General features: G+C 57.7%; 48 protein-coding genes and 1 pseudogene (2 of these 49 running past the window's edge). 16 read left to right on the top strand and 33 right to left on the bottom strand.

Annotated features, from left to right (window positions below; translation table 11 throughout):
• A protein-coding gene (locus JL015_RS03255; protein ID WP_201017388.1) for a biosynthetic peptidoglycan transglycosylase crosses the window boundary here: on the bottom strand, positions 1 to 2,621 show its 5' portion. It extends 487 nt beyond the left edge of the window; 2,621 of the gene's 3,108 nt are visible here — the first part of the coding sequence; it begins with the start codon at positions 2,619 to 2,621; its stop codon lies beyond the left edge, outside the window.
• A 316-nt stretch (positions 2,622 to 2,937) separates the two neighbouring features.
• Here JL015_RS03255 and JL015_RS03250 point away from each other — a divergent pair, with 316 nt between their 5' ends.
• Entirely contained in the window at positions 2,938 to 3,849 is a 912-nt protein-coding gene (locus tag JL015_RS03250) for a hypothetical protein (protein ID WP_201017526.1), read from the top strand.
• A 61-nt stretch (positions 3,850 to 3,910) separates the two neighbouring features.
• Here the strand turns inward: JL015_RS03250 and JL015_RS03245 are convergent, their stop codons facing one another.
• Positions 3,911 to 4,597, bottom strand: coding sequence for a hypothetical protein (locus tag JL015_RS03245; protein ID WP_201017387.1), 687 nt, complete (start codon positions 4,595 to 4,597; stop codon positions 3,911 to 3,913).
• Positions 4,598 to 4,874: 277 nt separating this feature from the next.
• Here JL015_RS03245 and JL015_RS03240 point away from each other — a divergent pair, with 277 nt between their 5' ends.
• A complete protein-coding gene (locus tag JL015_RS03240) occupies positions 4,875 to 5,783 on the top strand; it encodes a hypothetical protein (RefSeq protein ID WP_236250149.1) in 909 nt (302 codons plus the stop codon).
• Positions 5,784 to 5,833: 50 nt separating this feature from the next.
• On the opposite strand, the gene JL015_RS03235 is transcribed toward JL015_RS03240, so the two are convergent.
• The 7 genes from JL015_RS03235 to JL015_RS03205 all read right to left on the bottom strand — a co-directional run bounded on the left by JL015_RS03235 (position 5,834) and on the right by JL015_RS03205 (position 14,516).
• Positions 5,834 to 6,547, bottom strand: coding sequence for a hypothetical protein (locus JL015_RS03235; RefSeq protein ID WP_201017386.1), 714 nt, complete (start codon positions 6,545 to 6,547; stop codon positions 5,834 to 5,836).
• 259 nt (positions 6,548 to 6,806) lie between these two features.
• Positions 6,807 to 7,937 (bottom strand): OpgC domain-containing protein, encoded by a 1,131-nt coding sequence (locus JL015_RS03230; protein ID WP_201017385.1) that lies wholly within the window; start codon positions 7,935 to 7,937, stop codon positions 6,807 to 6,809.
• A 162-nt stretch (positions 7,938 to 8,099) separates the two neighbouring features.
• Positions 8,100 to 9,713 carry an FMN-binding glutamate synthase family protein gene (locus JL015_RS03225; RefSeq protein ID WP_201017384.1) on the bottom strand — a complete coding sequence of 538 codons (1,614 nt, stop codon included), beginning with the start codon at positions 9,711 to 9,713 and terminating at the stop codon, positions 8,100 to 8,102.
• Between the two features lie 180 nt (positions 9,714 to 9,893).
• Complete coding sequence (locus JL015_RS03220) at positions 9,894 to 10,934, bottom strand: ferritin-like domain-containing protein (RefSeq protein WP_201017383.1); 1,041 nt, start codon at positions 10,932 to 10,934, stop codon at positions 9,894 to 9,896.
• 5 nt (positions 10,935 to 10,939) lie between these two features.
• Positions 10,940 to 12,850, bottom strand: coding sequence for a hypothetical protein (locus JL015_RS03215; protein ID WP_201017382.1), 1,911 nt, complete (start codon positions 12,848 to 12,850; stop codon positions 10,940 to 10,942).
• Positions 12,851 to 12,921: 71 nt separating this feature from the next.
• Entirely contained in the window at positions 12,922 to 13,668 is a 747-nt protein-coding gene (locus JL015_RS03210) for a VOC family protein (protein ID WP_201017381.1), read from the bottom strand.
• Positions 13,669 to 14,150: 482 nt separating this feature from the next.
• Positions 14,151 to 14,516 (bottom strand): hypothetical protein, encoded by a 366-nt coding sequence (locus tag JL015_RS03205; protein WP_201017380.1) that lies wholly within the window; start codon positions 14,514 to 14,516, stop codon positions 14,151 to 14,153.
• 280 nt (positions 14,517 to 14,796) lie between these two features.
• Between JL015_RS03205 and JL015_RS03200 the strand changes: the two genes are divergently transcribed.
• The 3 genes from JL015_RS03200 to JL015_RS03190 all read left to right on the top strand — a co-directional run bounded on the left by JL015_RS03200 (position 14,797) and on the right by JL015_RS03190 (position 16,728).
• Positions 14,797 to 15,075, top strand: coding sequence for a type B 50S ribosomal protein L31 (locus JL015_RS03200; RefSeq protein WP_201000146.1), 279 nt, complete (start codon positions 14,797 to 14,799; stop codon positions 15,073 to 15,075).
• Positions 15,076 to 15,232: 157 nt separating this feature from the next.
• The gene (ddlA, locus tag JL015_RS03195; protein WP_201017379.1) at positions 15,233 to 16,324 is read left to right on the top strand and encodes a D-alanine--D-alanine ligase; all 1,092 of its coding nucleotides are present in this window, start codon (positions 15,233 to 15,235) and stop codon (positions 16,322 to 16,324) included.
• Positions 16,321 to 16,728: an NUDIX hydrolase gene (locus tag JL015_RS03190; RefSeq protein WP_201017378.1), complete on the top strand. Its 408-nt coding sequence runs from the start codon at positions 16,321 to 16,323 to the stop codon at positions 16,726 to 16,728. The genes ddlA and JL015_RS03190 overlap by 4 nt, the downstream gene beginning before the upstream one ends.
• A gap of 59 nt (positions 16,729 to 16,787) precedes the next feature.
• Here JL015_RS03190 and metR read toward each other — a convergent pair whose 3' ends face one another.
• The gene (metR, locus tag JL015_RS03185) at positions 16,788 to 17,705 is read right to left on the bottom strand and encodes a transcriptional regulator MetR (RefSeq protein ID WP_201017377.1); all 918 of its coding nucleotides are present in this window, start codon (positions 17,703 to 17,705) and stop codon (positions 16,788 to 16,790) included.
• 16 nt (positions 17,706 to 17,721) lie between these two features.
• Between metR and JL015_RS03180 the strand changes: the two genes are divergently transcribed.
• The 3 genes from JL015_RS03180 (at position 17,722) to JL015_RS03170 (ending at position 19,678) form a co-directional block, all read left to right on the top strand.
• Positions 17,722 to 17,865 carry a hypothetical protein gene (locus tag JL015_RS03180; RefSeq protein WP_201017376.1) on the top strand — a complete coding sequence of 48 codons (144 nt, stop codon included), beginning with the start codon at positions 17,722 to 17,724 and terminating at the stop codon, positions 17,863 to 17,865.
• A gap of 126 nt (positions 17,866 to 17,991) precedes the next feature.
• The gene (locus JL015_RS03175) at positions 17,992 to 18,984 is read left to right on the top strand and encodes an alpha/beta fold hydrolase (protein ID WP_201017375.1); all 993 of its coding nucleotides are present in this window, start codon (positions 17,992 to 17,994) and stop codon (positions 18,982 to 18,984) included.
• Positions 18,985 to 19,030: 46 nt separating this feature from the next.
• Positions 19,031 to 19,678 carry a DsbA family oxidoreductase gene (locus JL015_RS03170; protein WP_201017374.1) on the top strand — a complete coding sequence of 216 codons (648 nt, stop codon included), beginning with the start codon at positions 19,031 to 19,033 and terminating at the stop codon, positions 19,676 to 19,678.
• A gap of 153 nt (positions 19,679 to 19,831) precedes the next feature.
• Here the strand turns inward: JL015_RS03170 and JL015_RS03165 are convergent, their stop codons facing one another.
• The 6 genes from JL015_RS03165 to JL015_RS03140 form a co-directional block, all read right to left on the bottom strand.
• On the bottom strand, positions 19,832 to 21,715 hold the full coding sequence (locus JL015_RS03165) for a methyl-accepting chemotaxis protein (RefSeq protein ID WP_201017373.1): 1,884 nt from the start codon (positions 21,713 to 21,715) through the stop codon (positions 19,832 to 19,834).
• Between the two features lie 182 nt (positions 21,716 to 21,897).
• Positions 21,898 to 23,139, bottom strand: a complete 1,242-nt coding sequence (locus JL015_RS03160; RefSeq protein ID WP_201000139.1) for an OprD family porin — start codon at positions 23,137 to 23,139, stop codon at positions 21,898 to 21,900.
• A 151-nt stretch (positions 23,140 to 23,290) separates the two neighbouring features.
• Positions 23,291 to 25,030, bottom strand: a complete 1,740-nt coding sequence (locus tag JL015_RS03155; RefSeq protein WP_201017372.1) for an acetyl/propionyl/methylcrotonyl-CoA carboxylase subunit alpha — start codon at positions 25,028 to 25,030, stop codon at positions 23,291 to 23,293.
• Complete coding sequence (locus tag JL015_RS03150) at positions 25,027 to 26,631, bottom strand: 5-oxoprolinase subunit B/C family protein (RefSeq protein ID WP_201017371.1); 1,605 nt, start codon at positions 26,629 to 26,631, stop codon at positions 25,027 to 25,029. The genes JL015_RS03155 and JL015_RS03150 overlap by 4 nt, the downstream gene beginning before the upstream one ends.
• Before the next feature lie 8 nt (positions 26,632 to 26,639).
• The gene (locus JL015_RS03145) at positions 26,640 to 27,398 is read right to left on the bottom strand and encodes a LamB/YcsF family protein (protein ID WP_201017370.1); all 759 of its coding nucleotides are present in this window, start codon (positions 27,396 to 27,398) and stop codon (positions 26,640 to 26,642) included.
• 20 nt (positions 27,399 to 27,418) lie between these two features.
• Positions 27,419 to 28,651, bottom strand: coding sequence for an NRAMP family divalent metal transporter (locus JL015_RS03140; protein ID WP_201000135.1), 1,233 nt, complete (start codon positions 28,649 to 28,651; stop codon positions 27,419 to 27,421).
• Positions 28,652 to 28,969: 318 nt separating this feature from the next.
• Here JL015_RS03140 and JL015_RS03135 point away from each other — a divergent pair, with 318 nt between their 5' ends.
• Complete coding sequence (locus JL015_RS03135; RefSeq protein ID WP_236123913.1) at positions 28,970 to 29,569, top strand: GntR family transcriptional regulator; 600 nt, start codon at positions 28,970 to 28,972, stop codon at positions 29,567 to 29,569.
• 96 nt (positions 29,570 to 29,665) lie between these two features.
• Here JL015_RS03135 and JL015_RS03130 read toward each other — a convergent pair whose 3' ends face one another.
• From JL015_RS03130 to JL015_RS03090, 9 genes are all read right to left on the bottom strand, one after another.
• The gene (locus tag JL015_RS03130; protein WP_025261523.1) at positions 29,666 to 30,004 is read right to left on the bottom strand and encodes a GlpM family protein; all 339 of its coding nucleotides are present in this window, start codon (positions 30,002 to 30,004) and stop codon (positions 29,666 to 29,668) included.
• Positions 30,005 to 30,023: 19 nt separating this feature from the next.
• Entirely contained in the window at positions 30,024 to 31,349 is a 1,326-nt protein-coding gene (locus JL015_RS03125; RefSeq protein WP_201017524.1) for a sigma-54-dependent transcriptional regulator, read from the bottom strand.
• 118 nt (positions 31,350 to 31,467) lie between these two features.
• Entirely contained in the window at positions 31,468 to 33,363 is a 1,896-nt protein-coding gene (locus tag JL015_RS03120; protein WP_201017369.1) for a sensor histidine kinase, read from the bottom strand.
• A 69-nt stretch (positions 33,364 to 33,432) separates the two neighbouring features.
• Positions 33,433 to 34,167, bottom strand: a complete 735-nt coding sequence (locus JL015_RS03115; RefSeq protein ID WP_025261520.1) for an amino acid ABC transporter ATP-binding protein — start codon at positions 34,165 to 34,167, stop codon at positions 33,433 to 33,435.
• A complete protein-coding gene (locus JL015_RS03110) occupies positions 34,164 to 34,832 on the bottom strand; it encodes an amino acid ABC transporter permease (RefSeq protein WP_201017523.1) in 669 nt (222 codons plus the stop codon). The genes JL015_RS03115 and JL015_RS03110 overlap by 4 nt, the downstream gene beginning before the upstream one ends.
• On the bottom strand, positions 34,829 to 35,575 hold the full coding sequence (locus JL015_RS03105) for an amino acid ABC transporter permease (protein WP_025261518.1): 747 nt from the start codon (positions 35,573 to 35,575) through the stop codon (positions 34,829 to 34,831). Before JL015_RS03105 ends, JL015_RS03110 begins: the two co-directional genes overlap by 4 nt.
• Positions 35,576 to 35,767: 192 nt before the next feature.
• Positions 35,768 to 36,682, bottom strand: coding sequence for a glutamate/aspartate ABC transporter substrate-binding protein (locus JL015_RS03100; RefSeq protein ID WP_201017368.1), 915 nt, complete (start codon positions 36,680 to 36,682; stop codon positions 35,768 to 35,770).
• 365 nt (positions 36,683 to 37,047) lie between these two features.
• The gene (locus JL015_RS03095) at positions 37,048 to 38,388 is read right to left on the bottom strand and encodes an aryl-sulfate sulfotransferase (protein ID WP_201017367.1); all 1,341 of its coding nucleotides are present in this window, start codon (positions 38,386 to 38,388) and stop codon (positions 37,048 to 37,050) included.
• A gap of 26 nt (positions 38,389 to 38,414) precedes the next feature.
• A complete protein-coding gene (locus JL015_RS03090) occupies positions 38,415 to 40,781 on the bottom strand; it encodes a TonB-dependent receptor (protein WP_201017366.1) in 2,367 nt (788 codons plus the stop codon).
• A 173-nt stretch (positions 40,782 to 40,954) separates the two neighbouring features.
• On the opposite strand from JL015_RS03090, the gene JL015_RS03085 reads away from it, so the two are divergent.
• From JL015_RS03085 to JL015_RS03075, 3 genes are all read left to right on the top strand, one after another.
• Positions 40,955 to 41,905, top strand: a complete 951-nt coding sequence (locus JL015_RS03085; protein ID WP_201000127.1) for a LysR family transcriptional regulator — start codon at positions 40,955 to 40,957, stop codon at positions 41,903 to 41,905.
• A 114-nt stretch (positions 41,906 to 42,019) separates the two neighbouring features.
• Positions 42,020 to 43,084, top strand: a complete 1,065-nt coding sequence (locus tag JL015_RS03080; protein ID WP_201017365.1) for an ABC transporter substrate-binding protein — start codon at positions 42,020 to 42,022, stop codon at positions 43,082 to 43,084.
• Positions 43,085 to 43,102: 18 nt separating this feature from the next.
• Positions 43,103 to 44,707, top strand: a complete 1,605-nt coding sequence (locus JL015_RS03075; RefSeq protein ID WP_201017364.1) for an alkaline phosphatase family protein — start codon at positions 43,103 to 43,105, stop codon at positions 44,705 to 44,707.
• A gap of 38 nt (positions 44,708 to 44,745) precedes the next feature.
• Here the strand turns inward: JL015_RS03075 and JL015_RS03070 are convergent, their stop codons facing one another.
• Entirely contained in the window at positions 44,746 to 45,651 is a 906-nt protein-coding gene (locus JL015_RS03070) for a TauD/TfdA dioxygenase family protein (RefSeq protein WP_201017363.1), read from the bottom strand.
• 147 nt (positions 45,652 to 45,798) lie between these two features.
• Between JL015_RS03070 and JL015_RS03065 the strand changes: the two genes are divergently transcribed.
• Positions 45,799 to 46,707 carry a LysR family transcriptional regulator gene (locus tag JL015_RS03065; RefSeq protein ID WP_201017362.1) on the top strand — a complete coding sequence of 303 codons (909 nt, stop codon included), beginning with the start codon at positions 45,799 to 45,801 and terminating at the stop codon, positions 46,705 to 46,707.
• A 60-nt stretch (positions 46,708 to 46,767) separates the two neighbouring features.
• On the opposite strand, the pseudogene JL015_RS03060 reads toward JL015_RS03065, so the two are convergent.
• Positions 46,768 to 47,735 (bottom strand): annotated as a pseudogene (locus JL015_RS03060) (ABC transporter substrate-binding protein).
• Between the two features lie 292 nt (positions 47,736 to 48,027).
• Between JL015_RS03060 and JL015_RS03055 the strand changes: the two are divergent.
• Positions 48,028 to 49,626, top strand: a complete 1,599-nt coding sequence (locus tag JL015_RS03055) for an ABC transporter permease (RefSeq protein WP_201017361.1) — start codon at positions 48,028 to 48,030, stop codon at positions 49,624 to 49,626.
• A complete protein-coding gene (locus JL015_RS03050) occupies positions 49,623 to 50,447 on the top strand; it encodes an ABC transporter ATP-binding protein (RefSeq protein WP_025261508.1) in 825 nt (274 codons plus the stop codon). Before JL015_RS03055 ends, JL015_RS03050 begins: the two co-directional genes overlap by 4 nt.
• Before the next feature lie 62 nt (positions 50,448 to 50,509).
• On the opposite strand, the gene glpD is transcribed toward JL015_RS03050, so the two are convergent.
• The 4 genes from glpD to JL015_RS03030 form a co-directional block, all read right to left on the bottom strand.
• Positions 50,510 to 52,048 (bottom strand): glycerol-3-phosphate dehydrogenase, encoded by a 1,539-nt coding sequence (gene glpD, locus JL015_RS03045; RefSeq protein WP_201017360.1) that lies wholly within the window; start codon positions 52,046 to 52,048, stop codon positions 50,510 to 50,512.
• 305 nt (positions 52,049 to 52,353) lie between these two features.
• The gene (locus tag JL015_RS03040) at positions 52,354 to 53,109 is read right to left on the bottom strand and encodes a DeoR/GlpR family transcriptional regulator (protein ID WP_025261506.1); all 756 of its coding nucleotides are present in this window, start codon (positions 53,107 to 53,109) and stop codon (positions 52,354 to 52,356) included.
• Between the two features lie 92 nt (positions 53,110 to 53,201).
• Positions 53,202 to 54,707, bottom strand: a complete 1,506-nt coding sequence (gene glpK / locus JL015_RS03035; RefSeq protein ID WP_201017359.1) for a glycerol kinase GlpK — start codon at positions 54,705 to 54,707, stop codon at positions 53,202 to 53,204.
• A gap of 28 nt (positions 54,708 to 54,735) precedes the next feature.
• Entirely contained in the window at positions 54,736 to 55,587 is an 852-nt protein-coding gene (locus tag JL015_RS03030; RefSeq protein WP_201000115.1) for an MIP/aquaporin family protein, read from the bottom strand.
• 349 nt (positions 55,588 to 55,936) lie between these two features.
• Between JL015_RS03030 and ybaK the strand changes: the two genes are divergently transcribed.
• The gene (gene ybaK, locus JL015_RS03025) at positions 55,937 to 56,407 is read left to right on the top strand and encodes a Cys-tRNA(Pro) deacylase (protein WP_201017358.1); all 471 of its coding nucleotides are present in this window, start codon (positions 55,937 to 55,939) and stop codon (positions 56,405 to 56,407) included.
• A gap of 47 nt (positions 56,408 to 56,454) precedes the next feature.
• On the opposite strand, the gene JL015_RS03020 is transcribed toward ybaK, so the two are convergent.
• Both JL015_RS03020 and argF read right to left on the bottom strand, forming a co-directional pair.
• A complete protein-coding gene (locus tag JL015_RS03020) occupies positions 56,455 to 57,528 on the bottom strand; it encodes an ABC transporter ATP-binding protein (protein WP_201017357.1) in 1,074 nt (357 codons plus the stop codon).
• A protein-coding gene (gene argF, locus JL015_RS03015; RefSeq protein WP_201000112.1) for an ornithine carbamoyltransferase crosses the window boundary here: on the bottom strand, positions 57,525 to 57,671 show its 3' end. It continues 774 nt past the right edge of the window; the window shows 147 of its 921 coding nt (coding positions 775-921); its start codon lies off the right edge, out of view; the stop codon is at positions 57,525 to 57,527. The genes JL015_RS03020 and argF overlap by 4 nt, the downstream gene beginning before the upstream one ends.

The raw sequence follows: 57,671 nt of genomic DNA, 5'->3' as shown, positions 1-57,671 counted from the left end.
GGCAGGCGAATACCATCGTTCTGGATGATGCCGATCAACTCGGCCAGCGCCGCAGGCCGGTCGCCCGAGCTGCCTATGGCGGTTGCCAGTGAAGGCACCAGATGATCGAACGGGTAACCCACACGCTGCCAGCGTTGCTCGATATCCAGGAACGCCTCGACTTCCATCATCGTACGGATGCGGCTGTCCCGAGCACTCTTGTGTCGGCTCTTGAACAGCCAGCCATAGACTTCCTGGCGCTCATGACGGCTGGCTGCAACCGCATCCTTGAACTGGGCGTCGGGGTATTTCAACAGGTAACCGAGCAGCCACAGATCCAGAGGATGGACACGCGCGATATAACCCTGATCCGGCAAGTCGTAGGCGCCAGGCCCATAGTTTTTGTAAAGCTCTGTCAGGCGCTTTTCGGTGAGTTTCGGGCCGGTTCCGGTTTCGACCAGATGGGCGCGGACGAAGGCCTTGAACGTATCCTGATCGGCACCCGGCAACAGGTAGCGATGCACTGCCGCCAAACGGACAGCAGTGGGATTGATGCCATCGAGAAAGGTGTCCAGCCGTTCCTGGGTGGATTTGTCCTTGTAGCGCTTCCAGAACTTGAGCAGAAAAACCGTGCCTTCTCGGTCGGCAAACTGGCTCAGGTATTCCTGACGGCGCGGGTTGTCATCATCCTTGAGCAGCGCAGCGCTGTTGTTTGGAGCCTGATAAGTGCTGTAGCGCACCAGATCACGCATCAGTCGAATGAAGGGCAGGTTGATCGACTCGCGCAGGGACTCGCGCAACGTCGGAATCCGCTCATTGTCTTCGCGACGGAAATTGTTGAAGCGATGCAGGCCGCCACCGGTAAAAAAGCTTTCGCCAGGGCTGGCCGAATATTGTCGATCCAGGGCCGCAGAGAGCATTTTCGCCAGGTCCCGGTCCTTGTTCTGTATCAGGTAATCCAGAGCCCAGCGGGTCAGCCGGTCAGGCTCTTCGACCGGGGTCTTTCTCAACTCTGTAACACTCATGTCGGCGTAGCGTGCGTGCAGCTCGGCGATGATTTCCAGATAAGTGGTCAGCACCCGCATCTTGGCAGTGGAGCCCAGCTCCAGCTTGCTGCCTTCGTTGATGTCGAACGGCTGGTCGGTGCTGTCGGTTTGCACTCGTACCCGCGAACCGTCCGGGCCGCGCTCGAACAGGGTGAAGCTATAACGCACCTGAGCGGTGCTTGCCGGGGACAAGAGCCGTTCGCCGAACAGGCCGATTTTCTCGGCGAAGGCCGGGTTCGCCAGATCGCGCAGGTATTGGCTGACGCTGTTTTGCAGCTCGCCCTGCAACGTGCTGGTGGCCGACAGATCAAGCCGGTCCAGATCGTAGAGCGGGCGATTGAGCAGGTTGGACAGCCGGCTGCGGGCAACACTGATGCCCTTGTTGGTTTCAATGGGCTGAATTGTCGGTTGCTGTACCCAGTCCCGGTAAGTGACTGCGCTGGCCAGTGCTGCATTGGCCAGTGGTTGATCGATGACCTGTGCCTGTGCAAGCAAGCGAATATGGCTGTCAGTGAGATCCGCCAGTTCCAGTCGGCCTTTGGTCAGGTAATAGGACGGACGACGCTGGGCAATCACCAGCGATAACACCTCGCGCAGCGCCAGACCTTTTTCGGTCAGGCTTTTTGCGTCTTTCGGGTCTGAGGCGAGTACCTGGTTGGTCCTTGCAAAGTCGGCACCGAACCAGACTCGCAAGCCCTCAGCCATGCCATGAACTTCGCCATGCCCGGGCACCGCGGAAAGTGGCACGCTGTTCAGGTAGTCACGCACCACATGCTGACGCGCCTGCAAGGTCTGCTCGCCGGGCAGATAGGCCCGGACACTGGCAGAAATCATCTGACGTAGTTTCTCTGAACCCGATTGCGTCAATCCGTCCGGAGAGTGGCGATATTTCTCCAGTTGTGTCGCCAGGGTACTGCCGCCCGCTGACTGGCCTGGGATCGCAAATATCTTGGCCACCTGAGACAGTGCCGCCTTGGCGAAGCGCGGCCAGTCCACGGCCGGGTTGGCCAGTGGTTGCTGTTCATCCAGCAGATCTCGGTTCTCGATAAACAAAAGACTGTTCACCACCAAGGGCGGGATGGAGGCAAAGTCGGCGTAGAGTTGCTGCGGATAGCGAAACTCATAAAGCGGTTCACTGCGGCAGTCGGTGATCGACAGGCCCGCCTGGATTTTCTCCTCGTAAGGCACGAAAAAGCCGTGTTGGCTGTAGCGCAACAGCTCGGGTGAAAAGCGTGTCTGCCGGGTAATCAGGTAATCGCGTTTGAGCAGGCGCGACAGGAATTCATCCATCGACGAATAGCCCAGGCGTTTATCGAAAGGCCCCTCACCGGGATAAACCACTGCATCGCTCGGGCCGGGTTCGAGCGAATAGCTCAAGCTGGCGGCAAAGCGGCTGAACTCCTTTGCCTGAAGCCTTGAACTGCGGCTTTCGACGGCAATGGCTGCTCCCAATGCAATGCCGCCCATCGTCACCACGACCCAGAACACCCTCCACCCGTAACGCTTGCGGCGGGGTGGAGTGGACATGGGAGGGTCATCCTGACGCTCAGCAGAAATCACACCTTGCCTGGTATCGGAATGCCGTAATACGCCCATGATCGATTGGCCCGGTCACCCTGTTAGTCGCACTTGTCTCAAGCTTAGACGCTGGCCGGAGCTGCGGGAAAAATTGTCTTGTGACGTGGGATATTTCAGGCGGGCAGGGGCGTTGAGGCTACCAGGCGACTTCATTGTGCTGGTATTTATTAACAAGAGATATTGCCTGGAAAAACGTAAGGGGTTTCTGAAATTAAAACATGTAGGACATTTCCTTTTATTTTATTCGGGATTGAACCCGATAGGGCTTGGTGATTATGTCCGGCTTGTCAGTGGCAAGGGTGCTCTGCATAAAATCAATAATAAGGAAGTTATCATGAACAAGAGCAGGAACTGGTTTTACCCGGCGTTCTTATCCGGGGTTTTATGGGCGTTTTCATGTCACTCTTTGGCGCAGACGGAGGGAACTGTCGAACCTCCCGCTTCGACTGCCGGACAGGAGCAACAGGTACAAGACATCGAAGGCGAAGCCTTTACTGTATTGAGCGACCGCATTCATCAGATCGAGCAGACATTACAGAGCGACACTTCGGTGGACCGTTATAGTTTTACAGCCATTCGCGGGCAGGATGTATTACTCGCAACGCCGGGGCTCAGTGTATTGAATCGCGTATGGAAGGTTGAATATCAGGTCGATGGTGGAGAGTGGACGCTCAAGAAATACAACGGGCCTGAGGCTTTTCGTAGCCTGACACCGGGAGCGCGGATCAATATTCGGGTGCTGGCTTCTGACGGCGCCAGATTTGATAAAGCGGGTTACCGCATAGTGTTCGGCTCGTACCCCCATATGCGCTATGACCTTCATGATGAAGAGGGTTTTCTGAAAATACCCTATGGCTTGACCGATCCTCCTTTTCTGGCCACCCAGGCTTTTACGAAAGCATTGCTTGAGGGGACATTTACCGATAGCAAGGCTTATCCGTTGGAGGGTGGGGTGATGGGTTTTGAGTTGGAGCCCCATGACGGGATGAAAAAAATCACTAGAAGCTTTACCTCTGATGCAGAGGGCAGGATTTCGGAGCTTTTCGAGTTTGATCGTTGTGAAAGCGGTAAATATGCCGGTAATTTCGTTCATAAGCATAATGGCCGCAATACCTGGAGTACTCAGTACCTGGCTGGAAAATACAGCGCGGTCAATGTGCTGCTGGAGAGTATGGCGGATAAACCGCATGTGTACGCCTTTGGGCATATCTGCAAGCGAACGCTGATCAATTGGTCCAGAAACTGAGAAACATCGTTTCTATAAGCCGGGTGATATGCCTGAAGGGGGCAGATCACCCTTTTATCAATCAAGCCCTGATATCAATCAATGAGGGCTCACGCTTCTCTGCATTTTCATGAATCTGCCGTATCCACTCTTCGCTCAGGTCATTTTTTCTGACGGCCACGACTTTTCCATAATCGATAGTGTCTTGAAAGTTCATGAGGTTCAGGATGTATTTTCCGCCAAATCTTTCTGTGTCATGGTCGACAAGAGCCATCATGGCTCTTGCATGAGACTGAACGCTTTCTTTGAAGTCCTCGATGTTATTGAGTGTGTCGGTAAGCCACTTTATTTCATCCTCGCTCAGGCTGTTTTCAGGCGCGATTATTTTTATCTGGGCATCGTCTCCCAATGTATAGCTGAAGCCTTTGTTGGCCAGGTCTGGCCTTAGCTCGATGAGTTCTTTTCTAAAGCTGTCGTAGTAGCTTTGCTGGACAGTCAAATTGATCCAGAGACTTGATTCCAGGCATCCTAGATAGACTTCTTTGGTCATGGGGCGTTCTTCTGACTTTATAAAGTCATCACCATATATGTAATATTTACCCTTCCATGGTTCCTCCTCCCGAGTATAAAACTCTTTCGCCCGTGCCTCCTTGGCACTTAGGGTGGGCTCTGCTTCTGGAGCAGTCATTTTTGCGGGTATTGAAGTGCTGGCCTGAACAGAAGGTAGTTGAGGTTTTACTGCATTTGATACAACGCTGCTGATATTCATGTTTTGCTCCTTTATGGGTTGATTCCCTATCAGTAGCGGCCGCTGAAAGTAAAACTTGGCCTGATAACGTTGTGGGAAAGATCCGAGAGGAGGTTTGTGTGAGACGCTGTTCTCAAATCTATTGCAGAGGAGGTGATTGGTTTTGAGTTTTATATTTTGTAGGAGTTTTCTTTTTTCATGTTGTCCAGGGTTGATCTTCATGATCCCTGATGATTATGTCCGGCTTGTCAGTGGCAAGAGAGCCCTGGATGAATAATGGAGTATTGAGAGAGCTATCATGCATAAGAATAAAAGGTTTTTTTATCGTTTCCTGATGTCTGGCGCTTTAGTGATGACACGCCAGTCCTTTGCGCACACTAAAGAGATCGCCGAGTCTCCCGGTTTACCTGCAGGGCAAGAACCGCAAGTGCAGGAAGTTTCAGGACAGGCCTCAACCTTTTTGGGTGACCGCCTTAACCAGGTCAATCAGACATTGCAAAGTGCAACATCGGTGCATCGCTATCGTTTTATATCGTTGCGCGGTCAGGATGTACTGTTGGCGACGCCTGGCTATGATGCATCGAGCGCTATGTGGAAGGTCGAGTATCAAATCGATAATGGCGAATGGAAACTCAAGACGCCTACGGGGCCGCAAGCCATTCGAGACCTGAAACCAGGCTCGCGGGTCAATGTTCGAGTGAGGGCTGCTGAGGGGGCCAGCTTTGGGAAGGCTGACTACCGCATGGTTGTGGGGTCGTATCCCCATATGCAGTATGAGCTTCATGATGAGGGTGGTTTCCTGAAAATTCCTTATGGATTGACCAGGCCTTCCTTCCTCGCCACTCAGGCTTATACCAAGGTATTGCTTGAGGCCACCTTTACCGATAGCAAGGCTTACCCATTGGCGGGAGGGGTAATGGATTTCAGGCTGGAGCCTCATGAAGGTTATGCAGAGATCAATAAAGTGCTTACCTCTGATAGCCGCGGGAAAATTTCAAGGTTTATCGAGTTCGGTCGCTGTGAGGGCGGGGATCTTGCGGGGGATTTTGTTCACCCGAGTACGGGTAACAATATATGGAGCACCCGTTATAAAGTCGGGAAATACAGTGCACATAATGTACTCCTTGGGAGCCTGGACGATAAACGGCAGGAGTACGCTTTCGGACATATCTGCAAGCGTTCGCTGGTTAACAGGTCTGGTAGTTAAACGACAGGAAAGTTTCGCTGCCTGATGGCTCAGGCAGCGAACAGTCTGTTTCAGGCCTGGATATCGACCAGAAGCTTTTCGTTGTCCTCTCGCTTGGGTGCAAAGCGTTCAATCTGGTAGATGATGGTGTTCATGAAGTTGCCGATGGTATTGCGGCTGAATATCTGGCCATAATCAATGACCTTGCTGTAGGCCTCCAGATTGAGCCTGTGCTCGTTGCCGAACTTCTCGGTGTAGTGATCCGTCAATGTCATGACGCTTTTGGCATGGGTGAACAGATTCTTTTTGAGCCCATTGCGGTCATTGAGACTTTCCGTCAGGTAGCTGAGTTCGGCCGGTGTCAGCACGCCATCGGGGGCGGTCACTTTTATCTGCTGGTCCAGGCCGAGCGTGAAGCCGAAGTGTTTCTTTGACAGCGCCGTATTCAGAAAGGAGAGTTGCTGCTTGAAGTCGTGAAAATTGTCGAACATGGCATGTATGGACGTGTTGAAGGTCTTTAACTCTTTATCAAGATAGTTTTTTCTCATGTCTTCAGTGGTTTTGTCGGACAAATCTTTATAAGGCTCTAAAATCTCACCTTTTGATGTCTTGGGTAGCCAAGGCGATTCTTTCGATCGATAAAACGCTTCATTGGCATCATGCCCCCTCTTGATGGCTGCTGGCGGTGTGCTTGATATTTTGTCAGTAGAAACAGCTCTTGAGGCAGGCTCAATTGCTGGGGGTTGCCAGTTTTGCAAGGCAGGGGAAGGCGAATTGATGTTCATGGCACAGTCTCATGGTTTATACAGTCGACTGTTTAGCGGCGGAGTTTGAGGAAACTTGTCCTGATAAGTGTGTAGGAATAGTCCCAGAGACAAGTGCATTAAGGCGGCTTGTAAGAAGTTTCTCTTTTTTATAGTCGTTAAGTCCGTTTTGCAGGAGGCTTTTGTTGATGAAGCAGAGCATCATTGATCCACGGAACCTCGCAAATAAACGAGCTAGCAAAAGTCCATATTTGCCAGCCCGTTTACATTAAAACCTGCCTCAAGCCGTGACTACCCTCTGCGTGCTCCCCAGCCGCTTGTTCAGTTCCAACCCGTTGGCCATCAATACCATCAAACCCAGTCCGACCAGCGCGGTGGTGACTTGCATCGGCCAGGTATCGCCTGCCAGGGCGTTGGCCATATCCGCCAGTGGTGCAAGCAATACGCCCAGGCAGAAGACTTCAAGGGAGTAGCGCCCCATACGGCAGGTCTGTTGCGCGGGCCAGTTATCGAGCCAGGTGTGGCGGGTCGGCAGCAATTTGGCGACCACATAGACCAGAGCCAGGAAGTGTACGAGGCGGGCAGGTTCCAGGTCGGTCTTGCTGATGGGGTACAGGGCTTCCAGGCCCATGGTCGAGACCAGAGCCCCATGCAGTTCGGGCCACTTTTCGCTGAAGGTCAGTGCGCCGGCGATCAAGACATAGACGGTCGCCAGCAGAAACAACGGCTGCTGGTACAACGGACGATGCTCCGCGATGACCGGTTGCGTCGTCCGCAACGCACAGGCACCGCCCAGTACGAACAGCAGTTGCCAGGCCACCGGGTTGAAATACCAGAGCCCGCCGCCTTCGTAGGCGCGCAGGTTCCAGCCAAACAGCGGCACCATCATGTACAGCGCGATGGACAGGCCGACCGCCACTTCAACCTTGCGCAGCATCAAGGGCAGGATCAGCGGCAGAGCCAGTAGCAGCAGGATGTAGAGCGGTAACGGGTCGGTCAGGTTGGGCTTGAAGCGCAGCAACAGTTCGTCGGCCAGGGCTTGCTGTGGATTGCCGACAAAGTATTCGAGGCCCATCTGCTGGACCATATCGCGGGTTTCAACGTGGTTGTTGGCCACGAAGACAATGCCCATCAACAGGGTCAGCAGGAAAATGTGTACCACATACAAGACCCAGGTACGACGCAGGATGCGCACGCAGGCCACCATCATGCCGTCGCGCTGGGCAATGCGTCCGTAGGCCAGAATTGCAGCGTAGCCAGCCAGAAAGACAAATATCTCTGCTGCATCGCTGAAGCCGAAATTGCGCACGGTCAGTTGTGCCAATGGGTTGTCCGGCACGTGATCCCAGAAAATGAAGATCAGCGCCAAACCTCGAAAGAAGTCGATTCGATAATCGCGTCCGTTAGTCATAACGGTGGGCTCTTGAAAGTTTGTCGATTGAATAAGGATCAACCGCAGTGGGTTGAGGTTCCGCACCGCCAGTCAGTAGTCGGTCGGCGGCGCGGCAGGGTGGCGTTAATCGACGAGAAATGCAAAAGCCGGGCTATTACAGAATGTCTCCATACGGTCGGCTCAGGTGAGTTCAGCGGGCTCAAAGCTGTCCGAGCGTGCCATTTGCCACATGCGTGAATAGAAGCTGTCGTCCTGTATCCCGTTCAGCAACTGGCCGGGTTGCAAGAACACATGGGTCTGCGAGAACAGTTTGATTTCCGTTGCCGACATACGGCGCACCAGATGCCTGGCTTCCAGTTGTGAAGGCTGATCAAGCCCGGCCGCCGCAAGCATTTCGGCCAGAGCCTTGAGGGTGTTGCGGTGGAAGTTGAAGACTCGTTGAGCCTTGTCCGGCACCACCAGTGCGCGTTGTCGCAAGCTGTCCTGGGTCGCGACGCCGGTCGGGCATTTGTTGGTGTGACAACTTTGTGACTGGATACAACCGATGGCGAACATGAAGCCGCGTGCCGAGTTGGCCCAGTCGGCGCCGATGGCCAGTACGCTGGCGATGTCGAAGGCGCTGACAATCTTGCCGCTGGCACCCAGTTTGATCTTGTCCCGCAGGTTCAGGCCCACCAGAGTGTTGTGTACGAACAGCAGGCCTTCACGCATCGGTGAGCCGATATGGTCGGTGAACTCGACCGGCGCGGCCCCGGTGCCACCCTCGGCACCGTCGATGACGATGAAGTCGGGGTAGATGCCGGTTTCAAGCATGGCCTTGGCGATCCCCATGAACTCCCACGGATGACCCAGGCAGAACTTGAAGCCCACCGGCTTGCCGCCAGACAGCTCGCGCAGTTGAGCGATGAACTGCATCAATTCATAAGGTGTCGAGAAAGCACTGTGCCGAGAGGGTGAGATGCAGTCCTCGCCCATCGGGATGCCGCGGGTATCGGCGATTTCCTGAGTGACCTTGTGTTTGGGCAGGATTCCGCCATGGCCCGGCTTGGCGCCCTGGCTCATCTTGATTTCAATCATGCGCACTTGCGGGTCACGAGCTTGTGCGGCGAAGCGCTCTGGATCGAAGCGACCATCTGCACCGCGACAGCCGAAGTAACCGCTGCCCAGCTCCCAGGTCAGGTCACCGCCATGTTCCCGGTGATACGGGCTGATGCTGCCTTCGCCGGTGTCATGGGCGAAATTGCCCAGCTTGGCCCCCTGATTCAATGCCCGGATGGCATTGGCGCTGAGCGAGCCAAAACTCATCGCCGAGATATTGAAGATCGAGGCCGAGTACGGCTGGGTGCATTGTGGGCCACCGATCAGCACGCGAAACGAGTTTGGATCGCTCAATGGCGCCGGGCGCATGGAGTGGCCGATGAACTCGAAGCCGGTTTCATAGACATCGATCAGCGTGCCGAACGGCCTGTCGGCTGTTTCGTTCTTGGCCCGTGAATACACCAGCGAGCGCTGGGCGCGGGAAAAGGGCAGGGCGTCGCTGTCGGATTCCAGCAGGTATTGGCGAATCTCCGGGCGGATGGCTTCCACGGCATAACGGATATTGCCCAGGATCGGGTAGTTGCGGCGTACCGAATGCGGAGATTGCAGCAAATCGATGATACCGACCACGCTCAATACCGCAGTCAGCAGGGTAAATGGCCAAAGCCACTCGTGATGCCAGAACGGCAGGCTGAACAGGGTGAACAGCACGCAACCAACGAAGACTGCATAACGACTGAGTAGCGATAGGCTCATGGGGAATCCTTGGGCTAATGACGACACGCCCTGTCTTTTTGCCGCATCGGGCCGCAGGGCTGCATAAACATCGATTGCTGGCTAACGAGCCGTTGCATGAGAAATGTAGCAGGCGGGTGATAAATGAATAAGGGCGAAGACCGCAATGTTGCCGTTCTTCGCCCTTGATCGAGGAGGTTGTCAGTTGGCAGGGTTGGTCGGCTGGTACTGAAAGGTCGGGCCTGTGAAGGTTTTCGGGTCCGGTATGCCGGACATCATTGCCTTGGCCTGGCCCTTGAGCGACATCATCAGGCCTAGTGCCGTATTCATCTGGTTCTGGCTCGAATCGCCGTTGAACAAGGCATGCAACGACTGGAGCAGGCTGGTGTAGGTGTAGTTGAAATTGTCGTTGGCAAAGGATTGCACCGTGCCCGGTGTATAAGGGCCTGGATCGGTGGCGACGGGATAGACACCTGTGGTGTCCAGGGTTATCGGAGCCCCTGCATAGGCATACTTGTCCTCCGGCGTCGGGCCTCCATCGGGGGTTGGAATCAGTAGCTTCCCTTTCTGGATCTGCATGAAGCGATAGTAATGCGCATAGCCTTTGCCCACGACTTCGAGCGGTGAAAGCGAAGTGCCTTCGCCCTGATCGATGATGCTCTGGAGGGCTTGCCTGGCCGTGGCGACATTGCTGACCACAACCGACTCCCACATCAGGTCAGGTCCGACCTGATTGGGTGACGGATTGAGAAAGACACCGTCGCCGAGCTGTTCTATGGCTTCGATGATGGCGGTATAGAACTGCCCGATGGTGAGGTCTTTTTGTGCGGCAAGCAGTTTGAAGTCGAGGGCATGTTCAGGCTCTTCGATCTGCAGGAAGGTCTGCAGTTGTGTCATCGAGAAGGGAGCCAGATGCACGGTCAGGTCCGATTGCACGCCACCAGGCAGTGGGCCCGGGTAGTTGGGGATAAAACCTGGTGAGTCGATGACTGGTGAGCCGCCGAGGGCGTTCATCACATTGCTCGCCAGTGTCATGTGCAGCATTTCCTCTATGACCACCGAGGAAATGATGGCGGCGATTTCCGGATTCTTGCTGGCATCGATCGAATAGAGCGCATAGAGATAAAGCGGAATCGTCGAGTGCTCCAGCTCGACTGCCTGTTGAAGCGCGTCAAGCACCGCTTGCACTGTTACGGTCGGGCCTTGGAGGCCCGCGATGGTCGAAAGTTGAAGACGGATCATGGGCATTACCCCCTTTGGGATTGGTTGATCAGACGGCGAGCAACCGCTGCCGCTTTGCCACCTCGGGCGGCGTTTGCCAAGGCGGCCTCTTCCTGGGGCGTGTAAGAAGTCGCTTCACTGGTCTGGAGCGCTGCTTTTGGCGCCGTCCTGGTGCCTGGTAGGGGATTCTTGAGCCAGGCAAGAATGGCCTGGCGTTTGGCGGGAGACAGGTCCCGGGTCACCGGCATCGAGTTGGCGTCGTGAATATCCAGGCTGAACGCGAGGGTCAGCAATCCTGCGGTTTTCACCACAGAGTCGAAATCCGCCATGTTCAGGAAGCGCAGCATTACCGGGTAGAGATTGGCGTATTGCTGGAAGATCGGCTGGATATCATCCCAGGTGGGTGATGCAGGAATGCTGTAACCGCTCCAGAGTAGAAAACTGATGAAGTCCCACTGGTTGACGGGGCCGGCATTCATGCCCACTTCAGTGAATACCGGGCGGATGCCATAGACCTGGCCATCGATTGAGGAACTGCTGTTTTTGAAACTGCGAGGTATTCCCGGATCGTTTGTGCTGAGTGACAAGACGGCTTTTCCGCTGGCGTCGGTTACTGCTGTTGCGGCGAAGTTCAGGGCGTTTTCTGGCGTCGCCACCGGCGGGGAAGCCATGACATAAGGGGGGGAGTCGGGTGTTGGTTGCAACTGCGAGGAGTCAAGAATGAATGACACCGAAATCCCTGGCAACGGCTGTCCATACTGCGTTGCGTAGACAGGAATATCGACTTTTTCGTCCGGGCTCAGGCGATAGACAAACTTGTCGGCACGTATGAACGCCGCATTGGTCCATTCATTGATGATGATGCCTTGGCTGCCCGACAGGAGTAGCACATTGGTCTGGGCAACCTGAAGCTGTTGCGCTGACAGCGGCAGTACTACGATGCCTGCCGTCTTTGCATACCAGTCGGGATTGCTGGAGTAGCCATCACCTCCCTGAGAGGCAATGGTTCCGAGAGGAATGATAGAGCACCTCGGACCTGTGGGTGTAAGGCTCGGCTCATAAGCTCCGAGCTGCAGATCTCCGAGATCGTTCAGGCCTGCGCCCGGAGCCGTTGTGGAGATGGCATTACCCAGATCGAGGTAAATGCAACTTGCTTCTGTATCGATGGCTGCTGCAAAGAAGTTGATACCGCCAATGGGAGTGAAGAAGTTTCCCTGAGGTGAAACCGCTGCCATGAAGTGGCGGCCAAGCACCAGATGTCGAGGCTCCTCTGCCAGGTAAGGCCCTATGGTGCCTACGATTCGACCGCACATGAAGTTCGGCGATGTATTGTCCATGTTCAGGCCGTCAACATTGAACTTGATTGACAACTGTCCTGTAGCTTGGGCGGCTTGTTTCAACTGGCTCAGAAATGCAGAGTGAGAAACATCGCCCCATTGCAGGTTGTGCAATACCGATTGATACATCGCGCCTGCACCGATGTCTCCTGAACCCGAACCGGTTGCGCGATCCCATATGTCGATGAAGGCAGCAGGCAGGAATTGCCCGCTAAAAAGTGTGTCGCCATTGAGGTCCGCTATCCGCACCTCCAGGCCCCATATTTCCGATACCAGTTGTTGTTCGGGGTCGAGGTCGACCATCTTGGCCGGCACCCGGCCATTGGAATCGGCAATGATGTAACGCAGTACGGGATCTGACGGAGTCACGGCACCCGCCGGGGTCCAGGCCGAGTTGATGGTGCAGCCCAGCAAACGGAATGCCGCGTCACCTTGTGGATTGAACCACCCGTTAGGTGGCTTCATGTGCGGGCCTTCCAGTTTTTGATAGCTGGATTTGAACGCATCATTGTCATAGTGGCCGGCGTCATTATTGACCGTCGACACATTGGCCTGGAATTTCCCGGAAAAGTGAAGCCTGAGGGAGTTCAGATAACTCACGTCGAATACCTCCGTGTTGCGTCCATGTTGTGAAAGGTTGTGTCCGTGCTGCGTCCTGCTAAAAAGCGTGTTCAGGTGTTGAAGGGTTCGATAAGGCCGACCGGATTGCCTTCCGGGTCCTTGAACATCGCGAAGCGGTAGCCATCGATTGCTGTAGGCGGCATCAGCGCCGATCCGCCTGCCGCCAATGCTGTTTCAAGCACCGGTTCCAGGGTGTCCACCAGCAGATAGAAGTTGTGTCCGGGCTCGAAGCCGGGAATGGAAGGATCGGCCTGGCCGATGCCACCCAGTAGCGGCGGAGTACCGGCCGGGAAGTGGATATAGGAGAAGCCGCCAGTCCCGGTCTGATACTGCCAGCCGAACACTTGCTGATAGAACGCCCTGGCCGTTGCGGAGTCCTTCGCGATGATTTCAAACATCACGGCCGGATGCCGGTTGCCGAGCTCTTCTGTCTCTTGAAGGTTGCGCCCGGAAAAACCGGCCAGTGTGTCGAGAAATTGCACTGTGGTGTATGGCTTGCCGTTAGCCGACACGAAGCAGTGGCCGTATTGCGCCACAAAGTTTGTGAAGAGCGGCCCGTTCACATGGGCGAGAAACGCATCGGGGCTTGCATAGGTCTCGAAGAACAACACCAGCAATGGATCAGGTGGCGGCAGCGATTGAAGCCGGCCATCGGCACCGAAAGGTGTGTTTACCAGATAGGTGAGCGTACCGGGTTCGTTGTTTTGTACATCGCGGGCAAGTTGTATCAGTGCCTGGCGTGCTTCTATTTCCTGGCCTGGCTGAATGAACCACTGCGACGTCAGGCTGATGGGCATGTTTCCTCCTTGAATATAGATAGGTAGAGCGCAGGCACAGCAATGCAGAGAGCATCACTCTCTTTATCTGTTGCGGGTAATTGAACAGTGTGTTGAAGGTTGACTTGCCCTGTAACAGTGCATGTCCGGCTCGCTGTACGGCACCTGTGCAGTGTGAGCGATCATTAATTGTCAAAAACACTCGTCAGGATAAAGGCAAAATGCCAACCAACTGTGCTGCCTATGAAAATGAGCCCGTGTCCACGGAGCGTGAAGGCAGTTTCAACATAGATGACTTCATGTTTAATTCCATGGGGATAATGAAAAATATATTTATCGGAAAAGGCTTTCCAATATAGAAATCATTATTTGCAACTTATGGAATGTTTCTCATTTTCAACGGGGCATGTCATTCAGTCTTTCACGTTTCATGACGCACTTCGTTGTGGGTCTGCTTTTCTCTGTTCAACGGCATGATAAACATCAAGTTGTGGATTGAAACTTCAACTCTCCAATATCCACGGTTTGATATGCCGAAGCCGTTCGGCCATGGCATAGATATCGTCACGTCCCTCCAGGCTGGTCCAGCGCAGATGCTGGATCAAGGCCTGCTCTTTCGGATTGAGTGCGACGAAGCCCAGTTCATCGGCCTTGCGCATGAACGTATCGCGTGGCTCGGTCGGGGTACTGGCGGCAATCACTTCCTGCAAGGCGTTTTGCAGCATCGAGACATAACCCACCAGCATCGAAGGGTTGCAGAGCACATCGGTCTTGTTGACATAACCATCGAGCAGACGCAGTGAGTCACGGGCTTCTATCAGTCGCTCGTAAGCGGATTGAGGAAGGTCATAGTGGGTGATATCAGGCATGAGAAATCCTACCGACTTGTTATTTCATCCGCAGTCCAGGGCCAATCGCTGGACGGACCCATACGGCTGTGAGTAGTAGGCGCTGGCGTGTTGTCCTGGCTACCAGTAAGCCGGGAGCCCCGTCCCGGGCCGCTGATTTGGCAGAGGCGGGGCGAACCATAGCTTCAAGCGCCAGCCCGATCAAGTTCAGGGCGGGAGCAGCAAACAGCATTGATTATCATTAATGTGAAGTATTATGTTATGGTATAACAATACTCAAGCAACTCATCCGGAGGCCCCCATGAAACCTGATATCCATCCTGCTTACCGCACAGTGCTGTTCCACGACACGGCTGCCGACGTGTATTTCCTGATCGGCTCCACAGTCGATACCGATCGCACGCAACAGCATACTGACGGCAATACCTACCCTTACGTGGCGCTCGACGTGTCCAGTGCTTCGCACCCGATGTACACCGGCCAGCAACGCAAGACCACCACCGAAGGCCGTATCGCGGGCTTCAACAAGCGCTTCGCAACCTTCGGTTCCGGCAGCAAGGCAGGCACTCCCGCTGCTTGATCCGGCACCCGACTCCCCGATTCAAGGCGATCTGTGCAGGATTGCTCCGGACCGGGGATTTTTTTTGCCTGCTTTTCGGACATGCGACCACTGAGCCTCTGGACTAATGCCGGGCATTGCTTTTATCTTCGCGGCCTGAAAAACAGGAGTACCCGCGTTGAAAAAATCAGTCGCCATCGTTTTCGGTGGGCAATCCAGCGAGCATGAGGTTTCGTTGCAGTCAGCACGCAACGTGATCAATGCGATCGATCGCGAAAGCTACGAGCTGACCTTGATCGGTATCGACAAGCTGGGCCGTTGGCTGCGGTTCGATGAAAGCGATTACCTGCTCAATGCGAGCGACCCAGCAAAGATCAGGCTGAGCACTTCAGGCAAGCTGTTGGCCCTGTTGCCAGGCAGCACAGGCGGACAGTTCGTCGAAGTCGGGTCGGGCGAGCCGCTCAAGCGTATCGATGTCGTGTTCCCGCTGATTCACGGTGCCTACGGCGAAGATGGCTCCCTGCAAGGCCTGTTGCGCCTGCTGGCGATTCCGTTTGTAGGGCCGGATGTGTTGGGCTCTGCGGCCTGCATGGATAAAGACGTGACCAAGCGCCTGCTGCGCGATGCCGACATCAGCGTGGCACCGTTCGTGGTGCTGATGCGTGGCCAGACAGCTCAGTTCAGCGACGTGGCCGGGCAACTGGGGCTGCCGATGTTCGTCAAACCGGCGAGCCAGGGCTCTTCGGTGGGCGTCAGCAAGGTGACCGACGAAGCCGGGTTCGAAGCGGCCCTGGCGCTGGCCTTCGAGTTCGACCACAAGGTTCTGATCGAACAGGGCATTGTCGGCCGGGAAGTGGAATGTGCGGTGCTGGGCAACCGTGAGCCGCAGGTCAGTGTATGTGGCGAAGTCATCGCCAATGACGAGTTCTACGCCTACGACACCAAGTACCTCAACGGTGATCAGGCGCGTATCGCCATCCCCGCCGAACTTGCGCCAGAACTCAGCGAACAGGTGCGCGAAGTTGCATTGCAGGCCTATCGGGTTCTGGGCTGTGCCGGGCTGGCGCGTGTCGACTTCTTCGTCACCGAAGCGCGGGAGATCATCATCAACGAGATCAACACGATCCCCGGTTTCACCTCCATCAGCATGTACCCCAAGCTCTGGCAGGCCACTGGCTTGTCCTACGCCGGTCTGATTGATCGCTTGATCGTACTGGCACTGGAGCGCGATGATGAGGCTCGCTTGCTGAAGACGGACATCTTTGCATGAAGATCATCAATATTGCCGCAGCCTTGTTGATTGCCCCGGATGGCCAGACCTTGTTGGTACGCAAGCGCGGTACCGAGGCGTTCATGCAGCCGGGCGGCAAGATTGAAGCGCACGAGCCAGCGGTAAATGCGCTGGTTCGGGAGCTGGAAGAAGAACTGGGCCTGGTGATTGACCCGCAACAGGCCATTTTCCTTGGTGAATTCAGCGCTCCGGCGGCCAACGAGCCGGGCTTTGAAGTGCATTGCCAGTTGTTCGGGGTACGCACCGATGCCCAGGTCGTACCGGCGGCCGAGATCGAGGAAATCATCTGGATTGGGCCAGAGCAACACCCGGAACTGGTGCTGGCTCCTCTGACCCGCGACTTGATCCTGCCGCTGTATCGCGAGATGCGCGAAGAAGCCTGATCACGGAGCGAATTCATTCGCGAAGGGCTTTTTCGCGAATGAATTCGCTCCTGCTGGGTTCAACGCACCGCACTCACCCCGTCCAGTGTCGAAAACGACGTGTCCTTCGCCGTCAGCAGGAAATCACGCATGTAAGGCGCGTCGAGCATATCGGCGCGAATACCTGCATAAAGCGTCGCGAACAATCCCTTTTCACCCAGGCGCTTGGCCTTTACGTAGCCACGCGAGCTGTACTCGTGCAGTGCCCAATGAGGCATGCCGCACACGCCGCGTCCGCTGGCCACCAGTTGCATCATCATGACCGTCAGTTCGGAAGTGCGGACCTGCGCCGGTTCAATGTCGGCCGGCTCCAGGAAGCGCGTGAAAATATCCAGCCGATCCCGCTCCACTGGATAAGTGATCAGCGTTTCAGTGACCAGGTCCTCCGGCACGATGTAGGGCTTGTTCGCCAGTGCATGCTGGTTGGCCACGGCGAGCATTGCTTCGTAAGTGAACAGCGGCACATAGGTGATGCCGGGAATGTCCAGCGGGTCTGAAGTGACCACCAGATCCAGATCACCGCGAGCCAGTGCCGGCAACGGAGCGAACGAAAAACCCGAAGACAGATCCAGTTCGACCTCCGGCCAGGAGTCACGGAACTGGTCGATGGTCGGCATCAGCCACTGAAAGCAGCTATGGCATTCGATAGCCATGTGCAGACGCCCGGCTGTACCGCCTGCCAGTCGCGCAATGTCGCGTTCGGCGCTGCGCAATTGGGGCAGCAATGAATCGGCCAGTTGCAACAGGCGCAGCCCGGCGCTGGTAAAGCGCACCGGTTTGGTCTTGCGCACGAACAACTGCATACCCATGCGCTCCTCCAGTTCCTTGAACTGGTGGGAGAGGGCGGACTGGGTCAGGTGCAAGCGCTCGGCAGCTTCCACAAGGCTGTCGGCCTCGCGTAAGGCGTGCAGGGTTTTGAGGTGACGTATTTCAAGCACCTTGAGCGCTCCATGAATGAAATTTGTGATCAAAGAGAAAACAATGAGTTTGTCTCATGTTTGTCTGGCTGTCGACAATAGCGCCATCTTTTATGGCGAACGCAGCATGGCTTTGGCGCACAGCCTTGGATTTCCGCGCATCCCCGCCAAGAGCCGGTAAGGGATTTTCAGCGGCCATTTTGCCGTTGATCCCGATTCATCAAACTGTCACGCAACTGTGGCAGCGCGCTTTGAAAAACATCATCAGACTTATTGCCTACTGGGGATCTGTTTTTTGGTGTTTTTCATGCGGGTTTTACTCTTTCTGGCCGCGCTCTTGTGCGGCTTGCCGTCTTTTGCGGCCTCTCGATGCGATGTCAGTGCTCCTGTACAGATTGCCGAACTCAAGGAAGTTCGTATTGCCTATCAAAGTATCGGCAATGAATCCGACCCTGCCTTGCTGCTGGTCATGGGCCTTGGCGGGCAGCTGATTCACTGGCCTGACGAAGTGGTGGTTGCCCTTTGTCAGCAAGGCTATCGGGTGATTCGCTACGACAACCGCGATGTTGGCCTGTCGACCTGGGTCCAGCCTCCTGCGGATGCCAACCTCACTTATGAAGTGCTGCGCTACAAGCTCGGCTTGCCGGTGTCTGCGGTCTATTCCCTGACCGATATGGCCGATGATGCGCTGGGCTTGATGGATGCGCTGCACGTTGAACAGTTTCATGTGCTGGGGGCGAGCATGGGCGGCATGATTGCTCAGCATCTTGCCGACCTTGCCCCGCAACGAATCGAAAGCCTGACCCTGATCATGACCAGTTCCGGCGCCCAGGGCTTGCCGATGCCCAATGCTGCCTTGATGCAATTGCTGGCCCGCCGTGGCGCGCCCAACCGCGAGATTGCCATCGAGCAGCAGGCGGATCTGCTGGCCGCCCTGGGCAGCCCGCAGATCAAGGACGATAGGGAAATGCTCCTGCAACAGGCTGCAGCCTCTTATGACCGGGCCTTCAACCCCGAAGGCGTAAAACGTCAGATCACCGCGATTCTGGCCGAACCCAGCCGGGTCGAACTGCTCAACCGCTTGCGTCTTCCGGTGCTGGTGGTCCATGGAACGGCCGATCCACTGCTGCCGGTCATGCATGGCGTGCATGTCGCTGCGCATATCCAGGGCAGTCAGTTACGCCTGATTCCCGGCTTGGCGCATCGCTTTCAGGAAGCGTTCAAGGCGCCGTTGCTGGCGGCAGTGTTGCCTTATCTCAAGGCGCAGCATGAAGACGGACGGCATGTGGCGCAGTTGTAAGCCAGACGTGTATCGTGACTGTTTTCTGCCAAGTGCGAGCGTCACGATGACCACTCCCCTGAAAATCGATTTCGTTTCCGACGTTTCCTGCCCGTGGTGCGCCATTGGCTTGCGTGCCCTGGAGCAGGCCCTTGAGGCGCTGGGTGATGAAGTGCAGGCGCAGCTTCATTTCCAGCCCTTCGAGCTGAACCCGAACATGGTTGCCGAAGGCCAGGACATCAAGGAACACCTGGCCGAGAAATACGGCTCCACGCCTGAGCAGATGAACGACATCCACGAGAACATCCGGGCGCGTGGCGCAGAGCTGGGGTTTGTCTTTACCCAGGGCGAGCGGCGCATCTACAACACGTTCGATGCCCATCGCCTGCTGCACTGGGCTGAACTGGAAGGCAAGCAACCGGCGTTGAAGCAAGCCCTGTTTACCGCCTATTTCACCGATCTCGCAGACCCGTCCAGCCACCAGACTCTGGCCACTGTGGCGCAAAAAGTGGGACTGGACCGCCTGCGTGCCGAGGCCATTCTTGCTTCTGGCGAATATGCCGCCGAAGTACGTGAGGCTGAACAACTCTGGACCTCACGCGGCGTCAGTTCGGTGCCGACCATCGTGTTCAACGACGAATACGCCGTGTCTGGCGGCCAGCCTGTCGATGTGTTTGTCGGCGCGATCCGGCAGATCATCAACAAGAGCGTGTAAGAACTGCGCTGGTGGCATCGTTTGTAGGACCGGCTTCAGCCGGGAAGAGGCCTGTGCAGGCGCTTCATCTTCATCGGCCTAAATACCGCCTTCCCGGATAAATCCGGTCCTACGGATTGTGAGCAGCGCCCCCGACACAGACCGCTTGCCGAGTTACAACTTGAAGGTATCGACAACACTCCTGAGCCGTCCGGCCTCAAAGTCCAGCTCGCCGCAGGCTTTGAGGGTTGCATTCAGGTTGTCGGTGGCCTGGTGGTTCAACTGGCTGATCGCATGCACATCACGGGTCAGTTGATCGACGGCAGTGGTCTGTTCCTCGGTCGCCGCGGCGACTGTCAGGCACACGTCATCGATCTCGCTGATACGTGACACGACGCTCAGCAGGCTGGCGCCAGCCTCGGTTGCCACCCTTACGCTCTGGCTGCCCATTTCATGGCTGAGGGACATGGTCTCGGCAGCCTGTGTGGCACCGTCCTGCAGCGCCTGGATCACTGCGCGGATTTCTTCGGTCGCATTCTGGGTGTGATGGGCCAGGCTTCGGACCTCGTCCGCCACCACCGCGAACCCTCGGCCTGCCTCACCCGCTCTGGCCGCTTCAATGGCTGCGTTCAAGGCCAGCAGGTTGGTCTTGCCGGATATCGTCGAAATGACTTCCAGCACCTTGCCGATATTGGCGCTTTTGGCGTTGAGGTCTTCGATCTGGGTGCGTGTCGTTTCGATGTTCTGTTGCAACTGACTCATCGTATCGACCGTTTTTTCGACCAGCGTACTGGTCCAGTCGATCTGTGTCCTGGCGCTGGATGCACCTCTTGAGGCTGCCGAGGCACTTGAGGCTATTTCCTGTGCTGCCGCTCCCAGTTCTTCGATAGCTGCTGCAACGGTGGTGGTGTAGCCCGACTGGTGCTCCGACTTTTCCACCGAAGAGTTGGACGCCGACAGGACTCGGCGGGTGGCTTCGTTCAAGGCCTGTGTCGTGGATGAAACTTCGGTGATGGAGGCATGAATCCGGTCGCCGAATCGATTGAAGCTCTCGGCCAGGTGTCCGAACTCATCGTGGGAGACAATCGACAAGCGCCGTGTCAGGTCGCCATCGCCCTGAGCAATGTCTTCCATCGCGTGGTTGATCAGGTGCAGGGGTTTCATCAGCACGCGCATCAGCAATCCGAGCAGCAGCAAGGTAATCAGGCCGGCAACGATTGTGGCGATGATTGCTGAGTTACGGAACGCCGAGATACTGGCCAGGGCCGCCTGCTTATCCAGCACGATGCCGATGTACCAGTCCTGTGAGGGCAGGCCTTTGACGGGGGTGAACAGGGTAAGTTTCGGACCATCCACCGACGCAGCTTCGACCAGTCTGTCGCTCAGCGTCAGCGTCTCTGCGGGAAACAGGTCGGCCAGGGTCTTGCCGATAAGCGCCTTGTCCGGGTGAACCAGTATCTTGCCGGCCTTGCTCACCAGGAGGGCGTAACCGCCACCCTCGAACACCTGCGCATTGATGGTCCGGGAAATGGTCTCGATGTTCAGGCTGGCACCCAGAACCCCAAGGGTTTGCCCGCCGGAACGGATGACGGCCGCCTGAGTGATGATCCGGTAATCGATACCAGCGCCGACGTAGGGTTCTGTCATCGCTGTGCCCTGATCGATGGCATCCTTGTACCACTGCCGTTCCCGGCTGTCGTATCCGGCAGGCATCTGTCGCGGTGGATAGATGTGGAAGCCGCCGTCACGGGTGCCGACATAGCCGGCAATGAACTGCTCCATCAGCACCTGGCCCTGCAACTTGCCGAGTATGTTTTCAGGCGAGGGCGCCTGGCCGATGGATTCGGCAACGTTCTTGATCAGAATCATCCGCCCGTCCAGCCAGCTCTGAATGTCATGGGCCATCGAGACCGAGAGTGCGCGGGTGCTTTGTTCGATTCTCTGTAGGTTGTCGTCACGCAAGCGAACGTCATTCAGCGCGGAAAACGCGCAAAACACTGTCATGATCACCAGCGCGGCGATCAGTAATATCTTCTGGTTGAACCTGAGATGTCTCATCACTGTTTCTCTGCGTACTGGATCGGTTGCACAACAGTCCGTTGGTTTTTGATTAATGTTTAAAGCATCCCTGCTATCGATAAATTCCGGGCGAACGGGGCCGCACGTGTAGAGGCCTACATGTGAAGTTTGCCGGTAAGTAACGTGGTTCTATATTTGAAAGCCTTTGAAGCGTGTCGGGTTTACCACAGGGCCACTGTGTAACTCAGAATCAGTCGGGTTTCATCCAGGTCATTGCCAAAGTTCGAGCGCACTGTGGCATTCCTGAGTTTGATACCGACATTCTTCAATGTGCCGCTCTGGATGACATAACCGATATCGGTATTGCGTTCCCACTCTTTACCCGTGTTATTGCCCGATACACGGACATTGTCACCGCTGACATACCGGCTCATGAAGGTCAGGCCGGGAATACCCAATGCGGCGAAGTTGTAGTCATAGCGCAACTGCCACGAACGTTCTTCGATGTTGGCGAAGTCGTTGATCTGTACGAAGTTGACCAGGTAAGGGTCGGTATTGGCGATGTATGGAAACGGATCATCGCCGCTCATGCGCTGGTAAGCGGCACTGAACACGTTGGAGCCCAGGGTGTAGGAGACCATGCCGTTCGCGGCGCGGTTGTCGAGGTTGCGGAAGTTACCGTCCTCGGTGCTTTTCGAGTAGCGCAGGTCAAACTTCAGCGACTGCTGTGCAGCCAGTGGAATCTCGTAGACCACGCCACCAAAGAACTGCCGGTAGACGTTTTCCAGATTGCCGTAATACAGGCTGGTGCTGAGGGTCTTGCTGAAGTTGTAGGTGCCGCCGGCGAAGTTGAATTCATCACTGACGCCACCGATGCGGTTACCGGTGAAATCCTGATAGTTGGAGGAGCTGTTGAACTTGATCTGCTCCAGCTGGCCGCCTTGCAAGACCAGCTTGTCGATATCCTTTGAGGTCAGCATCGCGCCCTCGAAGGTCGATGGCAGCAGGCGGGTGTCATTGCTCGACACCACCGGGCTGCGGAAGGCAAGAGAGCCGACCTTGAGCACGGTCTCGGACACCTTCGCCTTGGCTGTCAGTTCCAGTTTGGAGTATTCGCTCTGTGAGCCGCGGCCGTTTCTTGAACTGAGGTCGGCTGGCAGCAAACCCGTGCCACCGGAGCCATCGCCGCCGTCCAGCTTGAAGCCTGCCATGCCGAGGGCATCGATCCCCAGACCCACTGTTCCGGCGGTATAACCCGACTCGAACCTGAGCATTGCGCCCTGCGCCCATTCCTGTGCCGAGTCGCGCCGGGCAGTGGGTGGGCCGTTGCGAAAGTCACGGTTGAAGTAGAAGTTGCGCAGATCGACACTGGCCTTGCTATCGGCAATAAAGTCTGCCGAAGCGCTCATTGGAATAACCAGCGCGCAAGTACTGACGAGTGCAAAAGTCTTATTGATCGACATTTTCGTTATGCTCCGAGTAATGGCAGATTCAATCGGTACGGTTTGTTTTTATAAGGAGTGCAACGTTGCCTGGAACATTTCCTGTGGGCAGCACGCAGCAACCGGGGGAATACCCGGTTGTGCGTAACTTGCCAGCAGAAAAACTATTGAATCAGAGTGTTGTTTCTATACGGCCAATTCTGGACTTGGCTTCAAAGTAACTACCGGGCTGTTGGGTGATCTGCAATTGACCGGCACACGGCGCCAGAATCGAAGTTTCCATCTTCATCGCTTCCATCACCGCGATAACTTGCCCGGCCTGTACGGATTCGCCATCGGCGACGACCCAGGTATGCAGATTGCCTGCGACCGGAGTAACGACCGCTTGTGGGTCCTGTGCTTCGGCAGCCGCGACACTTTCTGTGCCGGGTGCTGCCGCGTTCAGGCTGACGCTACGCAGAAGTGCTGCTGGCAGGCCCAGTTCGTGACGCTTGCCGTCGATCTCGACGAAGGTGCGCAGCACGCCAGAGTCGGCCGGTGCGGCACTGCGCGGAGCGATGGTCACTTTTTCGGCGAAATCAGTCTCGATCCAGCGGGTATGCACAGCGAAAGTATCGGTGGCGGTGAAGTCGTCATGGTCCATCACTGCACGATGGAACGGCAGCACCGTCGCCACACCGTCCACGTTGAACTCGGCCAGGGCACGGCGGGCACGGCGAATGGCCTGCTCACGGGTGGCACCTGTGACGATCAGCTTGGCGATCATCGAGTCGAAGTTCGGCGACACTCGCGAGCCTTCGATCACGCCGGTGTCCAGCCTCACACCCGGACCGGACGGCGTCTGGAACCGCTCGATGAGGCCAGGCGTCGGCAGGAAACCATTGCCAGCGTCTTCGGCGTTGATGCGGAATTCAAAGCTGTGACCGCGAGGCGTCGGCGTGCCCTCGAACGACAGCGGCAGGCCTTCGGCAACCCGTAACTGCTCGATGACCAGATCGATACCGCTGGTTTCTTCGGTAACCGGATGCTCCACCTGCAAGCGGGTGTTGACCTCAAGGAACGACAAGGTGCCATCCGCGCTGAGCAGGAACTCCACCGTGCCTGCGCCGACATAACCGGCCTCGGCGCAGATGTCCCGTGCCGAATCGTGAATACGCTGGCGCAAGGCATCGTCGAGATAAGGTGCCGGCGCTTCTTCGATCAGTTTCTGATTGCGCCGTTGCAGCGAGCAGTCGCGAGTCCCTGCCACCACGACCCGGCCATGGCGATCAGCAATGATCTGCGCCTCGATATGCCGAGGGCGATCCAGGAAGCGCTCGACAAAGCATTCGCCACGACCGAATGCCGTGACGGCTTCACGTACTGCCGACTCGTACAGCTCACTGACTTCTTCAAGCTTCCAGGCCACTTTCAGGCCACGACCGCCACCGCCGAACGCGGCCTTGATGGCAATCGGCAAACCATGTTGCTCGGCAAAGGCGACCACTTCGCTGGCGTCGTTCACCGGGTCTTCGGTACCGGCTACCAGTGGTGCGCCGACCTTCAGGGCGATTTTTCGAGCCTGGACCTTGTCGCCCAGGGCATCGATGGTGCTCGGGTCCGGGCCGATCCAGGTCAGGCCTGCATCGATCACTGCACGGGCGAAGTCGGCACGTTCCGAAAGAAAGCCATAACCGGGGTGAACGGCGTCGGCACCGGCGCGAGCCGCGACCGCCAGCAGTTTCTCGATGTTCAGGTAGCTATCGGCAGGCCGCTCGCCGTTCAACGCATAGGCTTCGTCGGCCTGGCGCACATGCAACGCATCGATATCGGCATCGGCATACACCGCCACCGAAGCAATGCCATAGTCGCGGCAGGCACGGGCGATACGGACGGCAATCTCACCACGGTTGGCAATCAGAACCTTTTTCATTGCTTGTTTGTCTCGTCTGAAAGGGCAGGACGCACGGGCTCAAAGGCGCCCAGCGGTTTGAAGCGGATACGGGAATTGACCGGAATCTGACCGGCCAGGTCCAGGTGATAAGGCGCAACCACGCCGATAACCGGGTAGCCACCGGTCAGCGGGTGATCGGCCAGGAACAGCACCGGCTGGCCACTGGGCGGTACCTGAATGGCGCCGACGGTGGTGCCTTCGCTGGGCAACTCACCTTCGATGACACGTTCCAGTGCCTGATCGCCCGCCAGGCGAATGCCGATACGGTTCGACTGCGGCGTCACCTGCCAGGTCTGTTCAGCCAGCAAGGCCTGAGCTTCTGGCGTGAACCAGTCACTGCGCGGCCCCATGACCACATCCAGGGTGATGATCTGATCGGCGCGAGGCATGTCGAATGCCTGTTGCTCGGTCACCGATACCGCAGCCCCGCCCACTTTCTGCTGGAAGCCAAGACGGTCACCGGTCGCCAGCGGCGCAGGACCGACCTGAGCCAGGGTGTCGGTGGACAGGCTGCCCAGCACCGGCTCACGGGTGAAGCCGCCACGAATCGCCAGATAGTTGCGCAGCCCGGCAGTGGGTGCGTCGATGCTGACCCGATCACCGTCCTGCAAGGCGAAAGGCGTGTAGAGCGCCGGGCGCAGCAACTGGCCTTCAGCGGTACGCACTTCTATCGCGGCGGTGGCTCCTGTAATGGCGACCACGGACGGACCATGACTGATAAAGCTCAGGCCGCCCATGAGGATTTCCAGGCAGGCGCTTGCCGGATCGTTACCCACTGCACGGTTGGCGGCGCGCAACGATCCCCGGTCCATGGCGCCCGAGGCCGACACGCCTTGCCCGGCGCGGCCAGGACGGCCGAGATCCTGAAACAGGGTTTGCAGGCCGGGCGAAACGATTTCCAGAGCGCTCCCGGTGACGGGAGACGCTGCCGGACGGCTCGGCACAGACACCGAAACATTCTGGACGGGCAGGGGACCGGCATCGCGAAAACGCACGCGATAACCCGGTTGCAGCAATGCCGGTTCATCACGTTCCAGATCCCACATTTTCGACTCGGTCACGCCGATGATCTGCCAGCCGCCAGGGCTGGCCTGTGGATAGATCCCGCTGAAGCCGCCAGCCAGAGCCACGGCACCTGCTGGAATACGGGTGCGCGGCGTACTGCGACGCGGCACCACGAATTCGGCACCGCCGCTGAGGTAGGCAAAGCCCGGAGCAAAGCCGCAGAAGGCTACGTTGTAATCGCTGCCGGTATGGCGCCGGATCACTTCCTCGACACTGATATCCAGTTCACGGGCGACATCGGCCAGGTCTTCGCCGTTGTAATGCACGGCGATTTCGACCAGTTTGCCAGCTTCGCGAACCGAGCCGTGGACGTTGCGCGAAGCGATTCGCGCAGCCAGCGTCTCACGGCTGATGGCGCCGGGCCGAAAGTGTACGAGCACCGTACGTGCGGCAGGAATGATTTCCTGCACGCCGACGATAGGCTCCTGCTGTAGCGAGTCGAACAGGGCAAGTGTCTCGTCCAGATTCGCCAATTCAACCAGGAGCGCGTCCAGGCTGACCGGATAGAAACGCATGATCCACCTCAGGTAAATGTGCGGATGGTGACGCCTGCTTCAAGCAGGCTGTTTTTCAGGTTGCGGGCGATGGCGACCGCGTCCTGGTTGTCGCCGTGTACACAGATCGAATCTGCCTGCAGATTGATCAGGCTGCCGTTCTCGGCCTCGATGACGCCATCGCGTACCAGACGCAACATGCGCTGGGCGATCAGTTCGGGATCGTGCAGCACGGCACCCGGCTTCGAGCGTGACACCAGCGTGCCCTCGGCGGTATAGGCACGGTCGGCGAAGGCCTCGGCCACGCAGGACAAGCCGGCCTCCGTGGCCCAGCCGATCAGTGGCGAGTTGGCCAGGCACACCAGCTTCAACTGGGGATCGATGCGCAGCAATGCCTGGATGACCGCCGTCGCCTGACGCTGATTGCCGGCAATGGTGTTGTACAGCGCGCCATGGGGTTTGACGTAACTCACCCGAGTGCCGACGCTGCGGGCCAGGCCTTGCAGCGCGCCGATCTGATAGATCACATCGGCAGTCAACTGGTCGGAGGGGACGTCCATGTTGCGCCGCCCGAAGCCCACCAGGTCCGGGTAGGACACATGGGCTCCGATGGCAACGCCACGAGCGGCGGCAGCCTCCAGGGTCCGCAGAATCCCGGCCGGGTCACCGGCGTGAAAGCCGCAGGCGACGTTGGCGCTGCTGACGATTTCGAGAACCGCCTCATCGTCACCCATGCTCCATGCGCCGAAGCTTTCGCCCAGGTCGCTGTTCAGGTCAATTGCACGCATCTAAATTATCTCCTTTGAAATCAGGCCGCGCCGATGAACGCAAAGATGGCACCTGCCGACTTGTAGGCCATGAACCAGGACAGCAGACAGGTCAGCACGCCAAGCACCAGCAACCAGCGAGGGTAGTGATAGCCGTCCATCAGGTCGGAACGGCGCCAGCCCACGTACATGAAAATGCTCAGGCCCAGCGGCAGAATCAGGCCGTTGAAACCACCCGCGAATATCAGCAAGGCTGCTGGTGGTTTGCCCAACACCATATACACCGACAGCGTTATGACAATGAAACCGACGGTGGCCAGGTTGCGCACACGCTCGGTGATTCGTTTCGAGAACACGGTGGTGAAGGACATTGTCGTATAAGACGCACCAATCACACTGCTGATACCCGCGGCCCACAACACCAGACCGAACATCATCATGCCGATATCGCCTGCAGCAGCATGGAATGCCTGGGCAGCAGGGTTTGCGCCTTTGCCCGACACGTCGATCACGACACCGCTGGCGACGACGCCGAGGATAGCCAGAAACAGGATGTAACGGGCAACACCGGTGACCAGAATGCCAGTCAGTGCAGCCTTGGATACCGCTTCGATATTTTCCACACCCACAGTGCCGCGATCGAGCAGACGGTGAGCACCGGCATAAGTGATGTAACCCCCGACTGTGCCGCCGACGATGGTCGTGATGGAGGCGAAGTCGATCAGATCGGGCAATACCGTTTGACGCAGGGCTTCACCCAGCGGCGGATGGGTCGCAAAGGCGGCGAAAAGGATCAGGCCCACTTTCAGTAGCCCCAGCACGATCATGATGCGGTCCATGGCGACGCCCGCCCGATGGGACGAGAAGATCCCGATGGCGAGCAGCGCGCTCAACAAGCCTCCCCACTTGGGATCAAGGCCCGTCAAGGCGTTCAACCCAAGGCCCGCACCGGCAATGTTACCCAGCATGAACACCAGACCGCCGCATATCACCAGTACCGACAGCAGATACCCGCTCCCTGGAATGGCCGCGTTGGCCAGATCGGCTGCGCGCATTTTGGTCAGTGTCACGATTCGCCAGACATTCAACTGAACGACAAAGTCGATCAGGATCGAGGCCAGGATGCCGAAGGCAAACGCAGCGCCCAGAGTTGCGGTGAACGTAGCCGTCTGGGTCAGGAAGCCTGGCCCGATAGCTGACGTGGCCATCATGAAAATGGCGGCGATCAAAGATGCGCGCCGCGCTTTTGTAAACTCTTTGGTGGTCTGTGTCACGGCATGATTCCTACAGTGAGTGGTACCTTGCTTGAGCAATGAGCGTGCCAAGCTTCATTCAATAGCTCTGCGATGTAGGTATATCAAGGATATATTGTTGAACAATCATATCTTCTTGAGTGAGCGATTTGCACCATATTGTTACCCTTTCACTCAAGCACGCTACTTAATGAAGCACGCGACACGCTTATGCCTTGCCACGCACTAAGCTCTCAGGGAACATCTGCCGGTTTTTCTCATTCTGGATTTCTCATGAACGACGCTTCTCCCTCCCTTCCTCGCACGTTGGGAGAAACCATTACCCAGGAAATCCGCCGAATGCTGGTTGAAGGCGAACTGGTGCCCGGTCAACGCCTGTCCGAAGCAGCACTGGCCGAGAGCTTGCAGATTTCCCGTAATACCTTGAGAGAAGCGTTCAGGGTCCTGACCCGCGAAGGATTGCTCAAGCACGAACCCAATCGTGGAGTGACCGTTGCAGAGCCCGATATGGCGTCGATCATCGACATCTATCGCGTGCGCCGTTTTATCGAATGCAAGGCCATCGCCCAGGGTTTTCCGCTGCACCCCGGAGCATTGAAAATGCGTGAAGCGGTCGAGGCCGGGATGCGCGCCAGGGAAGTCAAGGACTGGGTGGCAGTCGGTACTGCCAACATGGTTTTCCACAAGGCCATTGTCGAACTGGCCGACAGCCCGCGGCTGGTGGTGTTCTACGGACAGATATCGGCGGAACTGCGACTGGCCTTCGGCCTGCTCGACGATCCCGAATTCCTGCACTTGCCTTATCTGGACATGAACGCCGCGATCCTGCGCTGCGTCGAGGAGGGGCGTGTAGAAGACGCGACGGCAATGCTCGAAACCTATCTGGTGCAATCGGAGCGCACCGTTCTGGCAGCCTACGAGCGCAGCATGAAGCGGTAGGATTCATCCGGGAAGCGCTATGGCTGACGATGAAGATGCGGTTAGTGTGCAGGTTTCTTCCCGAATGAATTCGGTCCTACGGATTTGTGCGGGGCATCACCCGTGAAACCGCACCCATAACGTTACCAGCACGCTGGCGGCGACCAGCCAGGCCAGTGCGGCCATTGCCAGCGATACTTCCAGCCGCCAGCGGTCCACCATCAGGTACAGGGCCGCCAGGTAAACGAAGTAGGGAATGATCGACCACATGCCGAACAGAATGGTGGTTTTCAGGTCATCCAGCGAGCGGCCCTTGCCGACGATGTAGTGAGCAATCAGCGCAAAGGTCGGGAACAGCGGCACCAGGCCTGCAATGTAATAATTGCGGGTCTTGGCCAGTGCAGCCAGGATCACGACAACAGCTGCGCCCAGAAGGGCCTTGAGTAGCAGATCCACGATTTCTTCCCGTACGGTTTCAGGCTTGCAGCCCGTATTTCTTGACCTTGTCGAACAGCGTGGTCTTGGCCATGCTCAGTTCCTGACTGGCCTGGCTGAGGTTGCCGCCGCTGCGTTGCAGGGCTTCGCGCAGCAGGCTGCGCTCGAAGGCTTCCACCGCTTCGGCAAAACCCAGGCTCTGGCTTTCGGCGTGGTCGGATTTCTTGAACACCGGCAACCCCAGCGCGTAACGCTCGGCCACGTTACGCAGCTCGCGAACGTTACCCGGCCAGTCGTGGCTCATCAAGGCAGACGCCGTTTGCCGGTCCAGTTGTGGCGGTTCGCGGTCGAAGCGCAGTGAAGACAACTGCAGGAAATGCTCGAACAGTTGCAGGATGTCTTCGCGCCGTTCGCGCAGGGGCGGTAGCTCCAGGGTCACGACATTGAGACGGTAATACAGGTCGCTACGGAACTGGTTGGCCTTGCTCAGCTCATTGAGATCGGATTTGGTCGCCGCGATGACCCGGCAATCCACCTCGACGTTCTGGTTGGAGCCCAGCCGTTCCAGGGTCCGCTCCTGCAAGACCCGCAACAGCTTGATCTGCAGATTGATCGGCATGCTTTCCACTTCATCGAGGAACAGCGTGCCGTTGTGTGCGTGTTCGATCTTGCCGATCCGGCGCTTGCCCGCACCCGTGAAGGCATTGGCCTCATGACCGAAGATTTCCGACTCGAACAGGCTCTCTGCCAGCCCGCCGCAGTTCAAGGCTACGAACTGATTCTTGGTGCGACGACTGAAGTCATGCAGGCAACGAGCGACCAGTTCCTTGCCGGTGCCGGTCTCTCCTTCGATCAGCACATTGGCCGAGGTGTCGGCAATGTTGGCGATCAAGGCCCGCAGGTTCTGCATGGCCGGCGAGCGGCCGATGATCTTGCCTTCCAGCGAGTTGCGTTCGGCCAGTTGCTTGCGCAGTGCCCAGACTTCCCGGGCCAGCCCACGCTGCTCCAGAGCGCGACGGGCGACATCCACCAGCCGCTCCGGCGAGAATGGTTTTTCCATGAAGTCATAGGCGCCGTCGCGCATGGCATTGACCGCCATGGAGATATCGCCATGGCCGGTAATCAGCACCACGGGCAGGCTGCTGTCGCGGGCCTTGAGACGGGTCAGCAATTCCAGTCCGTCGATACCCGGCAGGCGGATGTCACTGATGACGATTCCGGCAAAGTTGTCGCCGATGCGCTCCAGTGCCTCTTCGGCACTGGATACGCCTTCGCTGGTAATGTCTTCCAGCGCCAGCGCCTGTTGGCAGCCGAGCAGTACATGCGGATCGTCTTCGACGATGAGTACAGTCAGGTCGGTGTTCATTTTAGGATTACTCATGGTGAACGCTCAGGTCCTTTGAGGTGTTCGCGAATACCCACATCTGTAGGAGCGAATTCATTCGCGAAAGGCGCTATGAAGGTCGAAAGGCATATGGAAGACCTCATGAATCCGCCTCCACGTCCTTGACCAGCGGCAGCCACAACACGAAGGTTGTGCCGCCTGCCGGATACTCGGCACTCAGACTGCCACCTGCTGCTGCCGCGAGGCTGGCGGAAAGGGTCAGGCCCAGGCCCAGGCCCTGTTCACCGGGTTTGGTGGTGAAAAACGGTTCGAACAGATGCTTGCGGGCTTCGTCGTCGATGCCATGGCCGTTGTCGCGTACGAGCAAGCGATAGCGATCCTCGACCACTTCACCTGCAAGCCACAATTCGGGTTGTGGTTGGGCATGCATCGCATCCAGGGCATTACCGATCAGGTTGACCAGAATCTGCTCCAGTCGCGTCTGATCTATTCGCAGTTCGGCATCGATGAAGTCCTGATGCAGGTTCAGGCCAAAGTTTTCAAGACGGACGCTCAATAACTGCAAGGCTGCGTCCACCGCCTTGCTCAACTGCGCCTGGCCCTGATCGTTGCCGCGCCGGGCAAAGGCCCGCAGGCTGGCGGTTATGCGCCCCATGCGGTCCACCAGATCGTTGATGGTGCGCAGGTTGGTGCTGGCGGTATCCAGAGCACCGCGTTCGAGGAAGCGAACGGTATTGCCGGACAATGTGCGCAAGGCTGCCAGTGGCTGGTTCAGTTCATGGGCGATGCTGGTGGACATCTGACCGATGGCGGCAAGCTTGCCGGCCTGAACCAATTCATCCTGGGCCTTGCGCAGCGTGTCCTCGGCCTGTCGGCGCTCACGGATCTGCGCCTTGAGGCGTTCGTTGCTGGCGCGCAAGTGTTCGGTTCGTTCTGCGATCTTGCGTTCCAGTTCGTCGTTGGCGGCCTGCAGGGCCTCACGGGCCGCAAGCCGGGTGGAAATCACCTTGCGTCGCTCGTTCCAGGCAATCAGCAAAAAGGCCACCAGCGCACAGGCCACTGCGACCAGCATGCCCTGGCTGGCGGCTTCGCGGCGCAGGTCTTCGAGCGGGGTAAGCAGAGTCAGGTGCCAGGGCGTATCGCTCAGTTGCCGGGTCTGGGCCAGATAGCTGACTTGCGTGTGCTCCTTATCAACACTGACATTGGCGGGGAAGGTGAGCTTTTCAACACCTTCGGCCAGGGTTTCGCGTTCCAGTGGCACCAGTTCGTTCAGCGGCCACCAGTAATATTGCAGACTGCGCGCCAGACGTTCCTTGATGGTCGGGTTCAGTGGGCGCACCGACTTCAGACGTCGGGCCGGGTCGCTGGACAGGATGATGATGCCGTTTTCATCGCTGACAAAGGCCTCCATACGCGCCCGCTGCCAGCGTTCTTCCAACGCTTCCAGTCGAACCTTGATGACGGCGACGCCAATGATCCGGCCTCTTTCCTCCAGCCCGTGGGCCAGGTAATAACCGGATTCGCCCACGGTGGTGCCGATGCCGTAGAAGCGGCCGGGCAAGCCACGCACGGCATCCTGAAAATAGGCGCGGAACGACAGGTCTTCACCCTGATAGCTGTCAGCATCACGCCAGTTGCTGGTCGCCAGCACTCGTCCGGTGGTGTCCATGACGTAAATGGCACGGCTGCGACTGCGGCGGTTGAGGCCTTCAAGGTAACTGTTGACCTTGCCTTGCAGGTCGGGCGTCGGGTTTCTCAGCAGTTGTGAAACGCTGGACTCAAGCTCCAGGACGCTGGGCAGGTAGGTGTACTTGTTGATTTCACTTTCGACCGTACGGGCATGTAACTCCAGCTGGCGTTCGCCATTTTCGCTGAGGTTCTTGATGCCGTGGGTCTCGCTGAATAAATAAGCGATGTAGCCCAGGCCGATCATCAGCATGAGGATCAGCGGAGGCAGAAACAGTTGGCGTATCAGACGGGGTTTCACGGCGAGTGATGGCGGCGCAGCGCTATAGATATGAGGGTCGCATTTCATCACAGTCGTCCTGAGCCGAACAGCTACCCGTGCCCCGAGAAACGGAGCATGGGTAGCGAACGGTATTCCTTAGTGCTGGAGGATCTTGGCGAGGAATTGCTGAGCACGTTCGGAACGTGCGCTGACATCACCGAAAAACTCTTCCTTGGCGCAGTCTTCGACGATCTGCCCCTTGTCCATGAAGATCACGCGATTGGCCACTTTACGGGCGAAGCCCATTTCGTGGGTTACGCACATCATGGTCATGCCTTCGTGGGCCAGTTGAACCATCACGTCGAGCACTTCGTTGACCATTTCCGGGTCGAGGGCGGAGGTCGGTTCGTCGAACAGCATGACCACCGGGTCCATCGCCAGGGCGCGGGCAATCGCCACACGCTGCTGCTGACCACCGGAAAGCTGGCCCGGATGCTTGTGGGCGTGGGCGGAAAGGCCGACGCGATCCAGCAGCTTGAGACCTTTCTCGGTGGCTTCGGCCTTGCTGCGGCCCAGCACCTTGATCTGCGCGATGGTCAGGTTTTCCACGATGCTCAGGTGCGGGAACAGCTCGAAATGCTGGAACACCATGCCGACCCGCGAGCGGAGTTTCGGCAGGTCGGTCTTTGGATCGGAGATCGACGTGCCATCGACCACGATGTCGCCTTTCTGGAAAGGCTCCAGAGCGTTCACGCATTTGATCAGGGTCGATTTGCCGGAACCGGACGGACCGCAGACCACGACCACTTCACCCTTGCTGACCTCGGTGCTGCAATCGGTCAGTACCTGGAAGTCCCCATACCACTTGTTGACGTTCTTGATGGAAATCATATGGCAAACCTTTTTTGCAGACGCTTCACCAGCAACGAGGCGGCAAAGCTGATCGTGAAATACACCACACCGGCGATGATCAGGAACTCATTGGCGCGGCCGATAATGTCGCCACTGGCGCGCGAGGCATTGAGGAAATCCACCAGACCGACCGTGTAAACCAGAGACGTGTCCTGGAACAGAATGATGCTCTGTTGCAGCAACAGCGGAGTCATCTTGCGAAACGCCTGAGGCAGGATGATCAGGCGCATCATTTGCCCGTAGGTCATGCCCAGGGCCTTGGCGGCACCCATCTGACCCTTGGAGATGGACTGCACACCGGCACGCACGATTTCGCAGAAGTACGCGGCCTCGAACATCATGAACGCCACGACGCAAGAGGTGAATGCACCGATCGGCGTGTCTTCACCGGTGATCCAGCGCAGCACGAACGGCACCGCCAGGTAGAACCAGGTGATGACCAGCAGCAGCGGGATCGAACGGAAGTAGTTCACGTACGCACCGGCCACATTGGCCAGCAGCTTGTTCGATGACAGGCGCATCAAGGCCAGGATGGTACCGATGACGAGACCGCCGACGATGCCCAGGGCCATCAGTTGCAGGGTCATGACCATGCCGTTCCACAGGCCCGGAATGGCTGGAATGATTCCACTGAAGTCCATTATTTACCCCCCAGGGAAATCAGGCCCGGCACTGCGACTTTCTTCTCGATCAGACGCATCAGCAACATCAGGCTCATGTTCAGGGTGAAGTAGATCAGTGTCGCCAGAGTGAACGCTTCAAACAGGTTCGCGGAGAACTCGGCGGTCTGCTTGGTTTGTGCCAGCAGTTCCATCAGACCGATCAGCGACGCCACCGACGAGTTCTTGAACACGTTCAGGAATTCGGAGGTAAGTGGCGGAATGATGATCCGGTAAGCCTGTGGAAGCAGCACGTTCCAGTAGATCTGCGGCAGTTTGAAACCCATGGCGCGGGCCGCGGACTCCTGGCCTTTTGGCAGGGCCTCGATACCGGTACGCACTTGTTCACAAACCCGTGCAGCGGTGAACAGACCCAGGCAGACCACGACGCTCAGGAATGCTGAAGTAGTCGGGTTGAGGTCTTGCTTGTACCACTCCTGCAGGTTTTCAGGCAGCAGGTCGGGCACCAGGAAGTACCAGATGAACAGCTGCACCAGCAGTGGCACATTACGGAAGATTTCCACGTAGATCGTGGCGATGCCAGCCACCAGACGGCTTGGCACAGTACGCATGACACCGAGTATGGAACCCAGTATCAAGGCGATGATCCAGGCGGCAACGGCAATGGCGATGGTCCAGCCCAGACCGGAAATGAACCAGTCCAGATAGGTTTCGCTGCCGACACCGGTGGACTTGAAGAATACGCCCCAGTCCCAGTTGTAATTCATCAGGGTCTCCCCCTCTTGTTGTCGAAATGCACGCACCCGTCTCGCATGAATCCGTTCGAGCCCTTATGCACACCAGACCCGCCTTCAGACTCCGTCCTGGCGTTTATTGTCTGGGTACAGTGAGTGATGAGCGGTTTTCCGAACGGGCCGCAGCCTGTTCGGAAAACCGTGAGTTCACGGTGTGTCGGTTACTCAGGCTTTCTTGGCTTCAGCAGCTTTGTCGTTCGGTTCGGCGATCAGCTTTTTCAGCTCTTCGCTCATCGGGAACTGCAGGTTCAGGCCTTTTGGCGGGATTGGCGACTGGAACCACTTGTTGTAGATGGTGTTGATTTCACCGGATTTGTAAGTGGCAACGATGGCGTCATCGACAGCTTTCTTGAACGGCGCGTCGCCTTTGCGAACCATGCAGCCGTAGATTTCATAGGATTGCGCGGTGCCCGTCACAGCCCAGTCGGTCGGCTTCTTGGCCTTGGCCATTTCGCCTGCCAGCAGTGCGTCGTCCATCATGAAGGCGACGGCACGGCCCGATTCCAGCATCTGGAAGGATTCACCGTGGTCCTTGGCGGAGATCACGTTCATGCCCATCTGCTTGTCAGCATTCATCGCTTTGAGGATGCGCTCGGACGTGGTGCCGGCGGTGGTCACGACGTTCTTGCCTTTCAGGTCGTCGAAGTCCTTGTAGGACGAGTCAACCTTGGACAGCAGGCGAGTACCGATCTCGAAGATACCGACCGAGAAGTCCACTTGCTGCTGGCGCTCTACGTTGTTGGTGGTGGAGCCGCATTCCACGTCAACGGTGCCGTTCTGTACCAGCGGGATACGGGTCTGGGACGTGACCAGGTTGTACTTGACCTTCAGGTCCGGAATGTCGAGTTCTTTCTTGATCGCTTCAACGATTTTCAGCTGGATATCGTGGGAGTAGCCAACCGGGATGCCGGAAGCATCGGCAATGTAGGAAAACGGGATGGAGGCGTCACGGTGACCGAGGGTGATGGTGCCCGATTCTTTGATCTTCTTCAGTGTGCCGGTCAATTCTGCTGCGAAAACTGGAGTGCTGATCAGAGTGGCGGCGATTGCTGCGCCCAACAGTTGGGGAACGATACGCATCGATGAATCCTCGAATTCGTTTTTATTAAGAGGGCTGCCAGTAGCAGGCCCGATTTCTCAGTGAATGCTTCAACGGCGTCCGAGCCAGACACACGCGACAGTCGAAGCTATCGACAAAAAGTGTAGAGCATGAGTCGTGCCAAGGATCTTTCGTGTATCCAAATATTTGATTTTATTAGGTTTAATTGTATTTTTTGTTGCGCGGTCGAGCTGCGGGCGTCCGGGTTTCCGAACTGAGGGTGATGGCCTGTTCGGAAAACCGAATAGGACGGATGGACGTGTCAAAGCGCAGCAGAAATGAAAAACCGTTGCAGCGATGCAACGGTTTCAGGGGACGCAGACATTAACGTCTGCCGGAGCAGGAATCAGCGGCTGCTATCGGCTGTTTTCAGTGTGTTGCCCGCGGGTACAACGGCGACCTCGGAGCGGGGTGTGCCGTCCGGGACCCAGTTGTAATTGACGGGCAGGGCGCGGTAAACCCAATTGCTGATGGCGTCGCCTGACGGAGCCTTGCCGTTGTAGGGGCTGACATACTCCCAGACGATTTCTCCCTCGCGGGTTACCTGAAAGAAGCGACCGTTCATGCCTTCATCGATCAGGGTATTGCCATTGGGCAAGCGGCGGGCACTGCTGATGAACGAGCTGTAGAACGCCCAGCCAGGCTGTCTTGAGTTGGCGGCAGTGTATTGCCAGACCACTTGCCGGGTAATCGGATCGATTTCCAGAACGCGGGAGCCGCTGTTCAGCCCCAGAGGTGCCGAGGGGTAACCCGCACTGCCCTGATTATCGAAGACCAGCACGTTGCCTGCGCCGGGTAATCCGGCGGCGATGATGTGCGCGTCATGCTGACCGACAAACTGATCGACGGGGCGTGGCACTTGCAGTGCTGTCTTGCGATCGATGGCGGGCAGGTTGGGGCCAAGATGCCAGACAACCTTGCCGCTGGCCTTGTCGATGATTGCGATGAAGTTGGCGTTACGTGAATCCACCACCAGATTGTCCGGGTGGAAACGCTTATCGCCAGCGTCGAACCATTTGTTGGGGCCGACGACGCTCAGGTTGTTGATGTGCAGATAGTCAGGGTTGTCGGTGGCATGCACCAGCTTCAGTTGTTCGACGGTAAAACCGAACTCTTTCAGATGCTCGCTCGCCAGCCATTGCCATTTCACTTCGCCAGCAGGCGAGACTTCATAGATGACGTCATCGATCACTTGCGGCACCTTGAAGCCTGCGACCTTGTGTACTTTGTTGGCCAGCACCAGCGTATTGCCATTGCTCAACCTGCGTTGGTCATGATGCTGTTGAGCGGCCCCGCCCGGTGCCTTGTCGCCCCATTGCCAGACGACCTGACCGTTCCAGTCCAGTTCGCCGATGCTTTGATTGCTCAGGCCATTGCCTGCCGCACCGAGCTTGCCCGGATCTTTCTCCGAGAGTTGCAGCAGCACGCGCCCACGTTCGCCACCGACCAGTTGCGGGTCGATGATTGCGGAGGGAAAGCCCTTGTGGGGCCAGCGTTTTACCTCATTGCCATTCATGTCGATCAAGTGGGTCTGCTTGTCGGCACCCGAAAAGACCACATACTGGTTGTACGCCTTGGCGGGATCGTAAAGGGTCACGCCCGTTGGGTAGACACTCGGGGCCGCCTGGGCCGTGAGCGCGAATGCGGACACAGCCCCTGCCAGCCAGGCAGCTTTTGAAAAAGTCATGGTTTTACTCCAGTCAGTCCGGCCAGTCAGAAGTCGTAACGAGCAGTCATGCCCAGCGTGCGCGGCGTACCCAGCAAGCCGCCGTAGCCGCCGTTGGGTTCACTCCACAAGGTCGTGTAATAGGTCTTGTCGAAAGCGTTCTTCAGCCACAGCGAGACGTCCCACTGACCTTGGCCGAGATCTCCGCGCAAGCCGGTGCTGAGGTTGACGACGGCGTAGCTCGGGATCTGCGCGTAATCGGAGTCTTCAACAGTGCCCACGGCCTTGGAGCGGAATGCATAGCTGGCCGTGACGTACTCTTGCAGACCGTTATCCAGATCCCACTTGTACTCGCCATTGACGTTGGCGATGTATTTGGAGGCTCCGACCACCTGATGACCGCTCAGGTCGCACGAAGCGGGCGCGCCGGCCTGCAGGCTGACTTCGGGTGGGCAAGGCGCATCTTTATAAGAGGTGTAACGCACGTCGTTGTAAGAGCCATTGACGTTCAGCGTCAGCCCGCGAATCGGCAGAATGGTGCTTTCCAGTTCCAGACCGCGAGAGCGCACGGTGCCGGCGTTGGTCAGGTATTGCACGCGGTTGGCGTTGTCATAGGCGTTGGTCTGGTAGCCGTTGACCTGGGTCCAGAACAGGTTGGCGTTGAGTTGCAGGCGACGATCCCAGAGCGTGCTTTTCAGGCCCAGCTCTGCGTTGTTGGCGCGCTCGGTGCCGATCAGCAGCGAGTCTGCACCGGCTGTTGGGGCCGTACCGACCGCCAGGTTGACCCCGCCGGATTTCTCACCGTGGGAGAGCGTGGCGTAGCCCAGCAGATCGTCGGTGAAGTGGTAACTCAGGTTGAGCATGCCCGAAGGGCTGGCGGTGTACTGGTTCAGGTCGCCCGACTCGTAGGCACCTGTGCGGGCATTGCGTGCGGTGAGGGCCGCGCCGGTAACAGTGGCACCGCCTTGCGGAGCATCGCGTTGCACCCAGGCATTCTTCTCTTCATAAGTGCCGCGAACACCGGCAGTGAAATCCAGTTTCGGCGTGAGGTGCCAGGTGCCCTGGGCGAAGAGGGCAAAGCTGTTGGTTTCGATATGGCCTTTGCCCAGGCTGTTGACGTTGGCCAGTGCGCCGGTGGCGGTGCCGTTCCAGATATCGGCCTGCGGGCCATAGTTGGTGAACGACTTGTTATCCAGATCGGAGCCGAAATAGTACGCACCGACTACGTAATCGAAAAAGCCGCCGCCAGGGGACGCCAGGCGAAATTCCTGGGACCACTGTTTATCTTCCACCGATACGCCGCCGTTGTAGGAGGCCGATGCATTGAGGCCGTCATCGTTGCGCGGCGTGAAATTCCACCAGCGATAGGAACTCACGGAGGTCAGGGTGAAATCGTTGGCCAGCTTCCAGTTGGCTTCCAGCGAGGTGCCCCCTTGATGCACGGTCACGCGCTGGTCGCTGTTGAGGTTGACCTTGCGGTGCGAGCCATCCACCAGCGTGGCACCCGCTGCGGCAGCGCGGCTTTCGTAGCGGTTGACGCCGTTGATGGTCGGTCCGGTGCTGAACAGCGCACGGGTTCCGGCGCTGGAGCTTTCCTCGTTGTAGTCGGCAATCCAGCGCAGGCTGAAGTCTTCGTTGGGCTTGAACAGCAGTTGTCCACGGAAGCCTTCGCGTGAGCCGCCACCGAGTTTGTTACCGTCGAAGACGTTATCCAGATCGCCGTCGCTGCGGCTGCGATAAGCGGAGAAGCGACCGGCCAACTGATCGTTGAGCGGGCCGGAAATCGTGCCCTTGGTCTGGAAGTAGCCACTCTCGCCAATGGACGTTTCGATGCTGCGTTCCGGGGTAAAACCGGGCGCACGGGTATTGATGTTCAGGACCCCGGCCGTGGTGTTCTTGCCGAACAGCGTCCCTTGCGGGCCGCGCAGCACTTCCAGTTGCTCGATGTCCATGAGGTCGAACACCGCCATGCCGGGCCGCCCGAGATAAACGTTGTCGATGTACAAGCCAACGCTGCCTTCCAGCCCGTCGCTGGCCGGGTTATTGCCAAGCCCGCGGATCGACACGCTCGACTGCCGGGCATGCATGTAGGCCACGTTCAGGCTCGGCACCAGTTGTTGCAGGTCCTGGATCTGATAGATCCGCTGGCTTTCCAGCGAGGCACCGTCCAGCACGCTGATCGGAGTGGGCACGTTCTGCGAACTTTCCTCGCGGCGGCGGGTGGTGACGGTTACGGTCTTGAGCCGTGTGTCATCCGCGGTAGCACCGCTGTCGGATCTGGCAGCGCTTGTTGTCGACGGGGTTTCAGCCGCGTGGGCAAGCGAAAAGCCTGCGCAGCCCGCCAGCAACAGGGCGAGCGGCAAACGCTTGAGTCGTCCGGCGGCGATCGGGGGGGCGGATTGTTGATCATTCATGTCGCGGCTCCTGTGATGCAATGCCAAGGTCGGTTATTCCTCTTGCACTACTAATATTCTTTTTAGTTATTTGAATATGTATTTATAAGGTTTTACTGAATAAGAGATTGCCTTTATAAGGAGTGCTACCGAGGCAGAGCAAATGCATTTGCCCGATACTTTTTATGTGAAAAATGCATATCGACCTTCGCCAACTCCGTCACCTGATTGCTCTGGCCGAGCATCGAAGCTTTGTCGCCGCTGCTGTGGCGGTGAACCTGTCGCAATCCGCTTTCAGTCGCAGCATCCAGGCGCTGGAGCACAGCGTCGGCTGCCAGTTGATTGATCGGGTCAGCAAGGACCTGACGCCGACCCAGCAAGGGCAGGTGGTGCTTGAGCACGCGCGGCGTCTGGTCAGTGGTGCCAGGCAACTGACCAGCGAGATCAGCCAGTTCAATGCGCTGGAAGCGGGCGAACTGCGTTTCGGTTGTGGGCCGGCGCCAGCGTCAGGTCTAGTGCCCCGTGCGATAGGCAGCTTCATCAGCCGCCTGCCCAAGGCACGGGTTCATTTTCAGGTGGACGACTGGCAGAGCCTGGGCAAGCGTTTGCTCAATGAAGAGTTCGAGTTCTTCGTGGCCGATACCCGGCAATTCGAGGCAGACCCTTCCTATGTCACGCACAAGCTGCGGCCGCGCAAATGGCATTTCTGCTGTCGCGCCGGGCATCCGCTGGCGCAGCGCGAGACGATTACCGCCAGCGAATTGCTGAGCTTCCCGCTGGCCGCGACCCTGCGGCCACCGAACCTGCGCAAGGTGATGGCCGACCTGAGCGGCCAACCGGACTTCGCGCCTAACGTCGAGTGCGAGAACACGTTCAGCCTGCTCGCCGTGGTGATGAGTTCTAACGCAATCGGTATCAGTGGCTCTTACAGCGATGCGCTGTACTACGCACGGCAGGAGCTGGTGCGTTTGCGTATCGAAGGTCTGGATGACCAATGTGAAGAGTTGTTCACGCGCTATGGCATCGTCAGTCGGGCCGGTTATCGATTGTCGCCTCTGGCGCAGGAGATGATCGAAGAGATCAAGAAGGTCGATCAGGCAGAGGACGCGGCCCACGAATCGTTGCTGACCAATCTGGCGGTGTGATGCCGCCTTGGTATGCAGGCCTTGCATATGAACTATTCAACAAATGCACTTGCTGAATACCCGCCCGGATCGCGAAATAACCGCTATTAGCCTGCACATCAACGGACCGACCCCATGAGCAAATCCATACGACAACTTTTCAAGCCCCTGCTGGGAATGCTTCTCGCCGGCCTTATCGGCAATGCCCAGGCCAGCGATGAGGCAGTGACCATCCGCATCGGCTCACCGGATCAAGGCGCCGGGAGTTTGCCATTCGTGCAAGGTGTGGTGGGGCTTGCGCACATCCATCAGCAGCTTGAGCAGGAATTTGCAGCGTCCGGGGTGAAGGTGCAGTGGCATTTCTTCAAGGGGGCAGGGCCTGCGGTCAACGAAGCTTTTGCCAACCAGCAACTGGACTTCGCCTGGCTGGGCGATCTGGCTGCAATCATCGGTCGCTCCAGCGGTTTGCAGACTCGCCTGCTGCTGGGCGCACGTGGCGCCAACATGTATCTGGCGGTGACGCCGCAATCGGGTATTACCCGGCTGACCGACCTCAAGGGCAAGCGCGTGGCGGCCTATCGTGGCACGGCAGACCAGCTTTCATTTGCCAAGGCACTGGAAAGCGAGGGCCTGAAAGAGCGCGACCTGCAAATCATCAGCCTCGACTGGGCCGCCGCCCGCGCGGCACTGGCCAGCGGGCAGATCGATGCGACCTGGTCGGGCATGGGTGTCCTGGGGCTTGAGAGCAAGGGCATTCTGTTTCCGGTGAGCACCAAGCAGCTTTCCCGTCAGTCCACCACTCAGGCTGGGCTTGTCGGCAGCCAGGCCTTTATCGACAAGCATCCGGAATTGACCCAGCGCCTGATCAATGTGCTGGTCAAGAACGCCGTGTGGCTGAGTGATGTGCAGAACCTGCCGGCCTATAGCGCGTTGATGGGGGAAAGAAGTTCAACGCCAGCGGCCTTGTTCGAGCGGGAATTGAAAGGCGATGACCTGAAATTCCGCAACTCGCCGCGGCTGGACCCGTTCCTGAAAACCACCCTGCAAAACAGCGTCGATCAGGCCAAGACCCTTGGCCTGATCCGTCGCACTTTCGCGGTGGATGAATGGGCCGAGCCACGTTTCGTCGACAGTGCCCTGCAACAACAGAAACTGACAGATTTCTGGCCGGTATTCGATGCCGCTGGCAATGCACTCTGACCTGACAGGTAATCTCCCATGACTGCAATCAAGAACGTGCTGTACATCATGTGCGACCAACTGCGCCGTGATTATCTGTCGTGCTATGGCCACCCGCATCTGCACACCCCGAATATTGACCGTCTGGCACAAGCTGGCGTGCGCTTCGCCCGGGCTTACACCCAAGGCACCATTTGTGGACCTTCGCGAATGTCGGCCTACACGGGCCGTTACGTCAGCAGCCATCAGGTGGCCTGGAACTCCGTGCCCTTGCCTCTGGATGAACTCACCATCGGCGACTACCTGCGCCCGGCCGGGATTCGCACGGCGCTGGTGGGCAAGACCCACGCCACGCCCAATCTGGACGCCCAGCAACGCCTGGCTCTGGAACCTGACAGCGAGCAGGCCGAGAACCTCAACGAAGTAGGGTTTGAAGCTTTTTTCCGCCACGACGGCATCTACCCGGACGATCCGGTTTTTGCCGACAAGCGTGAAAGTGCGCCTTACACCCATTACCTGCGCAATCTGGGCTTTGATGGGGTCAATCCCTGGCATGACTGGGCCAACGCCGCTGAAGGCGAAAATGGCGAAATCCTCAGTGGCTGGAAAATGCGCCATTCGCACTTGCCGGCCCGTATCGAAGAGCAGCATTCGGAAACCGTTTACACCACCGACCGCGCCATCGACTTCATGACGGAGCAGGGCGAGCAACCCTGGTGCCTGCATCTTTCATACATCAAGCCGCATTGGCCTTACATCGCCCCGGCGCCTTATCACGCGCTGTACGGCAAAGAGCATGTGATTGCGCCGATACGCGCCGAAGCGGGCAAGGAGAGCGACCATCCGGTTTACGCGGCATTCCGCGAGCATCAGGAAAGCCGTAATTTTTCCCGTGAAGAAGTGCGCCTGAATGTTATCCCGACCTACATGGGGCTGGTGAAGCAGGTGGACGATCAGCTCGGGCGGCTGTTCGATGTGATGCAGAGCAATGGGCGTTGGGACGACACGCTGATCGTCTTCACCAGCGACCATGGTGACTTCCTTGGTGATCACTATCTGGGCGAGAAAGAGTTTCTGCTTGAACCCGCCGTGGGCGTGCCGCTGATCGTGCGCGATCCGCGTCCGGCAGCCGACGTGACCCGTGGCAGTGTCGATGAGCGACTGGTGGAAACCATCGATGCCTTGCCGACCTTTCTGGAAGCTCTGGGCTTGCCCGGTGCCGGGCATCGTCTTGAAGGCCGGTCGCTGATTCCGCTGCTGCATGGCCAGCAACCGCAATGGCGCCAGTTCGCTATTTCCGAATACGACTATGCGTTCCAGGCACCTGCCCGTGAGCGTTTGGGACAACCTATCGATCGTTGCCGGATGTACATGGTGCGCAGCGAGCGCTTCAAGTACCTGGCCTATGACGGTTTCCGCGCTCAGTTGTTCGATCTGGAAAACGATCCTCAGGAACTCAACGATCTGGGTGCCGATCCGGCGTTCGCCCAGGTGCGCGAGCAACACCAGAGCTACCTGTTCGACTGGTTACGGGGCTTGAAACGGCGCACGACGATCAGTAACGAGGAAATCGATCAGCGTGGGCAACGATTCCGTTATGGCGAGCTGGAAGATGACGCGATGGTACAGATCGGCGTCTGGTGAAACATCGCGGGCGTGAGAGCGCCCGCGAACGTTTCAGGTCAGGCACCTTTGATGGTGACGCTTTTTTGCCCGGCGACACCCACCGGGACTTCGCCCTGCAAGGTCACGCGACGCACGATGCGTTCCTGCTGGCCGTAGTCGTCCACGGCATAGTGCTGGGTGGAGCGGTTGTCCCAGATGGCAACATCTCCTGCCGTCCAGCGCCAGCGCACGGTGTTTTCCAGGCGAGTGACATGGCTCTGCAACAGACCGAAGAGATGGGCCGAGTCGCTTGCCGAATAGCCCTTGATGCGTTTGACGAAATGGCCGAGCAGCAGGCTTCTTTCACCACTCACCGGATGCACTCGTACCACCGGATGCTCGGTTTCATAGACGGTGGAAGCAAAGACCTTGCGGTAGTTATCAAGCTTTTCCGAGGTCACGCCGGGCCGGATGCCCGCGTAGTCATATTCGTTGCTGTGCAAGGCCCAGAGTTTGTCGGCCAGTTCGCGTATCTCCGGCGAAAGATCGTTATAGGCCGCAGCAGTATTGGCCCACACGGTATCGCCACCGGAAGCCGGTGCGATGACCGAGCGCAGGATCGAGGCCTTGGGGTAAGCGTCCACAAAAGTGACATCCGTGTGCCAGGAGTTGGCGCGCTGGCCATCGGCACCACTCAATTGCATCAGGTAGCGGGTCCCGTCACGCACCGGAACCGTCGGGTGTGCAATGGGTTCACCCAGCAGCTTGGCAAAGGCTTCCTGACTCTGATCGTCCAGGTGAGTCTGGCCGCGAAAGAACAGCACTTTGTATTGCACCAGTGCGGCCTGGATGGCGTCCACGGTGGCGGCATCCAGATCAGCGCTCAAGGCGACGCCATTGATCTGTGCGCCGATACGGCCTGCAATCGGTTGAATATCCAGCGTCAGGGGGTTGGGTTGGGTAGCAAGTGCTGCCTGGCTCATGGCAAATCCTCTTTATCTATGGTTAGAACCAAAAGGTCTATCCGGTATTTATTTTGTTCGTTGACGGCATAAGAGCTTGCATTTAAAACCTCAACCCATTCGTCAGGCCAATACCTTTGGCCTCATTTTCAAATGCCTGGAATGCATATGGATCTGCGTCAATTACGCTACTTCATCGCGCTGAACGAACACCGCAGTTTCGTGCGCGCAGCAGACGCCATGGGGATTACCCAACCGGCGTTCAGCCGCAGTATTCAAGGCCTGGAGCAAGAGTTCGGGTGTGTGCTGGTGGAGCGCGCCAACAAGGATCTGCGACCGACGCCTGAAGGCCATGTGGTGTTGCAACATGCGTTGCGACTGGTACAAGGCGCTGCATTGCTGAGCAGCGAAGTGGCGCAGATGACCAAGCTCGATGCCGGTGAAATACGCTTTGGCTCTGGACCTGCGCCAGCCATGCGCCTGATTCCCGAAGCCATGTCTCGCTTCATCGAGGCCCACCCCAAAGTGCGGGCTTATCTGGAAGTGAACAACTGGGAAAAACTGGCCCGCAGCCTGGCTCGGGAAGAGATCGAATTCTTCGTGGCCGACACCCGCCAGTTCGAGTCAGACCCGAACTTCCAGACCCGGCCCCTGAAAGCGCGGCGCGGCATGTTCTTTTGCCGGGCAGGGCACCCGCTGCTGAGCAAGGAAAGCCTGTCCACCAATGACATGTTCGATTACCCGTTGGGCGCGACACTGATCCCGCCGGGCATCCGTAAAGGGCTCGCCAACCTCAGTGGCCGCTCCGACTTCACCCTGCATATCGAAACCGCCCATTTCCCGGCCCTGATGAAAATCGTGCAAAGCTCCAACGTCATCGGCATCGGCCCGCAAGAAGCACTGGAGCACGACATCGCCAACGGCACCCTGGCTCGCCTGCACTGGCGCAACCTGCCCGACGAACTCGACAGCCTGAGCGCCCGCTACGGCATCGTCAGCCGTGCAGGCTTCAGACTGTCACCGGCGGCGCGGGCGATGATCGAGGTGATTGTTGAGGTGGATGAAGACAATGAGTGACCCCATCTGTGTGGGAGCGAATTTATTCGCGAATATCGGCCTTCGCGAATGAATTCGCTCCTACTGTACCCACTCACTCACCTTGAAAGGCTTGCGGATCAACCGTTCTCTGGCGGCGATATCCACGGAGGATTGCAAGGCGGCGAGGAATTGCGGGTCGAGTTGTGAGGGGAAGATGTCAGCCATTTTTTCCGTGCGCAGGTCTTTTTCCAGTATGGCTGCCGGGTAGCTCGCATAGTTGGAAACCAGATCGATATAGGCCTCTCGTCGGTCAGCCAGCGGGTGGCCTGTTCCTGGGCCTTGAGCAGACGAGCCACGGCTTCGGGGTGGGCGTCGACGAAGGCTCCGTCAGCGACCAGTACGCCCTGAATATTGCCCGCGCCGCCCAGGTCCCTGGAGCTTAGAGGCAGTTCTGCCAGGCCCTTGGCTTCAAGAGCGGTCAGGCCCGAGAGTGCCCAGGTGGCGTCGATCTGTTTGGCGGCCAGGGCTGCCAGTGCGGCATTGAAGTCCAGGTTGATGACTTTCAGGTCTTTCTCGCTAAGGCCCTGGCTGGCCAGCGCGGTATCGAAGGACAACTGGCTGGCCGTGCCGCGAAATACAGAAACCCGTTTGCCCTTGAGATCCTGCAAGGTCTTGATGCCCGAGCCTGGCACCACCGCCAGATAATGCTTGATGCCGCGAGCGGCGGCGCTGAGCAGGCGGGTATCGAGCCCGTTGGATTTGCCGATGATGGCTGCCAGATCACCCAGATAGGCCAGGTCCACCTGTTTGTTGGCGAACGCTTCATTGATGACCGGGCCTGCGCCCTTGAAGAACACCCACTGAATCTTGATGCCTTCATCGGCAAAGGCCTTTTCGTAAATCTGCTGGCTGCGCAGCACATCGACTATGCCGCCTCCGCTGTTTCCGGCTCCGGCGCTGAGGTCCGGCACGGCGATGCGGATCTCCTTGAGATCGGCGGCATGGCTGGCGATGGAGGTCAGGGCAAGGGCGCATCCGAAGGCCAGGGATTTGAAGATCTTTTTCATGGGCTGTCCTGATTGTTCGCGGAGAACGCCTAATAGACACAGCTTTGGATCAGTCCAGAAATAATATTAATTCCACGTTTAATCACCCAATGGAATAAACCGCATGTTCGGGGCGCGCTGCGGGACATGCATTGCATGCAATAAAAGTATTCTTTAAATGCATTGGATGTCTGGCTTGCATCCGCACTTAAATGGCGATACTTATCTCTATATGGAATTCCTGTCTGTTTTTATAGATCGGATAAGAATATGCAAATAGCCTTTATGCAGCAGCCGACAGCGGAGTTCTGATATGGCTCGTGACTCCCTTCTTTCTATTCCGCAGCCTGTTGCGTCTTCCCGGCGCCGGGCTGTGGCTCCGGTATTCAAACGGTATCTGTTGGCGTGGTATCTGCCCCTCGCACTGGCTGTGCTCTGGTGGGTGGCCAGCCGCAATCACTGGATGAGCGAGCAGATCCTGCCGGCACCTTCGCTGGTCTGGCAGAGCGCTCTGGAGCTGGCAACCTCTGACCTTCCCGGCAACTTGTGGATCAGTTTGCAACGCCTGTTCTGGGGCTTGCTGGCGGGGATCTCGGCGGGTGCCGTGCTGGGTGCCTGGCTGGGTTTCAGCCGTCGGGCCGAAAGGCTGGTCTTGCCGACATTTACCTCGCTGGCGCAAGTGCCGACCCTGGCGTGGATTCCGCTGTTCATGGTCGTGTTCGGCATTGGTGAGATGCTCAAGCTGGTGGTGATGATCAAGGCGGTTATCGTTCCGGTAACCCTGCACACCCTGATCGGCGTTCGCGATGCCCAGCCTCGCTTGCGCGAAGCCGCTGCCGTTTTACGTCTGCCTCTGCATTTGCTGATCCGGCGTCTCATTCTTCCTGCGGCCTTGCCGTCTTTCATGGCCGGCGTGCGGCTGGCGCTGTCGTCTGGCTGGTCTTCGTTGCTGGCAGTCGAGTTGCTGGCTTCAAGCGAAGGGATTGGCTACCTGATGGTATGGGCTCGGCAATTGTTCATGCTCGATATCGTGTTCGTCTGCATTGCCGTGATCGGCGTGATTGGCGTGCTGATGGATCGCGGGATTGGCTTGGCGGATCGTAAATGGGTGTTCTGGCCCCATGCCGCGACCGCCGAGTTTCGTGGTCGCGCTCCAGCGCAAGGGCTTGATCGAATCGTTCCCTGGATTCTGCCCTTTGCCTTGCTGGCGCTGTGGCAAGCCGCCAGCCAGTGGGGCTGGGTCAATGCCAATATTCTGGTTTCACCGCTGCTGGTGATTGAAACCCTGTGGGCCGGTCTGCTGGATGGTTCGTTGCCGCAAGCGATGGGGCTGAGCCTGAGCCGTGCCTTGGGAGGTCTGTTTCTGGGCGGTACGCTGGGGTTTTCTTTGGGCTTGCTGCTTGGCTTGTCGCAACCCCTGGAGCGTTTTCTCGGGCCGACACTGGCTGCGTTCAGGCAAGTCGCCATTTTCGCCTGGGTGCCCCTGATCACAGCCTGGTTCGGGTTGGGAGAGCCGGCCAAGTGGGTATTCGTCGGGCTTGCGGCATTTTTCCCGCTGTTCATTGCGACCCAGCGCAGCGTCGCCAACCTGTCACCGCAACTGAGGGAGGCGGCCCAGGTCTTGCGCCTGAACCTGTGGCAACGCTTGACTCGCATGGTGCTGCCGGGTGCTGCACCGGGGATTTTTGCCGGCCTGCGCCTGAGCCTGATCTATGCCTGGCTGGGCACCATCGGTGCCGAATATTTCATGCCATCCAATGGCGGCATCGGCAGCCTGATGATCGGTGCGCAGCAACTGCTGCGCATGGACGTCATCATGAGTGGCATGCTGTTGGTGGGCCTGACCGGCGCGGTACTCAACGAAATCGGACAACGCATTGAAGCGCGGGCAACGCGCTGGAGGCATGCATGACAGCCCAGACCCATTCCATCGTGAACTTCAACCATGTGGGCAAGGTGTTCCAGACCGGTCATGGCGATGTGGAAGCGATTCGTGAGTTCAATCTGCAAGTCGAGGAAGGCGAGTTCATTGCCATCGTAGGCTCCAGTGGTTGCGGCAAATCCACGCTGTTGCGGCTATTGATCGGGCTGGACACCGAGTTTCGCGGTGAAATCCTGGTCGACGGCAAGCCGGTCAGCGGCATTGGCAGTGAGCGGGGGATCGTGTTTCAGGAGCATCGCCTGTTCCCGTGGCTGACGGTCGAGGAAAACATCGAGCTGGGCTTGGTCAACGAAGGGCTTGGGCAGAAGGAGATGCAGCAGAGGATCGCTGACTTCATTGATCTGGTTGGCCTCAAGGACTTTACCAAGGCCTATCCCCACCAGCTTTCAGGCGGCATGGCCCAGCGGGTTGCGATTGCCCGAGGGCTGGTGGCGAGCCCTCGTATCCTGTTGCTGGATGAACCGTTTGGCGCACTGGATGCGCTGACACGCCAGCAGATGCAGGAAGAACTGCTGGCCATTCGCGAGCGGGCAAAAATCACTACGGTACTGGTGACGCATGATGTGGAGGAAGCCATCTTCCTGGCCGATCGGGTCGTGGTCATGGAGCCAAGGCCTGGCCGTATCAAGCGCATCGTGGATATAAAACTGCCGCATCCTCGTCAGCGCAGCAGCTTTGATTTTCATCAGTTGCGTGAAGAACTGCTGCATGAGCTGACCAGCGATGACCATTACGTCATTCGCGAACCTGAGCAGATACGCAATCTGCCTGCGGCGTTTATTGCCTGTTAGTTCTTCGCGAATGAATTCGCTCCTACGCGGTGTAGGAGCGAATTCATTCGCGAAATCGATCTTCAGGCTGCCGCGATAGCTGATTTATTCGGCACAACCTTTTCCAGATAACCCTGTACCCCGGCCTGCTCTTCAGGCGTGGTGAACAGCCCAAGCTTGGTGCGACGCCACAGGATGTCGTCAGCGTTGGTTGCCCACTCGTTGGCGCACAGGTAATCGACTTCGCGGGTGTACAGGCCTGCGCCCAGATGCTCGCCCATGTCTTCCAGGCCGTTCACGCCGTCCATCAGGCGCCAGCTGCGGCTGCCGTAGGTGATGGACCAGCGTTGTGCGATGGAAACAGGCAGCCATGGGTAGCGTTTGCTCAGCTCGGTTGCCAGTACCTGCGGTGTGGTCATCTCTTCTGCGCCCGGCAGTGCGGCCTTGGCGGTCCAGCTCGGCTTCATCCGGGTGAAGAACGGAGCCAGTTGCGCCAGCGCCGATTCGGCCAGTTTGCGATAGGTCGTCAGTTTGCCGCCGAACACCGAAAGAATCGGCGCTTCGTTTTCGCCGCCCGACAACGACAGGGTGTAGTCGCGGGTGATGGCCGAAGGATTATCGGATTCATCGTTGCACAGCGGGCGCACGCCCGAATAAGTGTGCAGCACGTCACTGCGGCTCAATTGCTTCTTGAAGTGGTCGTTGGCCACTTTCAGCATGTAATCCATTTCGCCATCGGTGATCTGTACCTTGGCCGGGTCGCCCTGATATTCACGGTCGGTCGTGCCGACGATGGTGAATTTGTCCAGGTACGGAATGGTGAACACGATGCGCTTGTCTTCATTCTGCAGGATGAAAGCGTGTTCGCCCTCGTACAGCCTTGGCACGATCAGGTGGCTGCCCTGAATCAGGCGGATGCCGTAAGGCGAGTCCAGCTTCAGGTCTTCGCGAATGAACCTGGCAACCCACGGGCCAGCGGCGTTGACCAGTGCCTTGGCCTGTACCGAGAACAGCGTGCCGTCGGCGCGCTCCATTTCCAGGTGCCACATGCCTTTGGTCCGACGGGCACTCAGGCAACGGGTGCGTGTATGGATGTGAGCGCCGTTTTCGCGGGCGGCCATGGCATTGAGAACCACCAGACGCGCGTCATCTACCCAGCAGTCGGAGTACTCAAAACCGCGAGTGATGGAAGCGTTGAGCGGGCTGTCCGCCCCGAAACGCAGGCTACGTGACGCAGGCAGTTTTTCGCGCTTGCCGAGGTTGTCATAAAGGAACATGCCGGCACGGATCATCCAGGCCGGACGCAGATGCGGGCGATGTGGCAGGACGAAGCGCATCGGCTTGACGATATGCGGCGCCTTGGCCAGCAATACTTCGCGTTCGGCCAGAGCCTCTCTCACCAGACGGAATTCGTAATGTTCCAGGTAGCGCAGCCCGCCATGGATCAGCTTGCTGCTGGCTGACGAGGTGTGGCTGGCCAGGTCATCCTTTTCACAAAGGAAAACCGACAGACCACGGCCCGATGCATCCGCTGCAATACCGACACCGTTGATACCACCACCGATAACGGCAATGTCGTAGACCTCGGAAAGCGATGGTGCTGACGCAGTGGAGTGGGGCATTGGGTGGCCTCCTGGACAATTCTTGAATAACGCACGAAAGGCGAATTTGAACATTGATGTTCGTTTGTGAAAATCATAGCTCAAGAAACAAGGCGCTGCCAGTCAGTATTTATTGAAAATACTGATGAGGATGAGGGGAAAGGAATAAAAACGAACATCGTAGGACGATTTTCGCAAATGCTTGCCTGTGCAGCCATGCCCCGCAGGAGCGAATTCATTCGCGAAAAGGCCGCTGCATCTGTATGAGATTGCACGCGGCCTTCCCGGATAAATCCGGTCCTACAGTTCGCAAAAAACGATGTGAATCAAACCACTTCGAGGCGAATCTTGTGCTGGGCAAGCAATTGCTGAAGTGCCGGCACAGGTGCCTGATCGGTTACCAGACAATCGATCAGGGTGATAGGGCCAAGCCGCACCATGGCGTTACGCCCGAACTTGCTGGAGTCCGCAGCCAGCAGCACTTGCCGGGCATTGGCAATGATTGCCTGGGAAACCCGGACTTCCTGATAATCGAAATCCAGCAGGCTGCCGTCTTCGTCGATACCGCTTATCCCGACCAGAGCAAAGTCGACTTTGAACTGGGTGATGAAATCCACACTGGCCTGACCGACCACGCCACCGTCACGGCGTACGTTGCCACCGGCCAGCAGGACCTCGAAATCATCCTTGCCGCTCAGAATGGAAGCCACGTGCAGGTTGTTCGTGATGATTTTCAGGTTGTTGTGGTTGAGCAGGGCGCGGGCGATGGATTCGGTGGTGGTACCGATATTGATGAACAGCGAGGCGTTGTCCGGGATCTGTGCGGCGATGGCTTCGGCGATCCGTTGTTTCTCGTCACGCATTTGGTCCGCACGCATGGCGTAGGCGGTGTTTTCGATGCTTGAGTCATAGGCCGCGCCGCCGTGGTAGCGACGCAGCAGGTTCATTTCCGCAAGTTGATTGATATCCCGGCGGATGGTTTGTGGGGTCACGACGAACAGCGTCGCCATTTCCTCGATGCTCACATAGCCGCGTTCGCGAACCAGTTCGAGGATTTGTTGCTGGCGGGGAGGCAGGTTCATTGTTTTTCCTTAGGGCACCCTCTGCAAATGGCGCCCATGATGCCGCAGCCGGGCCTCGGCTGTCAGCTTCAATAATCTGCTCCCCGTCCTGCTTACTCCTCGTTTTCGTGTGGTTCCCAGTCACGAGTGCGCTCGACGGCTTTCTTCCAGCCAGCGTAGAGCTTCTCTTTTTCTGCCTCGTCGCACTGAGGCTCGAACACACGCTCGATCACGGCCTTGTTGCGCAACTCGTCCAGACTGCTCCAGAAGCCAATTGCCAGACCAGCCAGGAACGCTGCGCCCAGAGCGGTGGTTTCGCGCATTTGCGGGCGCTCGACCTGAGTGCCGAGGATGTCGGCCTGGAATTGCATGAGGAAGTTGTTGGCGACCGCGCCGCCATCGACGCGCAGAGACTTGAGACGTTCGCCCGAATCCTGCTGCATGGCGTCCAGCACATCGCGAGTCTGATAGGCGATGGATTCCAGTGCGGCGCGGATGATGTGGTCGACTTTCACGCCGCGAGTCAGGCCGAACAATGCGCCACGGGCATAAGGGTCCCAGTAGGGCGCGCCCAGGCCGGTAAAGGCCGGGACCAGATACACGCCGTTGCTGTTCTTGACCTTGTTGGCGAAGTACTCGGTGTCCAGCGCGTCGTTGACGATTTTCAGTTCGTCACGCAGCCACTGCACAGTAGAGCCGCCGTTGAACACCGCGCCTTCCAGTGCGTAAGCCACTTCGCCACGCGGGCCGCAGCCAATGGTGGTCAGCATGCCGTGGGCCGACTTGACGGCTTTCTTGCCGGTGTTCATCAGCAGGAAGCAGCCGGTGCCATAGGTGTTTTTCGCCTGGCCCGGTTCCACGCACATTTGCCCGAACAGCGCGGCCTGCTGGTCGCCTGCGATACCGGCAATCGGAATCCCGCTTTTGCTGTGGCCATAGACTTCCGAGGATGCCTTGACCTCGGGCAGCATTTCGCGAGGGATATCCAGCACATCGAGCATGCGCTGATCCCATTCCAGGGTATGGATGTTGAACAGCATGGTGCGCGAGGCGTTGGTGTAGTCGGTGACGTGAATCTTGCCGCCGGTGAATTTCCAGATCAGCCAGCTATCGACGGTGCCAAACATCAGCTCGCCCTTGCGTGCGCGCTCGCGGCTGCCTTCGACGTTATCCAGAATCCACTTGAGCTTGGTACCGGAGAAGTACGGGTCGGTGACCAGGCCAGTGGTTTCCTTGATGTATTCTTCAAGGCCGTCGCGCTTGAGCTGCTGGCAGATCTCGGTGCTGCGGCGGCACTGCCAGACGATGGCGTTGTAGATCGGGCGGCCGGTGTCCTTTTCCCATACAACCGTGGTTTCACGCTGGTTGGTGATACCGATGGCCGCGATCTGATTGTGATGCAGGTCAGCCTGAGCCAGGGCCTTGGTCATGCAGGCGGTCTGGGTGGCGAAGATTTCCATCGGGTCATGCTCGACCCAGCCAGCCTGCGGGTAATGCTGGACGAACTCGCTTTGGGCGGTGCTCACCACGTTGGCGTTGCGGTCGAAAATGATCGCACGTGAACTGGTGGTGCCCTGGTCAAGGGCAATGATGTAGTTCTTGTTCTGAGAGTCTGTCATTTCGATTGCCTTGCGTTATTGGGGGTATTCAAGCGGAAGTCTGTGCTTTGCCGCGAATGGCTTCAGGAGCCTGTTCAACGGCGACGGCGCTGGGCAGATGACGGGCGATAAGCCCGCGATAGCCGGCAGCACCCAGGCAGGCACCCAGAATCGGTGCAAAGATCGGAACCAGGAAATACGGTATGTCGCGCCCACCGGTGAACGCTATCTCATCCCAGCCTGCAAGGAATGTCATCAGTTTAGGGCCGAAATCCCGTGCCGGGTTCATGGCGAAGCCGGTCAGCGGCCCCATGGATGCTCCGATCACGGCAACCAGCAAGCCGACCAGCAAAGGCGCCATCGCGCCGCGTGGCAGGCCGTTGCTGTCATCGCCCAGAGCCATGATGACGCCCATCAGCACGGCAGTGATCACCACCTCGACCAGAAACGCCTGGCCCACTGAAATGGCCGGGTTCGGATAGGTTGAGAATACCGACGCCAATTCAAGGCTTTGCACGCTGCCACGAATCATGTTGTGTGCATGTTCGTAATCGAAGAACAGGCTGATGTAAAGCAGATAGACCAGCCCCGCACCACAGAAGGCACCGGCAATCTGTGCGCTTATATAGAAGGGCAGTTTTTTCTTTTCGAAGCCTGCAAAGAGGCTGAGTGCGATGCTGACGGCAGGGTTCAGGTGAGCGCCCGAAACACCGGCGCTTATGTAAATCGCCATGCTGACGGCCAGACCCCAGATGATGCAGATTTCCCACAAGCCAAATGAAGCACCTGCGACCTTGAGCGCTGCAACGCATCCTGTGCCGAAAAAAATCATCAGAGCGGTGCCAAGGAATTCAGCCAGGCACTGGCCTCTGAGCGTCGGTTGTTGCATTGATATGGTCATTTGAACCTCATTTTTTTGTTTTTTGCGGCTTCGTATGCAAAGCACCGATGCTCATCATCTGCCGTATCGGGAAAACCCCATTCCCGACCGGTTTTACGAATCTTGTTGAAAATTGAATTTCAAAAATATTCGTAAACGAAAAAATATAGACAAGAAACAATGCTGTCAAAGGTTGAAAGTGAACCGTTGACGATATTTTCTGACAGCGAAATTTGATTTTTCTCCATTTTGTGTAGGAATTATTTTTTTGATTTTAAAGGGCTATCACTGAGGTGTATGTATTGAGACAGGGCTTTTGCGCTGCATTTCGCCTAAAGTAATGGCCGCCTTGAGTTATCAGGAGTGTCGTATGACCCCCGCGCTGGATTTATTGAAAAAGGTTCGCGCCGAACATCGTATTCACAGTTACGAACATGATCCGAAAGCAGCGTCTTATGGGCTGGAAGCGGCCGAAAAGCTTGGCCTCGAAGCGGCGCGGGTGTTCAAGACCCTGCTTGCCAGCACTGAAAAGGGGGAATTGTTGGTGGCCGTGGTGCCGGTTGCCGGAACCCTGGATCTGAAAGCCCTGGCCAGTGCCGCAGCGGCGAAGAAAACCGAAATGGCCGACCCAGCTGCGGCCCAGCGGGCAACCGGTTATCTGTTGGGCGGGATCAGCCCCCTGGGGCAGAAGAAGCGTTTACGCACCTTCATCGACCACAGCGCCCAGCCTTTTGAGACGATCTACGTCAGTGCAGGTCGGCGCGGGCTGGAGGTTGAGTTGTCGGCGGCGGTGCTGGCCGAACATACCAAGGCGGTTTTTGCCGCAATCGGGCGGGAATAGTTCGCTCTCACTTCAAGGTCGGAGCGAATTCATTCGCGAAAAGCGATCTACAGAACCGAATGCGCGGCAACACTCCCGGCAGCCGGAAACAGCACCAGATGCTCGGTGGTCACCCGGATGCCGACTTCTTCCCCTGTCATATGATCGGCATGGCCCGGGAAGATGGCTTCAAGCTGGCTGCCTGTCGGTAACTGCAAGCGATACAGGGTCGAAGCGCCCTGGAATGTTCTGCCAACGACCCGTGCCTTCAGGTCGCTGTCGGCGGCATAGACAATATCGTCCGGCCGCAGCAACACGTCGACGGCACTGCCGCTGACGCCCGGATAGGCGCGATTGCCACGCAGTACGCCGATTTCGGTCTGTACCGACTGTGGATCTACCAGTTGCCCGCGAATGAAATAGCCTTGCCCGATGAAACTGGCCACGAAAGGCGTCTGCGGTTCGTGATACAGGTTGTAGGGCGTATCCCATTGCTCAAGCCGACCTTCCTTGAAGACACCCACATGGTCGCTGACCGCGAAGGCTTCCTCCTGGTCATGGGTCACCAGAATCGCGCTGGTGCCACGAGCCTTGAGAATGTCGCGCACTTCATGGCTCAGGCGTCGGCGCAATTCACCGTCGAGGTTGGAAAACGGCTCATCCAGCAATAACAACTGCGGCTCCGGAGCCAGCGCTCGGGCCAGCGCGACACGTTGCTGCTGTCCGCCGGAAAGCTCATGAGGATAACGTTTGCCCAGCGAGCCCAGATTGACCAACTCCAGCAATTCGTCGATCACCTGATTCAGGCGCGGGTGTTTACGGATACCGAAGGCGATGTTCTGCGCCACGCTCAGATGTGGAAACAGCGCATAGTCCTGGAACACCATGCCGATCCGGCGTTTCTCCGGCGCGAGGGTCCAGCCGGGGCGTGAGATGACTTCGCCGGCCAGCGTGATCTCGCCGGCATGGATCGGTTCAAACCCGGCAATGGCGCGCAAGGTCGTGGTCTTGCCGCACCCTGACGATCCCAGCAGACAGCCGATATCCCCGGCGTTGAGGTGCAGGTTGAGGTCCTGCACCACACGTTGATCCTGATAGCCGCATGCCAGATTGCGCAGATTCAGCAGCAGGGTATGACTCATTTTGGCTGATAGGACGGCGCGACCAGAAACTCCAGCAGGGCTTTCTGGGCATGCAGGCGGTTTTCGGCCTGATCCCAGGCGACCGAGCGTTCATCATCCAGCAGGTCGACGCTGATTTCTTCCCCGCGATGCGCTGGCAGGCA

This window comes from Pseudomonas cichorii, assembly GCF_015471405.1.
Lineage (GTDB): Bacteria > Pseudomonadota > Gammaproteobacteria > Pseudomonadales > Pseudomonadaceae > Aquipseudomonas > Aquipseudomonas serbiensis.
This window is presented reverse-complemented; position numbering and strand designations above follow the sequence as displayed.

Coding starts and splice junctions, on each gene's coding strand:
- JL015_RS03250 (WP_201017526.1), top strand. CDS start 2,938: ATGAACAAGAGCAGGAACTGGTTTTACCCGGCGTTCTTATCCGGGGTT.
- JL015_RS03245 (WP_201017387.1), bottom strand. CDS start 4,597: ATGAATATCAGCAGCGTTGTATCAAATGCAGTAAAACCTCAACTACCT.
- JL015_RS03240 (WP_236250149.1), top strand. CDS start 4,875: ATGCATAAGAATAAAAGGTTTTTTTATCGTTTCCTGATGTCTGGCGCT.
- JL015_RS03235 (WP_201017386.1), bottom strand. CDS start 6,547: ATGAACATCAATTCGCCTTCCCCTGCCTTGCAAAACTGGCAACCCCCA.
- JL015_RS03230 (WP_201017385.1), bottom strand. CDS start 7,937: ATGACTAACGGACGCGATTATCGAATCGACTTCTTTCGAGGTTTGGCG.
- JL015_RS03225 (WP_201017384.1), bottom strand. CDS start 9,713: ATGAGCCTATCGCTACTCAGTCGTTATGCAGTCTTCGTTGGTTGCGTG.
- JL015_RS03220 (WP_201017383.1), bottom strand. CDS start 10,934: ATGATCCGTCTTCAACTTTCGACCATCGCGGGCCTCCAAGGCCCGACC.
- JL015_RS03210 (WP_201017381.1), bottom strand. CDS start 13,668: ATGCCCATCAGCCTGACGTCGCAGTGGTTCATTCAGCCAGGCCAGGAA.
- JL015_RS03205 (WP_201017380.1), bottom strand. CDS start 14,516: ATGCCTGATATCACCCACTATGACCTTCCTCAATCCGCTTACGAGCGA.
- JL015_RS03200 (WP_201000146.1), top strand. CDS start 14,797: ATGAAACCTGATATCCATCCTGCTTACCGCACAGTGCTGTTCCACGAC.
- JL015_RS03190 (WP_201017378.1), top strand. CDS start 16,321: ATGAAGATCATCAATATTGCCGCAGCCTTGTTGATTGCCCCGGATGGC.
- JL015_RS03180 (WP_201017376.1), top strand. CDS start 17,722: ATGAAATTTGTGATCAAAGAGAAAACAATGAGTTTGTCTCATGTTTGT.
- JL015_RS03175 (WP_201017375.1), top strand. CDS start 17,992: ATGCGGGTTTTACTCTTTCTGGCCGCGCTCTTGTGCGGCTTGCCGTCT.
- JL015_RS03170 (WP_201017374.1), top strand. CDS start 19,031: ATGACCACTCCCCTGAAAATCGATTTCGTTTCCGACGTTTCCTGCCCG.
- JL015_RS03165 (WP_201017373.1), bottom strand. CDS start 21,715: ATGAGACATCTCAGGTTCAACCAGAAGATATTACTGATCGCCGCGCTG.
- JL015_RS03160 (WP_201000139.1), bottom strand. CDS start 23,139: ATGTCGATCAATAAGACTTTTGCACTCGTCAGTACTTGCGCGCTGGTT.
- JL015_RS03155 (WP_201017372.1), bottom strand. CDS start 25,030: ATGAAAAAGGTTCTGATTGCCAACCGTGGTGAGATTGCCGTCCGTATC.
- JL015_RS03150 (WP_201017371.1), bottom strand. CDS start 26,631: ATGCGTTTCTATCCGGTCAGCCTGGACGCGCTCCTGGTTGAATTGGCG.
- JL015_RS03145 (WP_201017370.1), bottom strand. CDS start 27,398: ATGCGTGCAATTGACCTGAACAGCGACCTGGGCGAAAGCTTCGGCGCA.
- JL015_RS03135 (WP_236123913.1), top strand. CDS start 28,970: ATGCTGGTTGAAGGCGAACTGGTGCCCGGTCAACGCCTGTCCGAAGCA.
- JL015_RS03125 (WP_201017524.1), bottom strand. CDS start 31,349: ATGAACACCGACCTGACTGTACTCATCGTCGAAGACGATCCGCATGTA.
- JL015_RS03120 (WP_201017369.1), bottom strand. CDS start 33,363: ATGAAATGCGACCCTCATATCTATAGCGCTGCGCCGCCATCACTCGCC.
- JL015_RS03115 (WP_025261520.1), bottom strand. CDS start 34,167: ATGATTTCCATCAAGAACGTCAACAAGTGGTATGGGGACTTCCAGGTA.
- JL015_RS03105 (WP_025261518.1), bottom strand. CDS start 35,575: ATGAATTACAACTGGGACTGGGGCGTATTCTTCAAGTCCACCGGTGTC.
- JL015_RS03100 (WP_201017368.1), bottom strand. CDS start 36,682: ATGCGTATCGTTCCCCAACTGTTGGGCGCAGCAATCGCCGCCACTCTG.
- JL015_RS03095 (WP_201017367.1), bottom strand. CDS start 38,388: ATGACTTTTTCAAAAGCTGCCTGGCTGGCAGGGGCTGTGTCCGCATTC.
- JL015_RS03090 (WP_201017366.1), bottom strand. CDS start 40,781: ATGAATGATCAACAATCCGCCCCCCCGATCGCCGCCGGACGACTCAAG.
- JL015_RS03085 (WP_201000127.1), top strand. CDS start 40,955: ATGCATATCGACCTTCGCCAACTCCGTCACCTGATTGCTCTGGCCGAG.
- JL015_RS03080 (WP_201017365.1), top strand. CDS start 42,020: ATGAGCAAATCCATACGACAACTTTTCAAGCCCCTGCTGGGAATGCTT.
- JL015_RS03075 (WP_201017364.1), top strand. CDS start 43,103: ATGACTGCAATCAAGAACGTGCTGTACATCATGTGCGACCAACTGCGC.
- JL015_RS03070 (WP_201017363.1), bottom strand. CDS start 45,651: ATGAGCCAGGCAGCACTTGCTACCCAACCCAACCCCCTGACGCTGGAT.
- JL015_RS03065 (WP_201017362.1), top strand. CDS start 45,799: ATGGATCTGCGTCAATTACGCTACTTCATCGCGCTGAACGAACACCGC.
- JL015_RS03055 (WP_201017361.1), top strand. CDS start 48,028: ATGGCTCGTGACTCCCTTCTTTCTATTCCGCAGCCTGTTGCGTCTTCC.
- JL015_RS03050 (WP_025261508.1), top strand. CDS start 49,623: ATGACAGCCCAGACCCATTCCATCGTGAACTTCAACCATGTGGGCAAG.
- glpD (WP_201017360.1), bottom strand. CDS start 52,048: ATGCCCCACTCCACTGCGTCAGCACCATCGCTTTCCGAGGTCTACGAC.
- JL015_RS03040 (WP_025261506.1), bottom strand. CDS start 53,109: ATGAACCTGCCTCCCCGCCAGCAACAAATCCTCGAACTGGTTCGCGAA.
- glpK (WP_201017359.1), bottom strand. CDS start 54,707: ATGACAGACTCTCAGAACAAGAACTACATCATTGCCCTTGACCAGGGC.
- JL015_RS03030 (WP_201000115.1), bottom strand. CDS start 55,587: ATGACCATATCAATGCAACAACCGACGCTCAGAGGCCAGTGCCTGGCT.
- ybaK (WP_201017358.1), top strand. CDS start 55,937: ATGACCCCCGCGCTGGATTTATTGAAAAAGGTTCGCGCCGAACATCGT.
- JL015_RS03020 (WP_201017357.1), bottom strand. CDS start 57,528: ATGAGTCATACCCTGCTGCTGAATCTGCGCAATCTGGCATGCGGCTAT.